The organism is Streptomyces aculeolatus (assembly GCF_020400605.1).
Lineage (GTDB): Bacteria > Actinomycetota > Actinomycetes > Streptomycetales > Streptomycetaceae > Streptomyces > Streptomyces aculeolatus.
On sequence record NZ_JAINRD010000004.1, the window covers coordinates 170,420 to 228,090 of the forward strand.

Sequence of the window (57,671 nt, forward strand, 5' to 3'; positions counted from 1 at the left end):
CAGCGGCACGCCCCGCAGCGAGCCCTCGCGCTGCAGGCGCGAGATGTCCGGGCCCGCGATGCCCGCGCGCGCGAGGCGGTCGGGGAGCATGCGGCGGCCGTCCGGCTCGACGAGGCGGTAGCCGTACGCGTCCACGGGGTGGTGCAGCCGGCGGGCCTGGAGTGTGTACGCGGGCGTGGTGGCGATCACGCCGTCCGCCTCGATCGGGCCCGCCTCGATCGTCGCGGCCTCCCGGTACGCGCTCGCGTACCGCAGCCGCTCGTAGAAGTGCCGCCCGCTCGCCGGGAAGTGGACCGTCACGGGGTGCGGGACGCGGTCGAGGTTGATGCGCTGGATGATGCCGGGCAGGCCCAGGCAGTGGTCGCCGTGGAAGTGGGTGATGCAGATGCGGTTCAGGCCGTACGCGGCGACGCCGGCGCGCAGCATCTGGCGCTGCGTGCCCTCGCCGGGGTCGAAGAGGATGCCGTCGCCGTCCCAGCGCAGCACGTAGCCGTTGTGGTTGCGCTGGCGGGTGGGGACCTGGCTGGCGGTGCCGAGGACGACGAGTTCGCGAGCGGACAAGTCCGGGCGGCCCGCGCTACCCGGGCGGCCAGTTCAGGCCGCGGCCGCCGAGCACGTGGGCGTGCACGTGGAAGACGGTCTGGCCGGCGCCCGCGCCGGTGTTGAACACGACGCGGTAGCCGGTGGCGTCGACCTTGTCCTCGGCGGCGACCTCGGCGGTCTCGCGCAGCATGTCGGCGACGAGCTGCGGGTCGGCGGCGGCGAGGCTGCCGGCGTCCGGGTAGTGGGCCTTGGGGATGACGAGGACGTGGGTGGGCGCCTGCGGGTTGATGTCGCGGAAGGCGATCGTCGTCGCGGTCTCGCGGACGACGGTCGCGGGCACCTCCCCCGCGGTGATCTTGCAGAACAGGCAGTCGGCCTGCGGCTCCCCGGCCATGTTCCCGGCCTCCTTCGGACGAGTCGGGCGGTACGGGCCGCATGGTACCCCGCGGCCCGTACCCGGTGTCCCGCCGCTACTCCCCCGCCGGGGACTCCCCGGCGTCCGACGGCCCCGAGGGCCCGGAGGGTCCGGGCGCACCCGAAGCCCCAGACGCACCCGGCGCACCCGCGGACCCGGGCGGCTCCGGGGCAGTCGCCTCTCCCGCCCCCGCCGAGGCCGCACCCGGCACCTCCGGCGGCACCGCCGCCGGGCTGCGCTCCAGCTCCTCCAGCGCCAGCCGCACCGCCGTCTCCAGCTGCGGGTCGCGCCCCTGCGCCCAGTCCTCCGGCGTGAGCAGCACGTCCACGTCCGGCTCCACGCCGTGGTTCTCCACGCCCCAGCCGGGTCCTTCGAGCCAGATGGCGTACTTCGGCTGCGTCACCAGCGTGCCGTCGACCAGCCGGTAGCGGCTGTCGATGCCGACGACGCCGCCCCAGGTGCGCCGCCCGACGAGCGGCCCGATGCCCAGCGCCCGGATCGCGGCGCTGACGATGTCGCCGTCGGAGCCGGAGAACTCGTTGGCCACGGCGACCACGGGCCCGCGCGGTGCGTCCATCGGGTAGCTGACGGGCTGGAGTCCGCGGCCCGCGTCCCAGCCGACGACGCGCCGCGCCAGCTTCTCCACGACGAGCTGCGAGGTGTGCCCGCCGCGGTTGTCGCGGACGTCGACCACCAGGCCCTCGCGGGCGACCTCCACGCGCAGGTCGCGGTGTAGCTGCGCCCAGCCGGGGCCCTGCATGTCGGGTACGTGGAGGTAGCCGAGGCGGCCGCCGGAGGCTTCGTGTACGTATGCGCGCCGGCCCGCGACCCACGCGTGGTAGCGGAGCGGCTCCTCGTCGGCGGTGGGGACGACCACGGCGTAGCGCACGTCACCGCCGTCGGCGGGCTGCACGCTCAGTTCCACGGGCTTGCCCGCCGAGCCGACCAGCAGCGGCGCGGGGCCCGCCAGCGGGTCGACGGGCCGGCCGTCGACGGCCGCGATCGCGTCGCCGGGGCGGACCGCGGCGCCCGGCGCGGCCAGCGGCGAGCGGGCGTGCGGGTCGGACGTCTCGGACGGCAGGATCCGCTCGACGCGCCAACTGCCGTCGTCCCCGCGGGCGATGTCGGCGCCGAGGAGCCCCTGCCGCCGCTCCGGCGCGCCCGCGCCGGTGCCGCCGCCCGGGGGGACGACGTAGGCGTGGGACGTGTTCAGCTCGCCCTGCACCTCCCACAGCAGGTCGACCAGGTCGTCGTGGGTGGCGACGCGCTCCAGCAGCGGGCGGTAGCGGTCCAGGACGCCGTCCCAGTCGACGCCGCCGAGGTCGGCGCGCCAGAAGTGGTCGCGCATCAGCCGGCCGGCCTCGGCGTACATCTGCCGCCACTCCGCGGCCGGGTGGAGCAGCTGCCGTACGCGCGTGAGGTCGACGGTGACGTTGTCCCCGTCGCCGTCGTCGACGTGGCTGGCCTTGCGGTCGGCGGGGACGACCTTCAGCTTGCCGTCGGTGCGCAGCAGGATCCGGGTGCCGTCCCCGGTGACGGTGAAGCCCTCGGCGTCGTCTGCGAGTTCCTCGACGCGCTGCTTGCCGAGGTCGTAGCGCTCCAGCCGGCTCGTGGGCCCGTCGTCGTCGGGTCCCGCGGCGTCGGTGCCGAGGACGCCGCGCAGCGGGTGGGTCAGCCACAGCAGGCCGCCCTCGGCGGCGCGCAGGGTCGAGTACCGGGCGGCCTCGACGGGGAAGGGCAGGATCCGGTCGGCGAGGCCGTCGAGGTCGATGCGGGTGACCGGCGGGGTGTCACCGGAGCCCGAGCCGGCGTCGTCGCCGTCGTCGGAGGTGCCGCGCTCGGGGGCCCGGCCGTGGCGCTGCGGGCCGAACGGCGAGGGCGTCTCGGCGGCCAGCGTGATCAGGTGGGGGCGGCAGGCGTACGGGAACGACAGGTCGAAGACGTGGCTGTCGTACACGGGGTCGAAGGCCCGCTCGGACAGGAACGCCAGGTGCTTGCCGTCGGCGGTGAACGCCGGGGAGTAGTCGCGGAAGCGCAGCGGCGTGGCTTCGGCGACGGCCAGCCCGTCGGTGGTGGCCAGCCGGAGCTGCCGCAGTTCGCCGGGGCCCGGGTGCGACCAGGCCAGCCAGGCGGAGTCGGGGGAGAACACCAGCCCGCCGGCGTCGCCGTACCGGCTGGCGTCGACCTCGCGTACGTCGCCGGAGGCGCGTTCGACGAGCAGCACCCGGCCGTCGTGCGAGGCGACGGCGACGCGGCTGCCGTCCGGCGCGACGGCCAGCGCGGTGACGCGGCCGAGGCGCCCGGCGGCGACGCGGCGGGGCGTGCCGCCGGCGTCGCGGCCGGCGGCGGGGGTGAACTCCAGCGCGTCCTCGCCCTCGGCGTCGGTCACGAAGACGACGTGCTCGGCGCCCTCCGCGCGGAACACCCGCGGCATCCGGGCCCGTACGCCCGGCTCCGCGGCCAGCGCGCGGGCGGGGCCCTCGCGGTGGGTCACCCAGTGCAGGGTGCCGCGGACCTCGACGGCGCTGCCGCGGCCGGTGTGGTCGGGGCGGGCGGCGCCGAGGTTGAGGCGGGCGCGCAGCGGGCGGGGGCGCAGGTCGGTGCGCTGGCCGCCGAGGCGGATGTCGAGGCGGCGGGGCTCGGCGCCCTCGTCGAGGCCGTCGAGGAGCCACAGCTCGCCGGCGGCGGCGTAGACGATGCGGGTGCCGTCGGTGGCGGCGTGGCGGGCGTAGAAGCCGCCGAGGGGCGTGTGGCGGCGCAGCGCGGCGTACGCGTCGGGGGCGTCGGTGTCGGCGGAGTACAGCGCGCCGGTGCCCTCGTGGTCGGAGAGGAACGCCAGCCGCCCGCCGGCCCACACCGGGTACTCGGCGTTGCCGAGGACGGCGTCCAGCTCCGCGGGGCGGGTGAACTCCGCGTCCGGCGCGGTGCGCAGCCACAGCCGTCCTGCGGTGCCGCCGCGGTAGCGCTTCCAGTACGCCGCCTCCCGGCCCATGCCCGCGGTGAGCAGCGCGACGCGGCCCTCCGGCCCGTACGCGACGTTGCCGACGGGGCCGAACGGCAGGGTCTGCGCGGGCCCGCCGCCGGGTGGCACGGCGTGCGCCCAGGTGCGGCGCAGTGAGTACTGGCCGTGGGTGGTCAGCGCGAGCACGTCGCCGTCGGGCGTCCAGCCGCGTACGGAGGTCTTGCCGCTGCCCCAGTACGTCAGGCGCTCGGGCGCGCCGCCGTCGACGGGCGCGGTGAGGACCTCGGGGGCGCCGTCGCGGGTGGAGGTCCAGGCGATGCGCGCGCCGTCGGGGGCTATCCGGGGGTGGTCCACCGGCATGTTGTCGGCGCTCACCCGCCAGGCGCGGCCGCCGTCGAGGGGCGCGGCCCAGACGTCGTCCTCTGCCGTGAAGGTGATCAAGTCGCCGTGCAGGTGCGGGAATCGCAGGTAAGCAGGCTGAGTCACGTCGATCATCCCATCATGCGCAGGCGGCACTCACCACCGCTTTGCGGTGTGGTGTGACCTTCGTCCTGTACCCGCCCCGTCCCGGGATGGAACGAATCGGGACGTAACTCTGAACACTGCGGTAAACCCCCCGGGTTCGCGCGCCCGGAACGTCAGGATCCGGGCGTACGGAATCTCTCACTCCGCCCGCCCGGACCACTCGGGGCCGCCTGCCGACCCCTTCCGGACCGCCCGCGGGGCGGCTCGGACCGCTCGCGGGGCGTTCCGGACCCCTCCGGGACCGTTCGGGACCGTCGGTGACCGTTCAGGACCACCGGCCGGTCGCCGCGAGCACCACCGCGCCCGCCGCCGTGCCCGCGGTGGACGTGCGCAGCACGCTCGGCCCCAGCCGGTACGCCCCCGCCCCCGCGTCCGCGAACGCCGCCAGCTCCTCCGGCGCGACCCCGCCCTCGGGGCCGACCACGAGCACGATCTCCCCCGCCCGCGGCAGCTCCGCGGCGGCCAGCGGGGCCGCGCCCTCCTCGTGCAGCACGGCGGTGAACGCCGCACCCGCGAGCAGCGGCAGCAGCTCCTTCGTCGAGTGCAGGCCGGCCACCTCCGGGAAGCGCAGCCGGCGGGCCTGCTTGCCCGCCTCACGCGCGGTGGCGCGCCACTTGGCCAGGGACTTCCGCCCGCGCTCCGCGCGCCACCTGGTCACGCAGCGGGCCGCCGCCCACGGCACCACCGCGTCCACGCCGGTCTCGGTCATGGTCTCGACGGCCAGCTCGCCCCGGTCACCCTTCGGCAGGGCCTGCACGACGGTCAGCCGCGGGCTCGGCGCCGGCTCCTCGCACACCTCGGCGCAGGTCACGAGCAGCCGGTCGGCGCCCTCCGCGCCGGCCACGGTGCCGTACGCACCGCGCCCCGCGCCGTCGGTGAGCACGACGTCCTCGCCGGCCCGCAGCCGCCGTACCGACACCGCGTGCCGCCCCTCGGGCCCGGTCAGCGCCAGCACCGCGCCGGGGCGGGCCGCGTCCAGCACGGCGGGCTCCGCGACGAACACCGGGGCGGTCACAGCAGCCCGCCCGAGGCGTCCCCGGCGGGCTTCCCCGCCCCGCTCAGCGCGTCGGCCAGCTCCCGGGCCAGCAGCTCCACCAGTTCGGCGGCGGGCAGTTCGCGCGCCAGCCGGTAACCCTGGCCGGCCCACAGCGCCATGCCCTGCGGATCGCCGACGCGGGCGGCGGCGGCGCGCAGCGGGGAGGTCAGGTGGTGCAGCTGGGGGTAGGCGGCGGGGGCGTACGGGCCGTGCTCGCGCACGAACCGGTTGACCAGCCCGCGCGCGGGGCGGCCGGAGAAGGCGCGGGTCAGCTCCGTGCGCGTGAACACCCCGCCGGTGACGGCCCGCTTGTGCAGCGCGTTGGCGCCCGACTCGGGGCAGACCAGGAACGCCGTGCCGAGCTGCGCCGCGGCGGCGCCCGCGGACAGCACGGCGGCGATCTGCCCGCCGCGCATCAGCCCGCCGGCGGCGATCACCGGCACCTCCACCGCCTCCAGCACCTCGGCGAGCAGCGTGAGCAGCCCGCGGCCCACCCGGTCGTCGCGCGGGTCGTTGCGGAAGCCGCCCTGGTGGCCGCCGGCCTCGACGCCCTGCACGCACACGGCGCCGGCGCCCGCGGCCTGCGCGTGCCGGGCCTCGACGACGTTGGTGACGGTGACGACCGTGTACGTCCCGGCGCGGGCGAAGGCGTCGAGCACGGCCGGCTCCGGGCAGCCGAAGGTGAACGAGACGAGCGCCACCGGCTCGTCCAGGAGTATGGCGACCTTGGCGTCGAAGGCGTCGTCCGTGCCGGCCTCGGCGTCGCCCAGCTCCGTGCCGTACCACTCGGCCTCGCCGGCCAACTGCTCGGCGTACGCCTCGATCTGGGCGGGGTCCGGCGGCGCGGGGGGCTGGGGCAGGAACAGGTTGACACCGAAGGGCCGGTCTGTGACGGCCCGGAGCTGGCGGATCTCCTCGTACATCGCCTCGGGCGTCTTGTAGCCGGCGGCGAGGAACCCCAGGCCGCCGCCCTCCAGCACCCCGGCGGCGAGCTGCGGGCAGGATGCGCCACCCGCCATGGGCGCCTGCACGATCGGGAAGGTGAACAGATCGTTCAGCTCGCTGGGCATGAGCTCATCCTGTCACGCAGATCGGACACCGGCGGCCCGCGCCGGATCATGGAATCCGCACGTCTTCACGCACCTGGGGACGGTGTACGCCCCATCCACCACACCCGTCGCACGGGCCGCACGGCGGCGGCCCGGCGAGGTCCGTCCGGAACCCGGCTAGCGTCCGCTCCAGGCGTCCTTCAGCCGCGAGAACAGCCCCTGCTGGCCCGGTTTGAACTGGCCCTGCGGGCGCTCCTCGCCGCGCAGCTGGGCGAGTTGGCGCAGGAGCCGCTCCTGCTCCGGATCCAGCTTCTGCGGCGTCTCGACCTCGACGTGCACGATCAGGTCGCCCCGGCCGCCGCCGCGCAGATGCGTCACGCCGTGCTGGTGCAGCGGAATCGACTGCCCCGACTGCGTACCCGGACGGATGTCGACCTCCTCCAGGCCGTCGAGCGTCTCCAGGTTGACCTTCGTGCCCAGTGAGGCCGCCGTCATCGGGATCGTCACCGTGCAGTGCAGATCGTCGCCGCGGCGCTGGAAGATCGGGTGCGGCAGCTCGCGGATCTCCACGTACAGGTCGCCCGCCGGGCCGCCGCCCGGGCCGACCTCGCCCTCGCCCGCGTGCTGGATGCGGGTGCCGGTGTCGACGCCCGCGGGGATCTTGACCGTGAGCGTACGCCGCGAGCGCACCCGGCCGTCGCCCGCGCACTCCGGGCACGGGGTGGGCACCACCGTGCCGAAGCCCTGGCACTGGGGGCACGGCCTGGAGGTCATGACCTGGCCCAGGAAGGACCGGGTGACCTGCGAGACCTCGCCGCGGCCGCGGCACATGTCGCACGTCTGCGCCGACGTACCGGGCGCCGCGCCCTCGCCGTTGCAGGTGCCGCAGACCACCGCGGTGTCGACCTGGATCTCCTTGGTGGCGCCGAACGCCGCCTCCTCCAGCTCGATTTCGAGCCGGATCATGGCGTCCTGACCGCGGCGGGTGCGCGAGCGCGGCCCGCGCTGGCCGGCCTGGCCGAAGAAGGCGTCCATGATGTCGGAGAGGTTGCCGAAGCCGCCGGCGCCGAAGCCGCCGGCCGCGGCGCCGTTCTGCGACAGCGGGTCCCCGCCGAGGTCGTAGATCTGCTTCTTCTGCGGATCCGACAGGACCTCGTAGGCGGCGTTGATCTCCTTGAACCGCTCCTGGGTCTTCGGATCCGGGTTCACGTCCGGGTGCAGCTCGCGGGCGAGCCTGCGGAACGCCTTCTTGATCTCTTCCTGCGACGCGTCACGTCCGACGCCGAGGACCGCGTAGTAGTCCGTGGCCACTTATGACTCCGCCAGGATCTGTCCGACGTACCGTGCCACTGCGCGTACCGCTCCCATCGTTCCGGGGTAGTCCATGCGGGTAGGTCCGACCACGCCGAGCTTGGCGACGGCTTCGCCGGTGTCGCCGCCTGAACCGTATCCGACGGAGACGACCGAGGTGGAGGTGAGCCCCTCATGGTCGTTCTCATGCCCGATACGCACCATCACGCCCGGTTCCTTCGCCTCGCCGAGCAGCCGCAGGAGCACCACCTGCTCCTCCAGCGCCTCCAGCACGGGCCGGATGGTGAGCGGGAAGTCGTGGTCGAAGCGGGTGAGGTTGGCGGTGCCGCCGATCATCAGCCGCTCCTCGGTCTCCTCCACCAGCGTCTCCAGCAGCACCGACAGCACGGTCTGCACCGTGCCGCGGTCGTCCGCGGGGAAGGACTCGGCGAGATCCGCCACCAGCCGCGGCACGTCGCCGAAGCGGCGGCCGACGACCCGGCTGTTGAGCCGGGCGCGCAGATCGGCGAGGGAGTCCTCGCTGAACGGCGCCGGGCAGTCGATCATCCGCTGCTCGACCCGGCCGGTGTCGGTGATGAGCACGAGCATGACGCGCGCGGGGGCGAGTTGGAGCAGCTCGACATGGCGCACGGTCGAGCGGGTCAGCGACGGGTACTGCACCACCGCCACCTGCCGCGTCAGCTGCGCCAGCAGCCGCACCGTGCGCCCCACGACGTCGTCGAGGTCGACGGCGCCGGACAGGAAGTTCTGGATCGCCCGCCGCTCGGCCCCGCTCAGCGGCTTGACGTCGGCGAGCTTGTCGACGAACAGCCGGTATCCCTTGTCGGTGGGAATGCGGCCCGCGCTGGTGTGCGGCTGCGCGATGAACCCCTCGTCCTCCAGGGCGGCCATGTCGTTACGCACCGTCGCCGGGGAGACACCGAGGTGATGCCGCTCCGTGAGCGCCTTGGAACCGACCGGCTCCTCCGTGCCCACGTAGTCCTGGACGATGGCGCGCAGCACTTCGAGCCGGCGCTCGCTGAGCATGCTGCCCACCTCCGTACTCGTCAGTACTCGCCCGCCCGTCCGGTGCGTTTCCGGCTCTGGCACTCGGCGAGGGGGAGTGCCAGGGTCCGGGGCCAGTGTACGGCCGGGTACCGCAGCTCAGGCAAGGCGGCCGGTCACCTGACTCTTGCGAGGATGTCCCGGCGTTCACGCGGGGAGGAATCGCCTTCGGCAGGGCGGAGCGTCGCCGTCCCCGGTCTCCTGGAACACGGAACGTCCCCAGGACCGCACACGGAAGAAACGAACGTGCGTGCCCTCATTCGCTGATTGCGGTGGCTCCGGCCCGACGAGGACACGGATGTACGCAGGTCGCACGTACGGTCACACTGCGCACCCCAGGATGAGCAAGGACGTGAGGGGGAGGTCGTGCCGGTGGCGAGGGAGGCCGCGAAGGGCGGGCATGCCCGGTACACGTACCGGCTGCGTGTGTCGTCGACCGCCCGCGCCGGGCTGCTCGCCGAATGGGACCGCTGCCGGTGGGTGTGGAACGAGTGCGTGGCCAAGTCCAAGACCGTGTACGCGCACAACAAGGCGCACCCCGACAACAAGCTGTCATGCGGACCGGCCCAGCTCGACAAGATGCTGACCGGGGCCCGCGCGACGACGCCGTGGCTGCGCGAGGGCAGCTCGGTTCCGCAGCAGCAGATCATCCGGGACTTCGGCAAGTCCCGCGCGAAAGCGCAGAAGGACATGCGGGAACGCCTGCCGCCGCGGCAGCGGACCGGTACGCCGAGGTGGAAGAAGAAACGCGAAGCCAACCCGACGCTGAGCTACACCAGACGCGGCTTCCGGCTCCAGGATGGCCGCCTGCACCTCGCCGGCGGCATGGCCCTGACCGTGGTGTGGTCTCGCGACCTGCCCGCGGCGCCGTCCTCGGTGCGTGTCCATCGTGACAGTCTCGGCCACTGGTATGCCTCCTTCGTCGTACCCGCAGAAGTCCACCCGCTCCACAGCACCGGCCGCGTGATCGGGGTCGACTGGGGTGTGAAGGAGACTGCGACCACCACCTCGGTGGCCCACGATCTTCCTCACGCCATGCACGGCAAGAAGGCTCGGGCGAAGCTGTCGCGGTACGACCGGATGATGGCCCGTCGCAAGCCTTCCAGGGGACAGGCGGCCTCGAAGGGCTACCGCGCGGCCAAGAAGCTGCGCGCGAAGGTGTGCAAGAAGATCGCCAGGCAGCGGCAGGACACCGGCCGCAAGTGGGCCAAGCACGTCGTGCGCGACCACGACGCGATCGCCGTGGAGGACTTCCGCCCGAAGTTCCTCGCCAGGACATCGATGGCACGCAAGGCGGCGGACGCCGCCATCGCCGCCACGAAGCGGGCCCTGATCGAGATGGCCCGGAAACACGGGCGGGACCTCCGCCTCGTGCACCCCGCGTACACCACCATGGACTGCGCCTCGTGCGGAGCGAGAACCAAGCACGCACTCCCGCTGTCCGAGCGCACCTACACCTGCGCCTCCTGCGGAACCGTCTCCCCCAGGGACAAGAACTCCGCCCACGTGATGCTCATCCGGGCAGGTCTGAACCCGGTTGGCGCCGATGGCACAAGACTTCCCGGAGCGCCGCTCCAGGAAGCGGCCTGAGGCAGGAATCCCCTCCCATCGGGGAAGGGAGCATTCAAGTTATAGCGTCGGGGCATGCCCGACTACTGGGAAGAGCTGGCGCCGGGCGTCGTGCGGCGGCGGCTGCCCCGCTGGGACGCGACGGCGGGGGCGGTGGGGACGCCGGACGGCGTGCTGCTCGTGGACACCGGTGCCTCGCTGCGGGAGGGCGCCGAGCTGCGCCGGGCCGTACGGGACCGCTTCGGCCGCCCCGTGACGCACATCGCGCTCACGCATCCGCACTTCGACCACGTGCTCGGCACTGCGGCCTTCGCCGGCGCCGAGGTCCACGGCCCGGCGGGGATGGCGGAGCACCTTCTCGGCGAGGGCGCCGACGGGCTGCGTGCCGACGCCGTACGCCACGGGCTGGACCGCGACGCGGCGGCGGAGGCCGTCGACGTCCTTGTCGCCCCGCGGCACGCGGTGTCCGGCACGTACCCGCTGGACCTCGGGCGCGGCCGGGAGGTGCTGCTGGTCGAGCTGGGCGCGGCGCACTCGTCGCACGACATGGCGGTGTACGTCCCGGGCCGCCCGGCCGTCGTCTTCTGCGGCGACCTGGTCGAGGAGTCCGGCCCCCCGCAGGCGGGCCCGGACGCGGACCCGGCGCGGTGGCCCGCGGCGCTGGACCGGCTGCTGGAGCTGGGCGGCGAGGCGGCGGTGTACGTCCCGGGGCACGGCGCGGCGGTCGGAGCGGACTTCGTACGGACCCAACGGGACGAGCTGGCGGGGCGCTTGTCGTAATCTCACCTTCGTGCGCCGCTACGACACCGACCTCACGCCCCCCTGGAAGAAGCCGCAGCAGCCCGCCCCCGAGGTGCAGGCCGAGCCGGACCTCGTGGTCGAGGAGGTGGCGACGGGCTTCTGCGGCGCGGTCATCCGTACGGAGAAGACGGCCGAGGGCCCGACGGTCACCCTGGAGGACCGCTTCGGCAAGCACCGGGTGTTCCCGCTGACACCGCGCGGCTTCATGATCGACGGCAGGGTCGTCACGCTGGTACGCCCCGGCCGCTCCGCGCCGTCGGGCCCCCTCCTCTCCGCCTCCGGCTCGATCGCGGTCCGCGACCACACCGCCCGCGTCGCCCGCGCCGGCCGCATCTACGTCGAGGGCCGCCACGACGCGGAGCTGGTGGAGCGCGTCTGGGGCCACGACCTGCGGGTCGAGGGCGTGGTGGTGGAGTACCTGGAGGGCGTCGACGACCTGCCGTCGGTGGTCTCCGCCTTCGCCCCGGGCCCGGACGCGCGGCTGGGGGTGCTGGTGGACCACCTGGTGCCGGGCACGAAGGAGTGGCGCATCGCGGAGTCGGTGACGAGCGCCCACGCGCTGGTGGTGGGTCACCCGTACGTGGACGTCTGGGAGGCCGTCAAGCCGTCGTCGGTGGGCATCGCGGCGTGGCCGCGGATCCCGCGGGGTGAGGACTGGAAGACGGGCGTCTGCCGCGAACTGGGCTGGCCCCCGGACACGGGCGCGGCCTGGCGCCGGATCCTGGACTCGGTACGGACGTACCGCGACCTGGAACCGGCACTGCTGGGACGGGTGGAGGAGCTGATCGACTTCGTCACGGCCCCGGGGGCGTAAGAGGTTCGGGGCCCGGCCCGGCCGCTACCGGTCGGCGGTGTCCCACGGTCTCGTTGCGCACGAGGTACGTGACGGACCCCGGACGGAACGCGTCGAACCTCCTACCCTGGCAGTGGCGAGCCGCAGAGAAGAGGTAAGGCTGTGACGTCATCGGACGGTGCCCCCGACCCGCTCACGGAACCACTCGCGTTCGGCCAGCGGATGCAGATCCTGCGCGAGCGCCGCGGCATCAGCCGTCCCGTCCTGGGCGGGCTGCTCGGCAAGTCGCCGTCGTGGGTGAAGCAAGTGGAGACCGGAAAGCTCCAGTTGCCGAAGCTGCCCATGATCCTGCGCATCGCCGAGGTGCTGCGCGTCCGTGATCTCGCCGACCTCACCGGCGACCAGTCCATGAGCGTCGAGATGTTCATCGGCCCAGGACACGCCAGGCTCCCCGCGGTCCGCGACGCCCTCAACCGCTTCGCGCTGCCCGGCGACCGTAAGGCCCCGGGCCTCCCGCACCTGCGGGCCCGCCTCGACCAGGCATGGAGCGCCCGTCACTCCGCCCCCCACCACCGGGACGTCATCGGCGCGCTGCTGCCTGCCCTGATCCTGGACGCGCACCTGGCCACACGGCAGGCCGAGACCGCCGCCGAACGCCGCCGCGCCCAGTCGCTGCTCGCCGAGACGTACGCGCTGGCGCAGTTCTTCCTCGCGTACCAGCCCGACACCTCGCTGCTCTGGCGCGTCGCCGACCGCGGCATGATCGCCGCCCAGGAGAGCGAGGACCCGCACGCCATCGGCACCGCCGCCTGGCTGCTCGCCCAGGCCCACCGCGACGCCGGCCCGCGGGACTTCGACGCCGCCGACGACGTCAACCGCGCGGCCGTCGACTACCTCCGCCCGCTGCTGGCCGAGGCCGACGACCGCGTGCTGGCCATCGCGGGCGCGCTCGACTTCGAGCTCGGCTACACCGCCGCCCGCCGGGGCGCGTCCGGTGTGGCCTGGGCGCACTGGGACGACGCACGCGCCAAGGCCGGGCGCCTCCCCGCCGGCTACTACCACCCCGTCACCAGCTTCGGCGCGGCCATCATGGGCGCGCACGCGGTCACGGTGGCGGTGGAGTTGCACGCCGGAGGCGAGTCCGTACGGCAGGCCGCACGGGCCGACGCGGCCGCCATCCCCAGCCACCCGCGCCGGGCCCGGCACCGCATCGAGGAGGCCCGCGGCTATCAGCTCGACGGCCAGCCCGACGTCGCCCTGGCGACGCTGGAGAAGGCCCACGCCGCGGCGCCGGAAACGATCCGCTACAACGGGTACGCCCGCCGGATCATCCTGGAAGAGTCCGAGGCCAAGAGCCCGGGGCGCAGGCGACGCGCAGCCGAACTCGCAACGAAGGTCGGGCTCCTGGCCGCGTAGCGAACGCGAACAGGCATGCGGGGGGCAGGATTTCTGCCCCCTCCCCACTCCAGCCGCCTCTACGGTCGGTGACGACCTGATCACCGACGACAGGTGAGCGTGATGGAGACTCCCGGCACCACCCCCGACCCGCCCCGGCCCACGCTGGCGTTCATCTACGACCGGCACGCCACACCGACGACCGCGGCCCTGGACGAGCGCATAGACCGCTGCCGCCGGTATGCCGTCGCGCAGGGCTGGGTGGTTGCCGGGGAGTGGGTGGACCGCGGGGATCAGGCGCTGTGCGCGTGGCGGCGGGTGCGGTGGGGGATGCTCGCCTACGCCATGCGCCAGGCCGCCGGCCCCGCGGTGTGCCTCGTGGACACGTGGGACCGCATCAGTTGGGACCGGGGGGACAGTGCGATCCTGCGCCACGCGGTCCGCCGGGCGGGCGGCCACTGCGTCACCACCGCGGGAGAGAACGACCTCGAACCGGGCCACGGGCGCGTCACCGCCGGTGCCCCGCTGTCACTGAAGGGACGACCGTGACCACTCCCCCACGCCGTACCTCCACGGCCGACCCGATCCACCTGCCCGACGTGTTCCCGCCCGTGGACGCCGCTCCGGCGCCCGGCTGCGGCAGGTGCGCCGAACTGGCGGCGGACCGGACCAGGGCCCGCGGGAAAGGCGACTTGTCGGCGGTCAGCGACGCCAACGTCCTCATTCGCCGCCATCCCCACTGAACCCCGCCTCCCGGCCACCGGGGCAGACGGCGGCCGGGAGGCGGACCCGGGGCGGGCGACGGTACTCACGACCGCCCGGGGGCGCGCGCCCCGCCCGCCGCATGGGTCCGGCGGGCGGGCGCGTACGCGTACGGGATCGGCGGAGGAATCGGGTCGTAACTCGCGGTAACACCCCCCGATTCGGCCCGAATCCGCCCTCGAGGGCCGACTTTCGCCCATCCGCACGCACCCGCCTGCCGACCCGACCGCAACCGCGCCCCCGGCCCCGCTCCGGCCTCGGTGAACCCGCGTTGTCAGCGGAGGCGCCTACCCTTGGGCGGGTGTGCGGGGATCGTGGGTCGTCCGGGATCGTCCGCCCCGTCCGCGGCGGGCGGTCGTCCGCCCCGTCCGCGGCGATGCTCCCGGCGGGGTTTCAGTCCACCAGGTCCCGGACCACCGCGTCCGCCAGCAGGCGGCCCCTCAGCGTCAGCACCAACCGCCCCGCCTCGTAAGGACCGCGCTCCAGGAGGCCGTCCCCTACCGCCCGCGACGCCGCCTCCGCCCCCGCCGGGCGCAGCAGGGACACCGGGCAGCCCGCCGACAGCCTCAGCTCCAGCAGGATCCGCTCCACCCTGCGGTCCTCCTCCGTCAGCACCTCCCGGCCCGCCGCCGGCGACCGGCCCGCCGCCAGCGCCGACGCGTACGGCGCCGGGTGCTTGACGTTCCACCACCGCACCCCGCCCACGTGGCTGTGCGCCCCCGGGCCCGCGCCCCACCAGTCCGCGCCCGTCCAGTACAGCTCGTTGTGCCGGCAGCGGGCGGCGTCCCCCGGCACCGCCCAGTTCGACACCTCGTACCAGTCCATCCCCGCCGCCGACAGCGCCTCCTCGGCGATCAGGTACCTGTCCGCGTGTTCGTCGTCGTCCGTCGGCGGCACCTCCCCCCGCCGGATCCGCCGCGCCAGCTGCGTGCCTTCCTCCACGATCAGCGCGTACGCCGACACGTGGTCGGGGCCCGCCCCCAGCGCCGCCGCCAGCGACGCCCGCCAGTCGTCGTCCGTCTCCCCCGGCGTGCCGTAGATCAGGTCCAGGTTCACGTGCTCGAACCCCGCCGCCCGCGCCTCCGCCACGCACGCCTCCGGCCGGCCCGGCGTGTGGGTACGGTCCAGCACCCGCAGCACGTGCTCCCGCGCGCTCTGCATGCCGAACGAGATCCGGTTGAACCCGGCCTCCCGCAGCTCCGCCAGATACGCCGGATCCACCGACTCCGGATTGGCCTCCGTCGTCACCTCCGCGTCCGCCGCGAGGCCGAACTCCGAGCGGATCGCGCCCAGCATCCGCCCCAGGTCCGCCGCCGGCAGCAGCGTGGGCGTACCGCCGCCGAAGAACACCGTCTCGACCTCGCGCGGGTCGTCGCCGAGCACCTTGCGGGCGAGGCGGACCTCCTCGGCGAACGTGGCCGCGTAGTCGTCGCGGGACGTGCCGCGCAGCTCTGCCGCGGTGTAGGTGTTGAAGTCGCAGTACCCGCAGCGGGTGGCGCAGTACGGGACGTGGGCGTAGAAGCCGAGGGGGCGGTCGGGCGCCCCGGCCAGTGCCTCGGCGGGCAGGGTCCCGTCCTCGGGCGCGGGCTCGCCATCGGGCAGTACGGAGGGCATACGCCCCATTGTCCCCCGCCCGGCGGAAAGCCCCGACTCCCCGGGGCCGCGACTCCCCCGGCCCCTGACGCCTGGTGCTGGTGCCCGGCCCCGGGCCTCCGCTCTCGGCTCAGCCCCGGTCCCGCCTCAGTACCCGCCCCGCTCCGTTCCCCTCGCCTGCAGCACCATCATCGCCAGGTCGTCCCGCGGCGGCACCGGCGCGAAGTCGTGCACCGCCGTCCTGATCCGCTCCGCCACCGCCGCCGCGCCCAGCCCCGTGCAGCACGACAGGGCCTCCGCCAGCCCGTCGCCGTCGTCGAACAGCCGGTCCCCGAAGCGGCGCTCCGTCACCCCGTCCGTCACGCACAGCAGCGTGTCGCCGGGCTCCAGGTCGAACGACTGGCTGTAGTACTCCGCGTCGTCCAGCACCCCGAGCAGCAGCTGCGCGTCCGCCGCCGCCCGTACCCCGCCGTCGCTGCGCAGCAGCAGCGGCAGCGGGTGGCCGGCGCTGGCCACGGTGCAGCGGACGCCGCCGCGGTCGTGCTCGTACGGCACCAGCTCCCCGTACAGCAGCGACAGGAACCGCGCCTGCTCCGGCGGCAGGCCGAACGCCGTCGCCGCCTCCACCGCCTCGAAGGCGTGCTCCACGAGCGTGCGGTTCAGGCCCGCCAGGACGTCGGCGACGCCGTAGCCCTCGCGCGCCAGCAGCCGCAGCACCGGCCGTGCCATGCCGGTGACGACCGCCGCCTCGGGGCCCTGGCCGCAGACGTCGCCGAGCGCGAAGCACCAGCGGTCGCTGCCGCTGGGGAAGAGGTCGTAGAAGTCGCCGCCCGCGGCGGCGCCCTCGGCCGGCTCGTAGACGACGGCCGTGTCCATGGCCGGCATCTCCGCGATACCGCTGGGCAGCAGGCCCCGCTGGAGCACCTCGCTGATGGTCACCTGGCGCGTGTACTGGCGGGCGGCGGAGACGGCGTGCGCGACGCGGCGGGCGAAGTCCGTGACGACGGCGACGACGTCTCCGCCGATGCGGGCGACGCCGGCACGGCCGAAGAGCAGTGTGCCGACGCGGCGGCCGCCGGCGACCAGCGGGCAGGCCAGCGCGGGGCCGCCGAGACCGTAGCCGGCGTCCCCCGGGCCGCGGGCGACGCCGCCGGTCCCGCCGGGCCAGGACACCGGTACGGGGCGGGCGTCGGGCGGCGGCAGCGGGCACTGCTCCAGGGCGCGGCGGAGCGGCGAGATCCGCTCCTCCGCGGCGTGCCAGACCTGCGCGAGGCGGGGCTCGGCGCCGGCGGTGCCTTCGAGCCAGACGGCGCTCCAGTCGGCGAGCCGCGGCACCAGGAGCTGGGTGGCAAGGGAGGCGACCATGTCCTCGTCGAACTGGCCGGCGAGCATGTCGGAGGTCTCGGCGAGGAACGAGAACGCGCCGACGCCGGCCCAGGGCCCTCCGCCGCGCAGCTCGGGGTCGGTGGCGCTGCGCGGGGTGTGCGCCGTGGCCTGGCTGGGCAGGCGGAGCGCGGCGGTGTGGGCGACGTGCAGGTCGGCCTCGTCGTCGGCGAGGTCGTGCGCGCCGCGCACGGTGTCGCCGCCGGAGCCGTCCGCGTGGTGCGGTACGCCCCGGCCGTGGGTCCCGTCGTCCGGCGCGGCGTCCCGGCCGGCGTACGCCTCGGCATCGCCGGGCTCCGACCCGGACTCCGTCCCCGACTCCGTCCCGGGCTCGGCTGCGGCCGGGTCCCCGACGGCCGTCCCGTCCCCGACCTCGCGCAGCGGGCCCATCCGGAACCAGACGGTCTTCTCACTGCGCCGGTGCTCCACGCCCCAGGCGTCGGCCAGCGCGGCGACGAGCTGCAGGCCGTAGCCGTACGACTCCTCCGGCGCCGGCAGCGGCATCACCCGGGCCGCGTGCCCGTCGGTGACCTCCACCAGCAGGGTCGGCTCCGCGGCCGGGCCGTCACCGTCGGCACCGTCGCGCGCGAGGCCGGCGGCGACGGCGTCCTCGGCGACCAGGCGGCAGCGCACCCGTACGTCGGTGCCGGCGTGCACCACGGCGTTGGTGACCAGCTCGCTGGTCAGCAGCTCGGCGTCGTCGACCTCGGGCCCGGCGCGGCCGGCGAGCAGCTCGCGTACGAACCGGCGGGCCGCCCCGGCGGCGGGCATCCCGGCGGCGAGGGTCAGCGCGACGTCGGTCACGCCCTGCGTGCCAGGGGTCTCATCTGCCGTCGCTCCGGGCGCCACGTCAGCGTTCGCTCCGGGCGCTGCGTCAGCGTTCGCTACGGGCTGCGGCGCCGCGGAGGCGGCCGTGCCGCCGTCCGCGGAAGTCGCGGGTGCCGCAGGCGCTTCAGGTGCCGCCGGCTCCTCAGCTGTCCCCTGTGCCGCCGGTGCCGCGGGCTCCGCCCGCGCCGCCGAGGCGTCCGCGCCGTCGTCCGCCGCCTCCCCCTCCGCGCCGCCCCCGCCCGTACCGCCCGGCCCGGCACCGCCGTCGCCGCGGGCCTGGCCACCGGGTGCCGGCACGTCGTCCGCACCGCCGTTGCCGTCCGCGTCGTCGGCGCCTTCCGCGCGGCCTCCGCCGTCCCCACCGTCCCCGCCGTCCGGCTCCGCGGGCTCTCTGCGTACGACCGACACCACCACGGTGGATCGACGTACGGACTGCACTGCGAAGGTCGTCCCCACTGTCCTCTCCCGGCCCATTCCCGGCATACGGGCGTTCCCCACGCAGCCAGAGTGACAGACTGAGCCCGCCCAGATGCACCAAGTGACACAACTGGTGACCGGATATGGCCCATCCGACCTCCGCCGTGCCGCCGGGATTACCCCCTCCGGCCACCCCCGCCCGGCCCTTCCCGCCGGTGCCGAGCGGCGCGGGCCATGGGCCGCCGCAGCGGCGAAAGCACAGCTCACCGCGGTGGACATGCGTGCGTACGAGACCTCGGAACCCGCCGCCGCACCCCCGGAAACACCCCGCCGCGGGCCCCGCACCCGCCGTCAACGTGATCACGCGCATCGCCCGCACGAGGGGCGTGTCCGGCGACGCCCACGCCGCCCGCACACCCCTGAACGCCCTTCGCGCACCCCGTGGCCGGCAGCGGGCGCGCGGACGCGGAAGGGGCGGCAACCGGCCACCGGCGCGAGGGACTGACGAACTCCGGCCGGGCCGCAAGCGGCCACCGGGACAGGGGACTTCCGCCCGCGCGGGCGCCGCGTGGGGCGCCGCGCGGGCTCCGTCCGGGGGAACCTCGCCTCAGGCTTCCCTGGCGCCCGCGTACATGTCCTCGATGAGGTCCTTGTACTCCTTCTCCACCACCGGCCGCTTCAGCTTCAGGCTCGGCGTCAGCTCCCCGTGCTCGACGTCGAGGTCCCGCGGCAGGATCCGGAACTTCTTGATCATCTGCCAGCGCTGCAGCCGCTCGTTGAGCTGCTTGACGTAGCCCTCGACCAGCTCCCGCGCCTCCGGCGAGGCGACCAGCTCCGCGTACGGCCGGTCCTCCAGGCCGTTCTCCTTCGCCCAGCCGGCGAGCGCCGCCTCGTCCAGGGAGATCAGCGCGGTGCAGAAGTTGCGGTCGGCGCCGATGACGAGGATCGAGCCGACGTACGGACACACGGCCTTGAACTGGCCCTCGACCTCGCTCGGCGCGATGTACTTGCCGCCGGAGGTCTTGATCAGGTCCTTCTTGCGGTCGGTGATGCGCAGGAAGCCGTCGTCGGACAGCTCGCCGATGTCGCCGGTGTGGAACCAGCCGTCGTCCTCCAGCACCTCGGCGGTCTTCTCCGGCAGGCCGTGGTAGCCCTGCATGATGCCGGGGCCGCGGAGCAGGATCTCGCCGTCGTCGGCGATCCGCACCTCGCAGCCGGGCAGCGGCTTGCCGACGGTGCCGGTGCGGTAGGTCTCCAGGCGGTTGCAGAAGCTGGCGGCGGCCGACTCGGTGAGGCCGTAGCCCTCCAGGATGGGGACACCGGCGCCGTCGAAGAAGTAGCCGATCTCGGGGGCGAGGGCCGCGGAGCCGGAGACCATGCCGCGCATCCGGCCGCCGAAGGCGGCGCGGAACTTGCCGTATACGAGCTTGTCGGCGAGGGCGTGCTTGGCCCGCAGGCCGGCGGGAGCGGTGCGCCTGCCGGTGCGGCGGTGGTTGTCCTGGGTGACGCGCGCGTACTCGCGGGCGACCTCGGCGGCCCACAGGAAGATCTTGTACTTGGCGCCGCCGCCGGCTTTCGCCTTGGCGGCCACGCCGTTGTACACCTTCTCGAAGATCCGCGGGACGCCGCACATCTGGGTGGGCCGGACGACCGGCAGGTTCTCGATGATCTTGTCGATCCGGCCGTCGACGGCCATCACGTGCCCGACCTTGATGTGCCCGGCGGTGAGCACCTTGCCGAAGACGTGCGCGAGCGGCAGCCACAGGTACTGCACGTCGTCGGGCATGACCAGCTCGATGCCCTCGATGGCGTAGCCCATGTACGACCAGGAGTCGTGCGCCAGCCGGACGCCCTTGGGCCGGCCGGTGGTGCCGGAGGTGTAGATGAGGGTGGCGAGCTGGTCGGGGCGCAGGGCACGGATGTGCTCCCGTACGGCCTCGGGGTGCTTCTCCAGGTACTCGGCGCCGCGGCGCTCCAGCTCGGCCAGCGAGAGCACCCAGCCGTCCGGGTCGCCCTCCGCGGCGACGGCGTCCGCGGCCTCGACCACGACGACGTGCTTCAGGTCCGGCAGCCCCGCCCGCATCTCGCGCGCCTTGGCGAGCTGGGCGGCGTCCTCGGCGACGAGCACGCGGCTGCCGGAGTCGGCCAGGATGTACGCGGTCTCCTCGGCGTTGGTGCTCGGGTAGACCGTCGTGTTGGCCCCGCCGGCGCAGAGGATGCCGAGGTCGGTGAGGATCCACTCCAGGCGGGTGTTGCACGCGACCGCGACCCGCTCCTCGGACTGCAGGCCGAGGTCGAGCAGCCCGGCGGCGATCGCGAAGACCCGCTCGGCGGACTGCGCCCAGGTCAGCGACCGCCACTCGTCGCCCGCGCCGGAGCCGCCGGCGGCGGGCACCGGGTACTGGAACGCCTCCCGCTCGGGGGTGGACTCGACGCGGTCAAGGAAGAGCGTGGCGACGGACGGCGGGCGGCTGTCCAGCTTCGTCTGGGATTCGGTCTCGGTCACTGCATCCTCCGGCCCTGCTCTTCGCTGGTAACTGGCGAGTAACCAGCAGATTAGAGGGTGACTGCGAGCGACGTAAGGGTCTGCAAGGCGTCGGATAGGTCTCGAAGCCGGGCCGGCGGGCGCCTGCCGCGCCGGCCCGGTCCGTACGATTCCGCTTCCCGCCCGCCACCGCCGCCGCCCGCCGCGGCTGGTCCCCCTCGGCTACTTCTTCGCCTTGCTGTCGCCGTCGTCCGAGGACAGCACGGCGATGAACGCGTCCTGCGGCACCTCCACGCTGCCGACCATCTTCATCCGCTTCTTGCCCTCCTTCTGCTTCTCCAGCAGCTTCCGCTTGCGGGAGATGTCACCGCCGTAGCACTTGGCGAGGACGTCCTTGCGGATGGCGCGGATGGTCTCGCGGGCGATGACGCGCGAGCCGATCGCCGCCTGCACCGGCACCTCGAACGCCTGCCGCGGGATCAGCTCCTTCAGCTTGGCGACGAGCCGCACGCCGTAGGCGTACGCCTTGTCCTTGTGCGTGATCGCGGAGAAGGCGTCGACCTTGTCGCCGTGCAGCAGGATGTCGACCTTGACGAGCTGGCTGCTCTGCTCGCCGGTCGGCTCGTAGTCGAGGGAGGCGTAGCCGCGGGTCTTGGACTTGAGCTGGTCGAAGAAGTCGAAGACGACCTCGGCGAGCGGCAGCGTGTAGCGGATCTCGACGCGCTCCTCGGAGAGGTAGTCCATGCCGAGCAGCGTGCCGCGGCGGTTCTGGCACAGCTCCATGACCGCGCCGATGTACTCGCTGGGGGTGAGGACCGTCGCCCGTACGACCGGCTCGTAGACCTCCTCGATCTTGCCGACCGGGAACTCGCTGGGGTTGGTGACGACGTGCTCGGTGCGGTCCTCCAGCACGACGCGGTAGATCACGTTGGGCGCGGTGGCGATCAGGTCGAGGTTGAACTCGCGCTCCAGCCGCTCCCGGATGACCTCCAGGTGCAGCAGGCCGAGGAAGCCGACGCGGAAGCCGAAGCCGAGGGCCGCGGAGGTCTCCGGCTCGTAGACCAGCGCGGCGTCGTTGAGCTGGAGCTTGTCCAGCGCGTCGCGCAGCTCGGGGTAGTCGGAGCCGTCGACCGGGTAGAGCCCGGAGAACACCATCGGCTTGGGGTCCTTGTAACCGCCGAGCGGCTCGGTGGCGCCCTTGCTGAGGCGGGTGACGGTGTCGCCGACCTTGGACTGGCGGACGTCCTTGACGCCGGTGATCAGATAGCCGACCTCGCCGACGGACAGGCCGTCGGCCGGGGTCATCTCGGGCGAGTTCGTGCCGATCTCCAGCAGCTCGTGCTGGGCACCGGTCGACATCATCTTGATCCGCTCGCGCCTGCCGAGCGTGCCGTCGACGACCTTCACGTACGTCACCACGCCGCGGTACGAGTCGTAGACCGAGTCGAAGATCATCGCGCGGGCGGGCGCGTCCTTGACCCCCACCGGCGCCGGCACCTGCCGGACCACCTCGTCGAGCAGCTGCTCGACGCCCTCGCCGGTCTTCGCCGAGACCCGCAGCACGTCGGCGGGGTCGCAGCCGATGAGCCCGGCCAGCTCGGCGGCGAACTTCTCCGGCTGCGCGGCGGGCAGGTCGATCTTGTTCAGGACCGGGATGATCGTGAGGTCGTTCTCCATCGCGAGGTAGAGGTTCGCGAGGGTCTGCGCCTCGATGCCCTGGGCGGCGTCCACCAGCAGCACGCAGCCCTCGCAGGCGGCGAGGGAGCGGGAGACCTCGTACGTGAAGTCGACGTGCCCGGGGGTGTCGATCATGTTGAGGATGTGCGCCCCGCCGCTGCTCCCGCCGTCCGTGGGCGACCACGGCATGCGCACGGCCTGGGACTTGATCGTGATGCCGCGCTCGCGCTCGATGTCCATACGGTCGAGGTACTGCTCGCGCATCTGGCGCGTGTCGACGACTCCGGTGATCTGGAGCATGCGGTCGGCCAGCGTCGACTTGCCGTGGTCGATGTGCGCGATGATGCAGAAATTGCGGATCAGCGCGGGCTCGGTACGGCTGGGCTGCGGCACGGTGGTTTCGGTCGCGGGCACCTAGGGGTCCTGTCGGGAGGGAGGGGCGTGTCTGCACTCGTCGCCCCCATGGTCCCATGCGCGCGGGGCCGGGGACGGTTTGGGCGGCCGTCCTGGCTGCTGGTAGCCTGAGCCACTGTGTCTGGACCCGGTGAGGTCCGGCAGTTCAGGTCCTCAAGGACGATCTTCGAACATCTTCAAGAGGCAGCTACGTGGCGAACATCAAGTCCCAGATCAAGCGGATCAAGACCAACGAGAAGGCCCGGCTGCGCAACAAGGCCGTGAAGTCGGAGCTGCGCACCGCGATCCGCCGTACCCGTGAGGCCGTCGAGGCCGGGGACGCCGGCAAGGCCGTGGAGGCGCAGCGCGCCGCCGCCCGCAAGCTGGACAAGGCCGTCAGCAAGGGCGTCATCCACAAGAACCAGGCGGCCAACAAGAAGGCCGCGCTGGCCAAGCGCGTCCAGGCCCTCCAGGGCTGACAGCAGCCCCGGAAGACTCCGCGACGACGGCCGGGCCCTCTACCCCGGCTCGCGGACAGACTTCGTAGTACGCCACGCTACGCCGATGCCCCCGGACCCACTCCGGGGGCATCGCTGTGTCCGGGGCCGCGGCGCTGCCGCCGGTGCGGGTGCAGAGAGTCCATCAACGGGGGCGAAGGAGTCCATTTCCGGTTCGGTCCGCGCGTAGCACGGTCCTTGTCAGGGTCATGTCCGCCGCCCGGCCGGGCGGCGGCCGGCAGCCCCCCACACCGAAGCGAGGACTCCACATGTCTCTACTCGTGAACCTGCGCAGATGCGCCACGGCCGCCGCGGCGGCAGCGCTGGTCCTCGGCGCGCCCCACGTGGCGGCCGCGAGCGTCGGCGGCGGGAACGCCCTGGTCGCCTGGTCCATCGACGGGGTCCCGGAGGACGGGCTGACCAACATCACCTTCCCCGTCACGGTGAACCCCGCGACAGCCCACAAGGCCGGGATCTACTTCGCCCAGCAGTACAGCTTCGCCGACGGCATGGGGTACACGGGCCTCCAGCCCCGGGAGGACCAGAACGGCTCCGAGCGGCTCTCCGCCCGCTTCTCCACCTTCACCGCCGGCGCCACCACCTCCGACCCGCTCTGCCACGAGGGCGCGGACGGCGGGCCGGGGGTCACGTGCGCGGTGGACTTCGACGCCGTGTACGGACACCGGTACGACATCAAGGTCGCGCAGACCGGGACCACCACCTGGGCCGGCACGGCGACGGACACGGTCACCGGCGAGGCCGTGCACCTGGGCGAGTGGACGCTGCCTGCGGGCTCCGGCAGGCTCCAGGGCTCCCAGGTGGGGTTCGTGGAGTACTACGCCGGCATCCCGAGCTGCGCCGAGATGCCCCGGTCCGACGTCGTCTTCGGCGGCCCCACCTCGACCGACGCGGGCGGCCTGAGCGGCACGACCCGGGGCAGGTACGAGTACAGCGACTGCGTCGGCGAGTCCGGCTACGAGGCGGTGGACGACGGCGCGGGCACCCACGTCACGCGCGGCTTCGTCTCCTGACCCTCAGCCGCCGAAGGCGTCGCCCTCGTAGCGGAAGCGGAGCGACGGGGTGTTGTAGTAGTTCGCCGTCGTGCCGATGTCCGGGGCGTGCGGCTTGCCTTCGGCGGCCCCGTGCCACTGGTCGAGGCCCAGGAAGTGCGAGGCCGAGCCCCACTGCGCAAAGACGACGGCGTCCGTCCCCTCGCGGTAGTACGTCCAGCGCGCCGTCTCCGCGGACGACCCGCAGGCGGCACGCCGCTGCCGTACGGGGGCGCCGTCGGCCTCGGTGCCGGTGTGGGTGAGGCACATGCCCGTCGCGTGGTTGCGGAGCCGCACCTCCTGGCCCGGCCGGTCGACCAGCAGCTCCCACTGCTGGCTCCGGCCGCCGTCGCACACGGCCTCGTACGGCTCCGCGCCCTCGGCCGCGGAGATGTCCATGCAGCGGCCGGTGGCGAGGATCGGCAGCCCGGTGCGCTCGTCGGCGGCCGGCTCCCAGGACGGCGGCGCGGTCGCCTTCGCCGGCGGGGCGGTGCTCGGCGGCGTGGTGCCGGCCGGCGGCGAAGTACGGGCCGGCGGAGCCGGGTCGGCGCGGACGCTGCGCTCCGGGGCGGGCTCGGGGGCCGGGGTGGACGGCGCGGCGGTGCGGGACGGGTGCGGCACGGGTCCCGGGGCCACGTCGCGGTCCGGGAAGAACGTGTGGGCACCGAGCGAGACGACGAGCACCGAGGCGCCGACGACGCCCGCCTTGACGGCCGCGCCCAGCCCGGCGGAGGCACCCAGCCCGGCGGACGCGCCGGCCGCGGCGCCGCCGCCGGCCGCGGTCGCCGCTGCGGGCTTCGCACCGTACGACGTCCCGGCCCACAGCAGGACGCCCAGCGGGAGTACGGCCCGCAGGGAGCCGTTGAGTTCGCGCAGCTCCATGCCGGCGCGGCGGCAGCGGGAGCAGCGGGCCAGGTGGCGCTGCAGCCCCCGGTGCACCCGCCCGCGCCGCCCGGCCCGGCGTATCGAGGCGGCCAGCAGCCCGGAGTAGTGGCGGCACTCCTCCGGCGCCGTCCCGTCCGCAGCGTGCACCGCCATGTACGCCTCCCGCAGCCCCTCGCGGGCCCGCGCCGTGAGCGAGGTGACACCGCTCGGGCTGAGCCCGAGCAGCGGCGCGATGCGGTCCGGCGGCTCGCCCTCGACGGCCGAGTGCCACAGCGCGGTCTGCCACCGCTCGGGGAGGCTGCGGAAGGCGCGCAGCACCAGTTCGGCGTCCTCCCGGCGCAGCACCTGCTCCTCGCTGCTCTCCTGGGTCAGCCAGGCTTCGAAGTCCGGTGCGAGGCGGGTGCGGCGGTCGGTACGGGACCACGCGGCGGCGGTGCGGCGCACGGTCGTCAGCAGGTACGGCCGCCAGGCGCCGTCCGGGCCGCGGCCGCCGCGCACGGCGCGCAGCGTGCGGGCGAACGCCTCCGAGGCCAGGTCCTCCGCGGTGTACGAGTCGCGGGTGCAGCTGCGCGCGTACGCCAGCACCGGGCCGCGGTGCCGCCGGTAGATCTCGTCGAGCGCCGCCTCGGCGGCGGGGGGCGAGCCGGTGCGGATGACGAAGGCGAGGTCGGCATCGCTGCCCGCGGCACCGGCGGCGGCACCGGCGGTGCTGTCATGCATGGCGGTCATGGCTGGTCATTCCGTGGCTGGGCGGCAGGGGAAAACGTGTCCCACTCAGAGCGGCCACGGCCGCACGGTCCCGCGACTTGACGAGTTCTTTACTCGACGGGGACGGTCGTACCGCAGGAGACGCGCGGGGCGGGGCGCAGGGACAGCGGGGCAACCGGCCCCGGTGCAGCGCGGTGCACCGGGGCCGGTTGCGGTCAGGCGGTCAGGCGGGGCCGGTCACGTGAGGGCCCACTTCTGGTTGGCGCCTCCGTGGCAGTCCCAGACGATCAACGGGGTGCCGTCGGCCGAGCTGCCGCCCTCGGCGTCGAGGCACTTGCCGCGGTTGCGGACCGTGCCGTCCGGCTCCACCGACCAGTCCTGGTTGGCGCCGCCGTTGCACTCCCAGAGCTGGACCTTCGTGCCATCCTCCGTGGCCTGCTTGTCGACGTCCAGGCACTTGCCGAGGGAGCGCAGCGTGCCGTCGACAGCGGCCCACTTCTGGTTGGCGTCGCCGTTGCACCCCCACAGCTGGACCTTGGTCCCGTTGTCCGTGCTCCGGCCCTCCACGTCGGCGCACTTGCCGCCGATGCCGACGATCTGCTTGCCGGTGGCGCCGGTGCCTCCGCCGACACCCGGGCCCTCGAAGGTCATCGAGTCGATGTCGTACGAGTTGTCGGCGGACGTCCTGAAGACCATGAACATCTCGGTGGTCCCGTCCGGCCCGGTGACGTCCACCGCCGGCGTGCTCGCGTAGTCGTCCCAGCCGCCGGTGCCCTCGACCGGCACGGACGCGATGAGCGGACCGTCGGGTGCGCCGTCGCGCAGTTCGACGGTGCCGCCGCCGGACGGCGAGGACAGCCGCAGCGACACCTTGTCGATGCCGGTGAAGTTCACCGGCGCGTACGAGACCCAGTCGTTGTCGCTGATGTCGCCGATCCGCGCGCCGGACTCGGCGCCGCCCTGGGAGACGATCCGCACGCCGGACTGCTCACCGAAGAACTCGGCCTGCTTGTGCTTGGGCTGGAGCACCGCCTTCGCGCTGCCGGTCAGCGCCGGCACGCCGTCGGCTCCGCCGTCCGTGTAGGTCGAGGCCACGACGTAGGAGACGTCGAGGCCGGCGTGGGCCGAGTCGGTCGCCGGGGTGATCGTGCCCGAGCAGCCGGTGACCGCGTCGGTGTCGTGGGCGTGGTCGTCATGTCCCAGCGAGGGCACGGTCCTGACCTTGCCGCAGTCGATCGTGCCGTCCTCGGGATCGGTGACCTTCACCGTGTACGGGATGGGCTCGCCCCACTCGAACATGCCGCCGTCCGGAATCGACAGCTCCACCTTCGGCGCGGTGTTGCCGGAGGTCACCGTCACGTTCGCCGTGCCGGTCTTGCCGCCGGCGTCGGTCACCTTGAGGGACACGTTGAACTGGCCGTTCTTCTCGTACGTGTGCGTGGGGTTCGCCTCCGTCGAGGTGGCGCCGTCGCCGAACGTCCACTGGTAGGTGAGGCCGGTGCCCTCCGGATCGCTCGACCCCTCACTGGAGAACGTCACCTGAAGCGGGCCGGGTCCGGAGGACGGGGTCGCCGCGGCCTTGGCGATCGGCCGCTTGTCGCCGGTGGTGTAGTCGATGCGGTACAGGCCCGAGTCCGGGTTGTCGCGGCCGAAGCCGGAGCCCCACTCCAGCAGGTACATCGCCCCGTCCGGGCCGAACTTCATGTCCATGGGCGACTTGAAGCTCATGTCCGACAGCAGGTCGTTGATCTTCAGCAGCTTCCCGTCGTCGTCCAGCCGGAACTCGTGCAGCCTGTTGCGCGACCACTCACCGAAGAACGGGGTGTCGTCGAAGTACTCGGGGAACTTCGTCTCCGACGGGTTGTCCGGGTCGTACTTGTACACGGGGAACGCCGCCGGCGCCTCGCCGCCGCCGCCCATCTCGGGGAACTTGTTGCCGTTGGCGCCGTTGCCGTACCAGACGTCGGCCTTCTTCGCGGCCGGCAGGTCGGTCAGGCCGGTGTTGTTCGGCGAGTCGTTGACCGGGGCGTCGCAGTCGAACTTCGGCCCGGACTCCCCGGTGGCGAAGTCGTAGTCGTTGTACGGGATGTTGTCGCCGACGCAGTACGGCCAGCCGTAGAACCCCGGTTCCTCGACCACGTTCCACTCCACGGTCGCCGCCGGGCCCCGGTCGGGGTCGTCACCGCCGGCGTCCGCGCCGTAGTCGGCGGCGTAGAGCGTGCCGTCCTCGGGGTCGACGGAGAAGCGGAACGGGTTGCGGAAGCCCATCGCGTAGATCTCGGGCTTCGTCTTCGCCGTCCCGGCCGGGAACATGTTGCCGTCGGGGACGCTGTAGGTGCCGTCGTCCTCCGGGTGGATGCGCAGGATCTTGCCGCGCAGGTCGTTGGTGTTGGCCGAGGTCGCCTGGACGTCGTTGTTCGCGTTGCGCTCGTCGATCGGCGCGTACCCGTCGGACCGGAAGGGCTCGATGTCGTCGCCGGTGCCGATGTAGAGATCCTTGTTCGGCCCGAAGGTGAGGTAACCCCCGGTGTGCCCCGGCTCCGGGGACTGCCGCGACGACGGCACCTTCATCAGCACCTTCTCGCTGGACATGTCCAGCGAGTCGCCACTCACGGTGAACCGGGACACCCGCGCGATGTCCTCGTTCCCGCCGGCGGGCGAGTACATCAGATAGATCCAGTTGTTGGCGGCGAAGTCCGGGTCGAGAGCCAGCCCGGTCAGGCCGTCCTCACCGCCCGTGTAGACATCGACGGTGCCCGCGGTCGACACCTGGCCCGTGTCCGGCTTGTGGACCTTCACCTTGCCGCCGTACTCGGCGTAGAAGACGCGGCCGTCGTCGGCGACGTCGAGGGAGGAGGGCCCGACGGTGCTCTCGTCCAGCGGTACCTTCTCGTAGTCGGACCAGGTCGTCGGCCCGCAGTCCGCTTCGGCCGCGCCGCCCGCCGATTCCACGCCGCCCGCTATGTGGTCGCGGAACGCGGCCTCGCCGTACGCGGCTGCGTCGTGGCCCATCGCGGTGGCCCAGACCCTGCCGCCCTCGGCGTCGCGGCACCAGGAGATCGGGTGGTCGGCGCCCATGGCCTCGCTGCCCGGGTCGTACGTCGTCTCGTCGGCGGTGACCAGAACGTGCACGTCACCGCGCGGGTTGGCGTCGAAGTTGTACCACTCCTCCGTGCGCACCCAGCGGTCCGGCAGGTCCCTGGTCGACGGGTGGACGCGGTCGGCGACCTTCGCGGTGGCCTCCTGCCCGCCTGCCGCGTGGGCGGGCATGCTCGCGCCGCCGTTGACCAGTTCGTCCCACCACGGGAACTCGTTCTCGATCCCCATGTCGAGGGTGTTGTGGATGGCCACGACGCCGCCGCCGTTGTTCACGTACGTCCGCATCGCCTGGCGCTGGGCGTCGTCCTCCCACACCATGCCGGACGTCTGGAGCATCACCACCGCGTCGTACCCGGCGAGTTGCTCGTCGTTGAAGACCGAGGAGTCCTCGCTCTTCGTCAGCTCCCACTCGCGTTCGGCGGCCAGCTCCTCGAACATCTTGATGCCCGCAGGGATCGAGTCGTGCCGGTACGCGCCGGCTGCCGTCTTGCTGAACACCAGCACGTGGAGGCCCTCCTCGTGAGCGGCGGCCGGCGCGGCCAGCCCGCCCGTGAGGAGGACCGCGCAGAGCAGGGCCAGTAGTAGTCGCATGGGTCGTCGTCTCATGGCGGCTCCTTGGTTCCTGGTCGTCGGAGACCGCGGGCACGAGCGGACCCGTGGTCGGCGGGCGCCGGCTGGTCGGGGCCGGCTGCTCGTACCTGCGGCGGCGGAGCGGATAGCAGAGGTTCACCGTCCGGAAAGCAGGGTTTCGACCCGGCTTTGGACCGTCAAGAGTGAAATCGCAGGCGGTACATGGATTCTTTTCGCCGACTTCTGCCGAGTGTCAAACAAACCACCTGGGTTGCCCATCGAAGTCATCCCACCGGCGGCTGCCGCGCCGGCCCCTCCGCCGCGTAAAGGCTTGGCAAAACGACGAGACCCGCACGCCGTTGCCCGGCTCACCCCTCCGTGACCGGGCCGCGCAACGGCATGCGGCGCGGCGCGGCACCACACCGAGACGGAACCGACCTGGAGAGGCATGGAGACACAGGCACACCCCCCACCGGACGCACACTGGGCCGCGGGCCGGCAGCACGGCGACCACTGGCAGCACACGTTCCCCCGCCCCGCCGCCGCGCAGCGGCCGGCCCTGGCCTGTACGGCGGTGGGGATGCGGCCCCTGCACCTGCCCCAGGCGCCACGTGTCTTCGACCACCACGTCGCGCTCGTCGTCCTCACCGGCTCCGGCTGGCTCTCCTGGGGCGGGCGCGAACCCGTCGACGTGGTCGCCCCCGTGCTGCTGCGGCTCCCGCCCGGGACGGAGCACAGCTACGGGCCGCGTACGGCGGACTGGTCGGAGTGCTACGCCGGCTTCACGGGGACGGCCCTGGCCGCCCACGGGGAGAACGGGCACCCCGACGACATCGTCACCCGGCTCTCCTCGGCCGGGCCCGTCCGCCGCGCCGTCCGCAAGCTCGCGACGGTGTGCGACGAGACCGAACCGCACTTCGCCTCGTTCGCGGCGGTCGGCCTCCAGGAGTACCTCGCCACCCTGCGCCGCGGCCGGGCCGGCCCGGGGCGGCATGTCCCCACGGTGCTCGAACGGTTCGCCGAAGCCGCCGTGCTGCCGATCTCCGTGCCCGAGCACTCCCGCAGGCTCGCCCTCCCCCGCGACGATCTGCGCGACGCGGTCGGGCGCGCGGTCGGCTGCAGCCCCAAGGAGTTCATCCTGACCACCCGCCTGAACCTGGCGAAGGACCTGCTGGCGACCACCGGCCTCACCGTCGCGGCGGTCGCCCGCCGCGTCGGCTACCCCGACCAGGGGTACTTCACCCGGCTGTTCACCAAGCGGGTCGGGACACCGCCGAGTTCGTTCCGCCTGCGCCATGCCCGGCCCTCCTGACACGTCCCGGCCACGGTGCGGGCGCGGGTGTCCGGGTGCGGGTGTTCGCGGGCGGGTGCCGGTGCCGGGCGGAACGCCCGGCCGGATGCGTCAGCGGGGGCGGGCGGCGGTGGCGATGGCCACCACCGCCTTTTCCAGGGCGTAGGCCGGGTCGTCGGAGCCGCCCTTGACGTCCGCGTCGGCCCGGGCCACCGCGCGCAGGGCCGTGGCCACGCCGTCCGCGGTCCAGCCGCGCATCTGCTGGCGGACCCGGTCCACCTTCCACGGCGGCATGCCCAGCTCGCGGGCCAGGTCCGCGGGGCGCATGCCGCGGGGGGCCGAGGCGAGGCGGCCGATGGAGCGGACGCCCTGGGCGAGGGCGCTGGTGAGCAGGACGGGGGCCACGCCCGTGCTCAGGGCCCAGCGCAGGGCCTCCAGGGCCTCCGCCGTACGGCCCTCGACGGCGCGGTCGGCGACCTCGAAGCCGGAGGTCTCGGCCCGGCCGGTGTAGTAGCGCGCGACGACGGCGTCGTCGATCGTGCCCTCCACGTCGGCCGCGAGTTGCGCGCAGGCGCTGGCCATCTCCCGCAGGTCGGATCCGATGGCGTCCACCAGCGCCTGGCAGGCGGACGGCGTCGCGGTCCGGCCCACGGCGCGGAACTCGGCCTTCACGAAGGCCAGCCGGTCCGCGGGGCGGGTCACCTTCGCGCAGTCGACCACCCGGGCGCCGGCCTTGCGTGCGGCGTCCAGCAGGCCCTTGCCCTTGGCGCCGCCGGCGTGCGCGAGCACCAGCGTGATCTCGTCGGCGGGGGCGGCCACGTACGCCTTGACGTCCTTCACCGCGTCGGCGCCGAGGTCCTGCGCGCCGCGTACGACCACGACCTTGCGCTCGGCGAAGAGCGAGGGGCTGGTCAGCTCGGCGAGCGTGCCGGGCTGGAGGGCGTCGTGGGTCAGCTCGCGCACGTCGGTGTCGGGGTCGGCGGCGCGGGCCGCGGCCACGACCTCCTGCACGGCGCGGTCGACCAGCAGGTCCTCCTGGCCCACGGCGAGCGTGACCGGGGTGAGCGGGTCGCCGCCGCTGCCTGCGCCCTTGCTGGTCCTGGGGTTCCGGGTCGTCGCTGCCATCGCCGTACAGCATCCCACGCCGGTACGACACCGCCGGCGGCCGCGGGCACAATGGCGGCGTGAGCGACCTGACGTACGTACTCGTGCTGCCCGACCGCGACGCCGCCCAGGAGGTGGCGGGGCTGGCCGTGGAGCGCTTCGGCCTGACCGGGGAGCCGCAGCTGATCCGCGACGCCCTGGCCGGCGAGGACGACGCGGAGGACGCGCAGTGGCTCGTCGTCGTCGAGGACGCGCGGGAGGCCCTGGCGGCGGAGCTGGAGGAGCTGGCGGAGTCGTACGACGGGTGGCTGGAGGGGTCCGCGACGCTGCCGGACGGCCCGGCGGGGTAGGGCCTGCCGTTTGGGATCCTGCCGGGCCCGGGCGAATACGCCGCCCCGGGTGCGGCACGAGGGCGAGAAGTCCGATTTGTCCCAAAAATAGCCTGTTTATCCTTATTCCTCCCCCAATGGGTGATCACAGCGCGTCTTCGCGGCTCACGGCACGGACATCGACAAGACTGCCCAGGCTTCCGGCGGTCGGAAGCGTCCTGTTCACATCGCAAGATGGAGGAATCCATGAAGAACCTCGCACGTGCCGCGGCCACCGTGGGCGCGATCATCGGCATCGCCGCGATGGCTGCCCCGGCGGCCTCCGCGGCCTCGACGACTCCGGAGCCCACCCCGGCGACCGCCGAGGCGACGGCTCCGGAGGCCACCCCGGAGACCTCCGGGGCGACGGCTCCGGAGGCCACCCCGGAGACCTCCGAGGCGACGGCTCCGGAGACCACCCCGGCGACGGCTCCGGAGGCCGCCCCGGCCTCGGACGCTCCCGCAGCCGCCCCGACGGCTCCGCAGGCCACCCCGCACCACCAGAAGGCGAAGCCCGACCACATCACGATCTACTACTTCGAGGGCGACGCGCTGCTGGCGCAGGAGTACGGCCCGGGTGACCAGGCCAACTACCTGACCAAGGACTCCAAGCACGTCAGCCAGCCCGCGCAGAACGAGGTCATCAAGACCGGCGACATCAAGCCGGCGGTCGTGGGCAAGCACAACAACGTGCCCATCGAGGTCGAGGGCTCCGAGCAGGACCAGGGCGAGGCTGCCTGACGCTGAGCAGCCCCTCCCGGTGTCCGCGTGCCGTCGGGCACTGGGACCGCTCCGCGCCTGTCCCGACCAGGTCGTGCATGGTTGGCGGTGGGGCACGCCGAGACCTTGATCGCTGATCGGTATTCGTCGACCGCGTACACCTCCGCCATGGCGCCACGCACGACCTGTCGGCCCTGATGGTTCGGCATCGATCGCGCAATCATGACGCATGCGATCGGTGAACTACGGCCCCCGCTCGCCGAGCGGGGGCCGCACTCCGTGTCCTGGACGTGGTCGAGGGCAATCCGGCAGAACAGGCAGCGTTACGCCGCCGCCACCACCTGGATGTCCAGTTCGATCTGGATGCTGGAGCCCACGACGGCGATGCCGCGCGCGAGCATGTGCTGCCAGTTGAGCGTGAAGTCCTCGCGGTGCAGCTCGACGGTGGCCCGGCAGGCGGCGCGCAGCTCGCCCTCCATGCCGTAGCCGGTGCCGAGGTAGCGGGTGTCCAGTGTGACGGTGCGGTTGACGCCGTGGATGGAGAGCGCGCCCGTGACGGCCCAGCGGGCGCCGCCGCGGTGCAGGAAGCGGTCGCTGGCGAACTCGATGGCCGGGTAGCGCTGGACGTCGAGGAAGTCCGCGGAGCGCAGGTGGTCGTCGCGCATCTTGATGTTGGTGTCGATGCTGGCCGCCTCGATGGCGACACGCATCGCGGAGTCCTCCATGCGCTCGCCGACGCGCAGGGCGCCGTTGAAGGCGTTGAACCGGCCGCGTACGCGCGCCATGCCGATGTGCTGCGCGACGAACGCGATGGTGGTGTGCGCCGGGTCGATCTCCCAGTCGCCGGGCGGCGGGAGCTGCGGGAGCGGGGAGGGGCTGAGCGTGAGGTCGCCGAGGGAGTGGTGGGCGCCTTCGGCGACCTCGACCTCGCCGCGGTACGGGGTGAAGCCCTCGGCGTTGACCGAGAGGCGGTAGCCGCCGGCGGGGACCGCGACGACGAAGGTGCCGAACGGATCGCTCTCCCCGCTGACCACTCTGCGCCCGGCGGCGTCGGCGAGTACGACCTCGGCCTGCGGCAGCGGCTGCTCGACGGGGTCGAGCACGCGGCAGCTCAGGACCCCCGCGTGCGCGGGAACCTGCAGGCCGACCAGGCCGGCGCCGCGCCGGGTCGCCGTGGCCGAGGATCTGCGTCGGAGACGTCCGATCATGAAGCATCCACCCCCGTGGAATTTCAGTAGCTCGGGCATTCATTCGAGCACTGGTGTTGCTTTCTATGCAAACCGGGGGTTCCCCGCCGGGTTGTGGCGGCTGGTGCGGGGTTGGGTCAAGTGCCGGACTTCACCGGTCCGTTTGGATCTTCCACGGGCCGGTCGGACTCGGCTACTTGCCGCCGACGACGGCCGCGGGAGCACGGTCCTCCTTGCCGTCTCCCCCCGCGGTGAGGGCGAGCGGACCGTGCTCGTCGGTGCGCAGGACCGCGGCGCCCTGGGCACGCAGGGCGGCGACGGTGCGGGGCGACGGGTGGCCGTACGGGTTGCCGGTGCCCGCGCTGACGAGGGCGAAGCGGGGTCCGAGGCGCCGCAGCAGCTCGTGGTCCTGGTAGGCGGAGCCGTGGTGCGGAACCTTCAGGGCGTCGACGCGGGGCAGTCGGGGGACGGCGGCGAGCAGCGCACGCTGGGCGGGCGGCTCCAGGTCGCCGGGCAGCAGCACGGTGAGACCCCCGGTGCGTACGAGGAGGGTGACGCTGGCGTCGTTCGGCCCGGCCGGGGGCGGGGTGCCCGCCGCCGGCCACACCACCTGCCACGACAGCCCGCCCGCCCGGCGCCGCTCCCCCGGCCGCGCGCGGATCACCGGCACGCCCGCGGCGGCGGCCGTACGGCGCACGGCAGCCGCCTGGCCCGGCGGCTCGTCGAGTCCGCCGACCTGGACGGCGCCCACGGCCCGGCCGCGGAGGACGCCGGCCAGGCCGGCGACGTGGTCCTCGTGGAAGTGCGTGAGGACGAGCAGGGGGATGCGGCGGACGCCGAGGTCGCGCAGGCAGCGGTCGACGAGCGCGGGGTCCGGGCCGGTGTCGACGACGACCGCCTCCCCGTCGCCCGCGGCCAGCGCGAGCGCGTCGCCCTGCCCGACGTCGCACGCCACGAGGCGCCAGCCGGCGGGCGGCCAGCCGGTGAGGACCCGGGTGAGGGGGACGGGGCGGAGCACGGCCAGCAGCACCAGCAGCGCGCAGGCGACGCAGAGCCACCGGTGATGGGCGAGCCGGCGCAGGCCGAGCAGCAGCGGCGGCGTCACGGCGGCCAGCGCCAGCCCGCCGTACCAGCCGCCGGGCCAGCCGTACGTGGCACCGGGCAGCGCGGCGCCGGTCCTGGCGACCCCGGCGATCCACTCCGCCGCCCACCCCGCGGGCGTCGCCAGCAGCTCGGCGGCCGGCAGCGCGGGCAGGGCCACCGCGAGCGCGGCGAACCCCAGGACGGTGGCGGGCGCGACGGCGAACTCGGCGAGCAGGTTGCACGGGATCGCGACCAGGCTGACCCGCGCCGCGAGCACCGCGACGACCGGCGCGCACACCGCCTGCGCCGCGCCCGCCGCCGCCAGCGCCTCGGCGAGCCGCGGCGGCACGCGGCGGGCACGCAGCGCCGCGCTCCAGCGGGGCGCGAGGGTGAGCAGCGCGGCGGTGGCCAGCACCGAGAGCAGGAAGCCGTACTCGCGGGCCAGCCACGGGTCGTAGAGGACGAGCAGCAGGACGGCGGCGGCGAGGGCGGGCAGCAGGGAGCGGCGCCGCCCGGTGCCGAGGGCGAGCAGGGTGATGAGGCCGCAGGCCGCGGCCCGCAGCACACTCGGCTCGGGGCGGCAGACGACGACGAAGCCGAGGGTGAGGAGGCCGCCGAGGAGCGCGGTGGCGCGCAGCGGGATGCCGAGCCGCGGGGCGAGCCCGCGGCGCTCGGCGCGGGCTGCGAGGTGGGGCGGGCCGATGAGGAGGGCGAGGACGACCGTGAGGTTGGCGCCGCTGACGGCGAGGAGGTGGGTGAGGTCGGTGGCGTGGAAGGCGTCCTGGAGTTCGGCGGGGATGCGGGAGGTGTCGCCGACGACGAGCCCGGGCAGCAGCGCGCGGGCGTCGGCGGTCAGCCCGTCGGTGGCCTCGCGCAGCCCGCCCCGCAGGGCGCCCGCGGCCCGTTGCAGATCACTCGGCCCCCGCACGACCTCCGGCGGCCCGTCCCCGGCGGCGCGCAGGACGGCGCCCACGGCCCGGCCGCCCCCGGAGTCCGGCGAGACCCGCGCGTCGACCCGCAGCCGGGTCGAGGGCAGCAGCCCCAGCCACGCCCGCCGCGCGCCGGAGTCCCGCGGCTGGACGAGGACCAGCACGGGGGTCCGCACGCGGGTGGACTGGCGGCCGGTGGTGGCGGGGCCCGGCGGGGTGACAGGTTGTTGGGCACCGGTGGCTTCGGGGGTGGCATAGGCGGGGGTGGGCACGGCGGAGGAGGACAGCGCGGGACCCGGGGCTTCGGAGGTCGGCGGAGTGGCTGGGTTGCGGGGTGAGGTTGCCGGGCTGATCGGGGGCGTCGGGGATGTGGTGGTGACGAGGCGGGCTTCGGCTCTGACGAGTACGGCGGCGGGCGCGGCGGCAGGGCCGCGGACCTGCGGGCGGACCGGCCGGGGGTCGGAGGTCACCTCCATCTCGACGGTGGCCTGCCCGTACCGCTCGGCGACCGCGGGCAGCGGACCGCGGTGGAGGTCGGCGCCGTGCAGCGCCGCCGTCCCTGCTCCCGCTGCGCCGCAGAGCAACGCGGCGGCCCCCGCGACCAGCACCCGCGACCTCCCGGCGGCGGCCGGGCGGACGCCGCAGGCCGACGGCGGCATCCTGCGCCTTCCCCGGCGCCGGGCCATCGCAAGCAGCCCCACCGCGGCGGCCGTCGCCAGCGCGCAGGCCACCGGCACCGCGGCGCCCTCCCGGCCCAGCGCCAGGGCCGCCGCCGCCCATGCGGCCAACGCCGGGGGCACCAGCCGCAGATCGGCCGGTCCCTCCGCCGGCGCCCCTGCCGCGCCGGACGGGGCCGCCGCTCCGCCCGCCCGTCGCCCATCCCGCAACCGGGCCCGGGGCGCGGGGCGTTGCACGGACGTCGCGGCGGTGGTCGCGGTGGGGGCGGGGTCACGGCTGGACATGGGGACGGAGGTCCGCGAAGCGGCTGTCGCCGATGCCGTTCACGTCGCGGAGCTGCTCGACGTCGGTGAAGCCGCCGTTCTGGTCTCGGTAGTCGATGATGTGCTGGGCCAGCACGGGGCCGATGCCGGGCAGCGCGTCGAGCTGTTCCGGCGTCGCCGAGTTGAGGCTCACCACCCCCGTGGGTGAGCCGCCTCCCGCCGGTGGGCTCGCGCCGGGGACCGGCGGTGCGGGTGGCGCGCCCGGTGCCGCCGAGGGCGGTTCGCCGACGACGATCTGCTCGCCGTCGACCAGTGGCCGCGCCCGGTTGAGGCCGTCGGCCCCGGCGTTCGGGCCGACACCGCCCGCGGCGCGTAACGCGTCCTCGACGCGGGACCCGGCGGGCAGCCGGTGGACACCCGGCTCGCGCACCTTGCCGACGACGTCCACCACCAGGTCCCCCGCCGGACGGGCGCCCGGCTCCCCCGAGGCCTCGGGCACCGCCGCCTCCGCGGCGGGCGGTGGCGCTGCGCCGCGTGCCTCCGGAGGCCGTACGGGCTGGGGGCGGCCGGACCAGAAGTGGTACGCGGCGAGCGCGGTCCCGGCAACGAGCACCAGCACCAGGGCCGCGCACGTCGCGGGCTCCAGCCCGCACCGCAGCCGGATCCACACCGGCAACCGCTCCCGGACCGTCGCCCGCCACCGCTCCCACGTCCCGACCTCTCCCCGGTCCGGGGCCGGTTGTGGGGTCACGGCGGGCTCGGAGTCCTGGACGGATGCGGATGCGGCGGTGCGAGGGGGCACGGAGGCGGAGATGGGAGCGGGTGCCCGGGCACGCACGAAGCCGGAGGCAGACGCGGGCGCGGGTGCGGAAGCGGGTGCGGTAGCGGGCGCGGGTGCGGGAGCAGTAGCGGGCACGGGTGCGGGAGCAGTAGCGGGCACGGGTGCGGGAGGAGCGTCGGGTACGGACGCGGGTGCAGCGGCGGGTGCGGGGGCCCGGGACGGCGACGCTCCGCCGGCGCCGCTGCCCGCGGCCGGACGTCCGGGCGGCTGCCGCAGCCCCGGCGGCCCCGCTCCGTCGGCCCGGAAAGCGGGCGCGGGAACATCCCGCGCCCGCTCTGCGCCGCCCTGAGCCAGGTGCCCGCCGGCACCACCCTCGGGTGGCAACGGCGGGGCAGCAGGTGCTGCTTGGCGGGATTCTCGCGCGGCGGCGTCATCGGAGCGGGCCGTGCCGCCTTCGCGCCACCCAGCCGACGATGGCTCCGCAGCCGCCCGGCCGGCCTTCTCCACCGCCCCCCTCCGGGGGAACCGCGGGGGGTCCTTGCTGGACCAGTGGAGCTGCGGCGGTGGTTCTCCCGGCAGGTGCCGGGAGTGCGGAGGCGGGGGCGCGAGCATCGTCGTCGCCCTGTGCCGGAGCTGCTCCCGCGGTGTCCTCGCGGGCTCCCCCGCCACCACTGCGTCCTGCCCCGCGCGGGCTCCCCGCGGGCTCCGCCCCGGCCCGCCCGCCGCCGCGCTCCCGCGCATGCGGCGCCTGCCCGGTCCGTGGCGGCCCGGTCCCCTGGTCTCCGTACGTGCGCTCATGGCCCGAAGGTACGAGCCCCGCCCCCACCCCTGCTGATCATGGGCAATTCCTGTGGATAACCCGCCGGTTGTGGACAACCCGCGGCTACGCGCCGCCCCGCCGCGACACCACCGCGCCGAGCAGCCCCGGCCCCGTGTGCGCCCCGATGACCGCGCCCACCTCGCTCAAGTGCAGCTCCCCCAGCCCCGGCACCCGCTCGCGCAGCCGGTCCGCCAGCTCCGCCGCGCGCTCCGCCGCCGCCAGGTGGTGCACGGCGACGTCCACCGGGCCCTCCGCCGCCGTTTCGAGCACCAGCTCCTCCAGCCGGTGGATCGCCCGCCCGGCCGTACGGACCTTCTCCAGCAGCTCGATCCACCCGCCGTCCAGCCGCAGCAGCGGCTTCACCGCCAGCGCCGAGCCCAGCAGCGCCTGCGCGGTGCCGATCCGGCCGCCGCGGCGCAGGTAGTCCAGGGTGTCGACGTAGAAGAACGCCGACGTGCCCGCCGCGCGCCGCTCCGCCGCCTCCACCGCGTCGTCGACGGCGCCGCCGGCCTCCGCCGCCCGGGCGGCGGCGATCGCGCAGAAGCCGAGGGCCATCGCGACCATCCGGGTGTCCACCACCCGCACCGGCACCGGCGCTTCCTTCGCCGCCAGCACCGCCGCGTCGTACGTCCCGGAGAACTCCGCGGACAGGTGCAGCGACACGATGCCCCGCGCACCCGCCTCCGCGGCCTTCCGGTACGTCGCCGCGAAGAGCGCCGGGCTGGGCCGGGACGTCGTCACCGGGTTCCGCTTGCGCAGCGCCTCGGCCAGCGAGCGGGCGGAGATCTCGGTGCCCTCCTCCAGTGCCCGGTCGCCGAGCACGACGGTCAGCGGGACGGAGATGATGCCGTGCCGCCGCATCGCCTCGGGCGGCAGATAGGCCGTGGAATCGGCGACGATCGCGACATCGGGGGACATGCCCAAGACACTACTGGGCTCGCCGAACACCCCGCATCCGAGGGCCGCACGGCGCGTACGGGCCAGGCGGTCGGCCGAACCGCAGCCGGCGGCCCGGCCCTCCGGGCAACGCTACGCCGACTCCGGTTTGCGCAGCTTCTCGATCTTCGCCAGCAGCGCCTGGAAGGCGTCCTGCCCCTCCGCCGTCCCACCGGACGACAGCGCCGCCTGCTGCTTCGGCGAGCGGCCCGCACCGTCCCCCGCCCGCGCGTCCTTGCCGGACCGCTCACCGGACCGCTCACCGGACCCGGCCGCCTCCGCAGACTCCTGCTCCGCCGCCGGCGTCCAGTGCCGCAACGCGCCGGTCTCCAGGTCGATCTGGGTCGTCAGCGCGTCCAGCCCGTCCTCGTCCTCCGCCGTGTGCCGCGCGCGGTCCTGCGCCGCCCAGCGCAGCGAGTTCGCCGACTGCGCTATCCGCTCCGCACGGCTGCGCAGCTCCGGAAGCCGCTCCGCGACGCGCGACTTGTCCGGCTCGCGCTCCAGGTGCCGCAGTTCGCCGTCGACCTGGCGCGCGTACTCGTGGAGCCGGTCCAGCAGGCCGATCGACTCGCGCAGGCCGGGATCGCCCTCCACCGCGTGCTCCAGCTCGCGGCGGGTGGAGTCGACGGAACTGCGCAGGGTGAGCCGCAGGCCGGCGATGTCGCCTGCCGCGCCCGGCTGCACCGCGCGGCGGGCCTTGAGCGTGGTCTCCTGGACCGTCTTGCGGGTATCGGCGACCGTGCGCTCGACGCCGCGCTTCACCGCCCGCGTCGCCTTGACGGTCAGGACCACGCCCGCCGCGACACAGAGCACGAAGAACAGCGCCAGCAGAGCGACGACGACGTCCATGAGGTCTGCATCCCTCCATCTCGGGCCCCGCAGGCCCCGGCGGCCACGGCAGGCGGTCTCCCCTCAAGCGTACGGGGTACGGGAAAGGCCGGGTGGCCCCGCCGGCCCCCGGCCTTCCCGGAATCGTCCCTTAGGGAATGCTCCCGCGGACTCCCGTCAGGGTGTCCGTCCGTCCTCCCGCCCGGGCGTCCGGAAACGCCCCGAGGGGCGCCCGGTGTCCCGGACGGCGGTGTCAGATGACGATGTTCACCAGCTTCGGCGCCCGTACGATCACCTTCCGGACCGGAGCCCCGCCCAGTGCCCGCACGACCGCCTCGTCCGCCAGCGCCGCCGCCTCCAGCTCCGCCTCGGAGATGTCGGTCGGCACCTCCAGCCGGGCCTTGACCTTGCCCTTGACCTGCACCACGCACGTGACGGTCTCGTCGGCCACGTACCGCGGATCGGCGACCGGGAACGGCTCGTAGACCACCGTCGTGCCGTGGCCCAGCCGGTGCCACAGCTCCTCGGCGACGTGCGGCGCCAGCGGCGCGACCAGCTTCACCAGCGCCTCGGCGGCGCTCCGCGGCACCGCGGGCAGCTTGGTGACGTGGTTGTTCAGCTCCGTCACCTTCGCGATGGCGGTGTTGAAGCGCAGCCCCGCCATGTCCCTGGTGACCCCGTCGACCGCCTTGTGCACCGCCCGCAGCGTCTCCTCGTCCGGCTCGGCGTCCACGACGGTGACGGCGCCGGTCGACTCGTCGACGACGTTGCGCCACAGCCGCTGCAGCAGCCGGTACTGGCCGACGACCGCGCGGGTGTCCCAGGGCCGGGAGACGTCCAGGGGGCCCATGGCCATCTCGTACAGCCGCAGCGTGTCCGCCCCGTACTCGGCGCAGATCTCGTCGGGCGTGACGGCGTTCTTCAGGGACTTGCCCATCTTGCCCAGCTCGCGCCTGACCTGCTCGCCGCCGTACCAGTAGCCGCCGTCGCGCTCCTCGACCTCCGCGGCGGGCACCGGGAAGCCGCGGGCGTCGCGGTAGACGTACGCCTGGATCATGCCCTGGTTGAACAGCTTGTGGAACGGCTCGGCGGACGAGACGTACCCCAGGTCGTACAGGATCTTGGACCAGAAGCGCGCGTACAGCAGGTGCAGCACGGCGTGCTCGGAGCCGCCGATGTACAGGTCGACGCCGCCGTTCGGCTTGCCCTCCGCCGGGCCCATCCAGGCGCGCTCGATCGCCGGGTCGACCAGCCGCTCGGCGTTGTGCGGGTCCAGGTAGCGCAGCTCGTACCAGCAGGAGCCGGCCCAGTTGGGCATGGTGTTGGTCTCGCGCCGGTAGCGCCGCGGCCCCGCGCCGTCGCCCAGGTCCAGGGTGACGTTCACCCAGTCCGCGTTGCGCGACAGCGGCGTCTCCGGACGGCTGCCGGCGTCGTCCGGGTCGAAGGTGCGCGGCGAGTAGTCCTCGACCTCGGGCAGCTCCAGCGGCAGCATCGACTCGGGCAGGGCGTGGGCGACGTCGTTCTCGTCGTAGACGATCGGGAAGGGCTCGCCCCAGTAGCGCTGGCGGCTGAACAGCCAGTCGCGCAGCCGGAAGCTGACGGTGCCCTCGCCGACACCGCGGTCCTCCAGCCAGGCGATGATCTTCCGCTTGGCCTCGGCGACCTCCAGTCCGTTCAGGTCGATGCCGTCGCCGGCGGAGTTGATCGCGGGTCCTTCGCCGGTGTACGCCTTGCCGTCCCAGTCCGCCGGCGGCTGCACGGTGCGGATGATGGGCAGCTCGAAGACCTCGGAGAACTCCCAGTCGCGCGCGTCCTGCCCGGGTACGGCCATGATGGCGCCGGTGCCGTAGCCCATCAGGACGTAGTCGGCGATGAAGACCGGGACGCGCTCGCCGTTGACGGGGTTCAGCGCGTACGCGCCGGTGAAGACGCCCGTCTTCTCCTTGGCCTCGGCCTGCCGCTCGACGTCGGACTTGGCGGCGGCCTGCGCGCGGTACGTCTCCACCGCCTCCGCGGGCGTGGCGTGCCCGCCGGTCCACACCTCGTGGGTGCCCTGCGGCCAGCCGGCCGGGACGATGCCGTCGACCAGCGGGTGCTCGGGCGCCAGCACCATGTAGGTGGCACCGAACAGGGTGTCGGGGCGGGTGGTGAAGACCGGGATCTGCGTGCCCTCGTGCCCGTCGACCGGGAAGTCGACGCGGGCGCCCTCGCTGCGGCCGATCCAGTTGCGCTGCTGCAGCTTGATGGCCTCGGGCCAGTCCAGGTCGGCCAGGTCGGCCAGCAGCCGGTCGGCGTAGGCGGTGATGCGCATCATCCACTGCCGCAGGTTCGCCTTGAAGACGGGGAAGTTGCCGCGCTCGGAGCGGCCGTCGGCGGTGACCTCCTCGTTGGCCAGCACGGTGCCCAGGCCGGGGCACCAGTTGACCGGCGAGTCGGAGGCGTACGCCAGCCGGTGGCCGCTCAGCACCTCGGCGCGCTCCACGGCCGTCAGCCCGGCCCAGGGGCGCCCGTCGGGCGTCTCGCGCTTACCGGTCTCGAACTGCTCGACCAGGGTGGCGATCGGGCGGGCGGCGCCGGCCTCCTCGTCGTACCAGGACTCGAAGATCTGCAGGAAGATCCACTGGGTCCACTTGTAGTAGTCCGGGTCGATCGTGGCGAACGACCTGTCCCTGTCGTGCCCCAGGCCCAGGCGGCTCAGCTGGCTGCGCATGGAGGCGATGTTCGCCTCTGTGGTGACGCGCGGGTGGGTGCCGGTCTGCACGGCGTACTGCTCGGCGGGCAGGCCGAAGGCGTCGAAGCCCATGGTGTGCAGCACGTCGTGGCCCGTCATGCGCTGGTAGCGGGCGGAGACGTCGGTGGCGATGTACCCCAGCGGGTGGCCCACGTGCAGGCCGGCGCCCGAGGGATACGGGAACATGTCCATGATGAACTTCCGGGGCCGGTCCGACGCCGCGGCCGTGTCCACCGCGTACGTGCCCTCGCGCTCCCAGAAGTCCTGCCAGCGTGCCTCGATCTCCGCGGCCAGGGCCGCGGTGTAGCGGTGCGGTGCCGTCGCCGGCACTGACTCGGTGGCGGCGGCGGTCGTCGTCTCGCTGCTCATCGTCCTCAAAGCTCCTGGTGGTCTCTGCCGGCGGTCGGGGGCGGAAACGAAAAATCCCCTCGCACAGGAGGGGACGCCGCGCTGAGTGCTTCCTTCGTCAGCGCGGCCCGCTAAGCAGAAGGCGTCGGGCACGCATGTGCTCAGGGTATCGCAGCCGGGTCGGGGCCCGAGGTGCCCTTTTTCGCCCCCCGGTCCCGCGGTCCGGGCGCGCGGGGCCCGGCGCCGCTTCAGTCCCTGTCCGGCCGCCCCACGGGTGCCGCGCAGCTGGTCGATGTCGCGGCGCAGCGTGCGATCGCTGACCCCGAGCCGCTCGGACAGCACGCGGCCGGGCCAGTCCCGCCGGGACTGCAGCAGCAACAGCAGGTGCAACATGCGCGAGGGCGGAACGGCCATGCAGCTCATGGTGCGGCGTCCGTCCGGGGCACCGGCCCCGACCGGTGCGAGTGGAGCTAAGGAGATTCGAACTCCTGACCCCTTGCATGCCATGCAAGTGCTCTACCAACTGAGCTATAGCCCCCGGGCGGGCCTCACCTTACCCCACCGGGGGCGGCGGGCGATCAGGCCGTCGCGAACGAGTAGAAGCGCTTGAGCGTGCAGTGCTCGTCCAGCAGCCGACCGTAGATCGGCTCGCCCTCCAGCTCGCGGTACGTCTCGATGGGGTCGCCCTTTATGATCAGCGCCCGCGCGCACTCCTCGCACCAGTACTGGTAGTCGGGGTTGAGCGGCTCCATGTCGCGCACGATGGGGGTGCCGTTCCCGCACCAGTCGCACTTCCTGCTGTGTGCTCCCATCACTCAGCTCCAGCTATGGCCGCAGGCCGTGCACACATAGGACACTCCGCCGTTGTCACCGAGCACCTGCGCGACGTGCGAGGAACCGCAGGCTGGACAGTGCAGGGCGGAGGCGCGGATCGCTCCCGGCCGACGGGTGTCGGCCGCCGGCTGCCTCCCGGTGGCGCACGAAGGCATCTCGCAGCCCCTCCCTTCGGCTTCCGCCCTGTGAGGATGCTGTGATTCTGCCACGCGCGGCAAGGGCGGTCAGCGCCGATACCGGTACCGAACCCCCGCAAGCAGCCCGAGCACCCCCACAGCGGCCAGCGCGACCGACGAGTCCCACACCGCGTCCGCGGAGTTCTGCACCGTCAGCGCGCCCAGGCGCTCCAGATACAGGGTGCCGACCGTCGCCACTCCTATGAGGCCGCCGAGCTGCGCGGTGGTGGTCATCAGGCCGCTGGCGTGCGGCGCGTCCTCGGGGCGTACGAGCGAGAGTGCGCCGGTCAGGCTGGGGCTGAAGGCGAGCGCCAGGCCCAGGCCGACGCCGGTCAGCCCGAGGTAGAAGCCGGGGCCGCCCTCGCCGCCGTCGCGCATCGCCAGCCCGACCGCGAGGAACGACACGGTGAGCGTCGCGAAGCCCGTGGGCACCAGCGCGGGGCGCAGCCGCTCCGGGAGCCGCTGCCAGGTCAGCCCCGCGACGCCGAAGGCGACGGCGGTCGGCACGAAGGTCAGCCCCGCGCGCAGCGCGCCGAAGCCCAGCCCGGCCTGGAGGTGCAGCGCCATGACGAACATGAACGCGCTGTTGACCACCATCGCGAGCCCGGCGCGCACGACGGATACGGGCATCCCCGGCGCACGCACCACGCGCGGCGGGAACAGCGGCACGCCCCCGCGCCGCGCCAGGCTCGACTCGTACGCCGCGAAGGCCACCGCCGCCGCGACGCTGCCGCCCAGCATCACCCAGCCCCAGACGGGCCAGTCCAGCTCCTGCCCGAGCACCAGCGGCACGGTGAACAGGGACACCGCGGACGCCAGCAGCACCAGGCCGCCGCGGTCGAGCACCCCGCCGTAGACCGGGCCGCCGCCCGCCGCGGGGCGCGGCTCGTCGCGGGGCAGCACCCGGGCACCGAGCACCAGGAGGGGGATGCCGACGACGACGTTCACCAGGAACACCGGGCGCCAGCTCCAGCCGAAGAGGTCGGCGCTGACCAGCAGGCCACCCGCGATCTGCCCGGCGGCGGCGCCGGTGGCCAGCACGGCCGCGTAGACGCCGAGGGCCCGGACGCGCGCGGTGCCGGTGAAGTTGCGCTGGATGAGGCTGAGCACCTGCGGGATCATCGCCGCGGCGCCCGCGCCCTGCACCAGCCGGAACGCGATGAGCTGCCCGGAGCTGGCGGCGAGCCCGCAGGCCAGCGAGGCGGCGGTGAAGAGCACGAGCCCGCCGAGGTACATGCGGCGGTGGCCGAGCATGGCGCCGAGCCGCGCACCGGTGATCAGCAGCACGGAGTACGAGATGACGTACCCGGCGACGATCAGCTGCAGCTCCGCGCCGGAGGTGCCCAGGTCGGTGCGCATGGTGGGGGCGGCGACGTTGACGATGAAGACGTCGAGCAGCGCCATGAACTGACCGGCCAGCACGATGCCGAGGAGCCAGCCGGGACGTACGCCGGACGCATTGTCGGTGCCGGGCGCTTTACTGGAGGCATCGGCGGTGCCGGACGACCGGGGGCCGGCGGGGGAGGTCGTGGTGGTCTCACGCATACCGCGAGCATCCCCCCGGGGCTGTACTGGTAATGAGAGCCTGCTGATGCTGGTACTGACAGCACCTGGCACGGCGGGCCCACCGGCCCGACCCTGGGGAGATGAGCATGACGATGGAGGCGCACACACGCCGCAGGCCGGAGCTGGCGTCCTTCCTGCGCAGCCGCCGGGCGCGCATCACCCCCGCGGACGTGGGCATGCCGCCCGGCCCGCGGCGCCGCACCCCGGGGCTGCGCCGCGAGGAGGTCGCGCAGCTCTCCGGCGTCGGCGTCACGTGGTACACGTGGCTGGAGCAGGGCCGGCGCATCAACGCCAGCCCGCAGGTGCTCGACGCGGTGGCGCGCACGCTGCGCCTCGACGCCATGGAGCGCGAGCACCTGTACCACCTGGCGGAGGTTCCGTACGCACCCGAGCCGGCCGCCGCCGCCCAGTCCGTCGGCCCGGAGGTGCTGGCGATCCTGGCCGCCATGGACCTGCCCGCGGCCGTCTACAACTCACGCTATGACGTGCTCGCCGCCAACGACCTGTACGAGCGGATGTTCCCGGCCGTCCGCGCCGCCGGGCCGCAGGAGCGGAACGTGCTGTGGCAGCTCTTCTCCGCCCGCGCGTGCTGCTGCGCGATGGTCAACCGGGACGAGGAGCTGCCGATGCTGGTGGCCACGTTCCGCGGGGCGTACGGGCGGCACGTCGGCGAGCCGTCCTGGGAGGGGCTGATCCGCGGCCTCTCCGAGATCAGCGAGGACTTCGCGGCGATGTGGCGCAGCGGGGACGTGGCGCCGCCGGGCTCGCGCATCAAGGTCGTCCAGCACGCCTCGGTCGGCGAGCTGCGCTGCGTGTCGACGTCGCTGTCGGTCACGGGCATGCCGGAGACCCGGATCGTGGTCTACTCCCCCGCCGACGAGGTCAGCCGCAAGCTGCTCGACTGCCTGCGGACCCTCGCGGACCCCCTGGTCGGCTGCCCGACCCACGCCCGGCCCTTGTCGGAGGAGCGCGCCCGCCAGGCGAAGCTGCGGGTTCCCGAAAACGACGAATCCCGCCCCAGCGGGACGGGATCCTGAAGAACGTTCGCGTGGAGCTAAGGAGAATCGAACTCCTGACCTCTTGCATGCCATGCAAGCGCTCTACCAACTGAGCTATAGCCCCTTGCAGCCGCCTGCCGTTCCCGGCGGCGAACGAGCTAAAGCTTAGCCGGAGAGGGGCCGGAAACAAAAATCGGTTATCCGGGAGACACCCCGCCCCTATGTGTCGTCCCCCAGCACCGGCTCCGGCAGGCTCCCCGCGTTGTGCTCCAGCAGCCGCCAGCCGCGCACCGACTCCCCGAGCACCGACCAGCTGCAGTTCGACAGCCCGCCCAGCGCCTCCCAGTTCCGCGGTTCGATGCCCAGCAGCCGCCCGATCGTCGTCCGGATCGTGCCCCCGTGGCTGACCACCACCAGGGTCCCGGCCTCCGACAGCTTGTCGGCGTGCGCCAGCACCACCGGCGCCGCCCGGTCCGCGACCTCGGTCTCCAGTTCCCCGCCGCCCCGCCGCACCGGCTCGCCGCGCTTCCACGCCGCGTACTGCTCGCCGTGCCGCGCGATGATCTCGTCGTGCGTCAGCCCCTGCCAGGCGCCCGCGTACGTCTCACGCAGCGCGCTGTCGTACGTCACCTCCAGGCGCGTCAGCGACGCCAGCTCCGCGGCCGTGGCGCGCGTGCGCAGCAGGTCGGAGCAGATCATCGCGTCCGGCCGCAGCGCCGCCAGCAGCCGGGCGGCGCGCCGCGCCTGCAGCACGCCCGCCTCGGTCAGCTCGATGTCGGTCTGGCCCTGGAAGCGCCGCTCCAGGTTCCAGGCCGTCTGGCCGTGCCGCCACAGGACGATCCGGCGGTCACGCATCCCGCCGGGCCCCGTCGCCGTGCGCGTCCGCGTACTCAGCGGCGCGGCCGCGGGTGGCCACGGCGTCCGGCGGCAGGTCGAGCAGGGGGCAGTCCTTCCAGAGCCGCTCCAGCGCGTAGAACACGCGCTCCTCCGAGTGCTGCACGTGGACCACGATGTCCGAGTAGTCCAGGAGGACCCAGCGGCCGTCCCGCTCGCCCTCGCGCCGCACCGGCTTGGCGCCGCGCTCCTTCAGCAGCGCCTCCTCGACGCCGTCCACGATGGCCTTGACCTGGCGGTCGTTGGGCGCCGAGGCGAGCAGGAAGGCGTCGGTGATGGCGAGGACGTCGCTGACGTCGTACGCGACGATGTCGTGCGCGAGCTTGTCTGCGGCGGCCTGGGCCGCGGTGCTGACCAGGTCGATGGAGCGGTCCGTTGCGGTCACGGGCGGGGCTGTCCACTTCTGTCGGGAACTCGGGGTATCACTGCGGATACGTATTCCAGGATCTCACGCCCGTACGACAGCCCCGTGGCTCCCGGCACCGTCACCCCTCGTAGTCCTGCCCGAGGACGACCGCCACGTCCGCGTTCGCCGGCGTCTTACCCTTGGCCACCGCCTTCTCCGGCAGCCCCAGCGTCTTGGCGACCTGCACGGCCTGCTCCTTCGCCGCCGCGTCCGCGTACCGCACCTCGGAGGCCGCCGCAGGCTCCGCCGCCCGGCCGCCGTCGACGAACGTGAACCCGCCGTTGACCAGCGCGACCTTCGCCGTCTCCGCCGGCTTCGCGCTGCCCGCGCCGTTCTGCACGCTGACCCGCGCGGCCGCGGCCCCCTCGGGGCTCTTGACCGTGCCGCCGAGGACGTCCTCGACGACCTTCTGCGTGGCCTGCTCGCTCGGCCGGCCGTCGTCGCCGACCTCCAGCGTCTCGGTGGCGTACGCGCCCTCCTTGGCCAGCTCCGACAGCGACGCCAGGGACGCGGCCAGCTCGGCCTCGGACAGGGACGGGTCGAGGACCATGCCCATCGACTTCACCAGGTTCTTGGCGCCCGCCGTGTCGCTCGGCAGCTTCTTCAGCACGGCCTGCATGACCTGCCCGAAGCGCTGGAGCTGCGCCGTCTGCGGCTCGCCGTCGGTGTGGTGGGTGGCGTACGCGATGGCCGCCTCGCCGTTGAGGCTGCGCTTCTGGCCCTTCTCGACCAGCGGGTCGTCGCCCTTCTTCGCGCCGGGCACGGTGGCGTCGGCGTCGACGGTGATGCCGCCGACGCCCTCGACGAGGATCTCCAGGTACGGGGTGTCCAGCCGCCAGCTCCCCTTGATCTGCGAGCCGAGCAGCCCGTCGATCGCGTCCCGGGTGGCGCCCGCGCCCTGCTCGTCGACCGCCTGGCCGAGCGTGGTGGCGGTGCCGTCGTCGCCGGAGACGGCGAGGTCGTTGGGCAGCAGGACGGTGGTGCCCTTGCCGGTGGTGGCGTTGTTCACGAGCAGGGCGGTGGCGCTGGGGCCGCCGTCGGTGTCGTGGAGGTGCACCACGAGGGTGTCGCGCTTCTCCTCGCCCGCCGCCGCGGGCGCCGACTCGCCGCCGACGAAGGGCAGGCGGTCGGTGGCCCACAGGTATCCGGTGCCGCCGAGCACGGCGAGGACCATGACGACCAGCAGCGCGACGCGGCGGTTGCGGCCGCGGCGCTTGGCCTCCTCGCGGCGCTCGGTGCGGCTCTCGGTGAACTTCAGCCAGTCGATGACGTCTTCGGAGGACTCGGTCTCGTCCTCGACGAAGGAGAACTGCTCGGTCGCGTAGTCGGGCGGCTCGTGGGGCGGCCGGCCCTGGCCGGGGGGCTCCCCCGGCGGGCGCTGCTGCGGGATGCGTCCCCACTCGCCGTCGGGCGTTACGGGCGTCACGGGCTGCTCGCCGGAGTGCGCGGCCGGGCCGTAGGGGTCGTAGTCGTAGTCGTACCCGACGGCCGGGGGCGGGGCGTGCGGGGCGTAGTGCTGCTGCTGCGCCCGGGGGTGGGGGGCCTGGGCCGGGTAGGGGGCGTGCTGCTGCGGGGGCGGGGGCTGCTGGGCGTACGGGTCGTAGTCGTACCCGTAGCCGCCGGACTGGTCCCGGTAGCCCTGGCCGCCGGGGTCCTGGGGGGCGCCCTGCTGGTCGTAGTCGTAGCCCTGCCGGCCGTACGGGTCGTGGCCGCGGGCGTAGGGGTCCTGGTACGGGTCGTGGCCCTGCGGGCCGCGGTATCCGTCGTTCACTGGTGCCCCTTCCATAATGGGCAATCCCCGCCCACGGTTCCCCCCGTGCTTACCCTTCGCTCCCCGTGCGGCCCCCTGCCGCCCTCGTAGATCCTGCGCGTCAGTCCCGGTCGCGGTAAAGCCTTCGCTTGTTGATGTAGCGAACAACGCCGTCAGGCACCAAATACCAGACGGGTTCGTCGCGAGCCACCCGTTCCCGGCAATCCGTCGACGAGATGGCGAGCGCGGGAACCTCGACCAGCGACACCCTGCCCTCGGGCAGCCCGGGGTCGTGCAACTGGTGACCCGGCCTGGTCACGCCGATGAAGTGCGCCAGTGAGAACAGCTCCTCGGCACCCCGCCAGGTGAAGATCTGGGAGAGCGCGTCGGCGCCGGTGATGAAGAACAGCTCCGCCTCCGGTTCGAGCCCGTGCAGCTCCCGGAGGGTGTCGATCGTGTACGTCGGGCCGTCGCGGTCGATGTCGATGCGGCTGACCGAGAACTGCGGGTTCGACGCCGTGGCGATCACGGTCATCAGATACCGGTCCTCGCGCGGCGAGACCACCTTGTCGCTCTTCTGCCACGGCTCCCCCGTGGGCACGAAGATCACCTCGTCGAGGTGGAAGCGGGCGGCGACCTCGCTCGCCGCCACCAGGTGACCGTGGTGGATGGGGTCGAACGTCCCGCCCATCACGCCCAGTCTGCGCCTCACCGCAGTCAGCGGTCCCGGTTGAAGCGGGTGGTGATGAACAGCAGGAGCAGCAGGATGAACAGCGCGCTCCCGCCGACAAAGTACGGGTTGAGACTGGAGTTGCTCTCGTGCTCGCCGCCGCCACCGCTCTCGGATGCGGAGGCGAGGGTCACGGCGAGGTCGTGGGCGGCGGTCAGAGCGCTCATGGTCACTGTGGCCAATCCGTGTCGTCGGGTGGGCGTGCCTCGACATCGTAAGCGGGTCCGCGGCCCGCCCCCACGTCGGCTCCGCCATCGGGGGCGCCGGGCGCGGCCGCCGCGGCGGAGGCCGAGGTCACCGCCGGGTACGGATGCCGTGACGAACCTGCTACGGAACTCCCCGCCGCGCCGGCCCGTTGTCGCACTAGCCTTGGGGGTCAGACGTACGGGGAGGGGACGGACAGACATGCCTGAACTCAACAAGAACGTGCCGAGCCGAGAACGCAGGAGGTTCCCGGACATCTCCTCGCGGGCGTACGAGCACCCCGCCGACCGCTCCGCACTCGTCTCGCTGCGCAAGCTCACCGGCTTCGACAAGGTCTTCAAGGCGATAAGCGGCATGCTGCCGGAGCGCTCGCTGCGGCTGCTGTTCCTCTCCGACTCGGTGCGGGTCAGCGACCAGCAGTTCCAGCACCTGCACGACATGCTGCGCGACGCCTGCTACATCCTGGACCTCGACAAGGTCCCGCAGATGTACGTCAAGCAGGACCCCCAGCCCAACGCGATGTGCATCGGCATGGACGAGCCGATCATCGTCGTCACCACCGGCCTCGTCGAGCTGCTCGACGAGGAGGAGATGCGGGCCGTCGTCGGGCACGAGGTGGGCCACGCGCTCTCCGGCCACTCGGTGTACCGCACGATCATGCTCTTCCTCACCAACCTCGCCCTCGCGCTCGCCTGGATCCCGCTGGGCGCCCTGGCGATACGGGCCATCATCGCCGCGCTGCTGGAGTGGTTCCGCAAGTCGGAGCTGTCCGCGGACCGCGCCGGGCTGCTCGTCGGGCAGGACCTGGAGGCGTCGATGCGCGGGCTGATGAAGCTCGCCGGCGGCAACCACCTGCACCAGATGAACGTCGACGCGTTCCTCCAGCAGGCCGAGGAGTACGACAAGGGCGGCGACGTCCGCGACTCCGTCCTGAAGATCCTCAACGTGCTGCCGCGCAGCCACCCGTTCACCACCATCCGCGCCGCAGAGCTGAAGCGGTGGGCGGAGAGCCGCGACTACCAGCGGATCATGGACGGCCACTACCCGCGGCGCGACGAGGACAAGGACGCCTCCGCGCGCGAGTCCTTCCGCGAGTCCGCCAGCAGCTACGCGGACACGGTGAAGAACAGCAAGGACCCGCTGCTGCGGCTCGTGAACGACATCGCGGGCGGCACCGCCGACATAGGCGGCAAGCTGCGGGACCGCTTCAACAGCCGCGGCTCCGGCGGTGCCGGCGGCTCCACTCCGTCTGACGGCTCCGGACCCTCGGACGCCTCGCCCAACTGAGCACCGTCCCCCCTCCGCTCAGCGAGCAGCGCCCACCGTACGCACGACGCCGCCGCCCCCTCGTCCCGGGGCGGCGGCGTCTTTCGTACGTGCTTCCTCGTGCGGCGCTTCTCCGTACGGCGCGTGCTACGACGCCTGCGTGGCCTGCCCCGTGTCCAGCACCCCGCACAGCGAGCCGCTCAACTGCCCCGGCGTCGCGAACGGGTTGGTGCCGTGCGGCGTCTTCTGCGGGTCCCGCTCGCCGGCCAGCAGCGGCCGCAGATACCCCGAGGCGTCCGCGGTGCACGCCAGCGGCCCGGCGGTCAGCGCGGTCTCGGCCAGCTCCAGCTGCCGGTCCCGCAGGTCGTCGTGGTCGAAGCGGAGGCGCACCTGGCGGCGCACGGTGAACAGCGAGGCGTCCGCCTTCCCCGGCGTCCCGGCGGACGCCTTCGCGGGGCCCAGCACGTAGACGAAGACGTGGTCGGCACTGACCTCCAGCTCCTGCTCGCCGACCTCCGCGAACGTCACCGCGCCGTCGACCCGTACGCTCTCGTCGGCCAGCCGCACGTGCTCGGGGTCGAAGCGGACCATCCAGCCGGTCGCGGCGTGCCTGCCGTCGTCGGCGGGGCGCGCCAGGCTCTGGTCGAACTGGCCGTGCTGCTGCGGGTCGAGCTGGACGCGGATGTCGCGGACGTTGTGGCCGGTGAGCGTGTGGACGTCGACGGCGGACGTGACGAGGTAGTCCTTGCTGGCGGTGAGGGCCTGGACGACCTGTTCCTCGGTGAAGTTCCGGGTCGCCGCCGGGTCCGGCAGCTCGATGCCGGCGGCACCGGTGCCGAAGTCCGCGGCGGGGCTGCCGGCGATCAGCTCGCCGGGCGCACCGCCGGGCACCGGGCCCTCGGGGGTGAGCGGGACGACGGTGCTGCGCAGCGGCGCCGCGGCGGGGACGCCGGGCTGCCGGTAGGGGTGGCGTACGCCCATGTAGATGGCGGTGCCGAAGGCGAGCGCGATGAGCAGGACGAGTACCAGGGCCTGCCGGGAGGCGCCGGGCCGCTGGGGGCGGCGGCTGCGTACGGCGGGGCTGTGGTCGCCGACGCGCTCGCGGGCGGAGTACTCCTCCAGGCGGGCAGCCTTGACGAACGCCTCATCGAAGACGATGGAGCGGTATTCGTCGTCTCCGCCTCCGGGGGCGCGCTCGGGGGTCCCGTCGGGCGGGCCTTCGTGCCCGGCCATATACAGAAGAGTAGGTCCGCGGCGCCCCACGTAAACCGGCGCGTCAACGCCAACTTGCCACTGCGCCATGGGGGTGCCGCCCATGGCAGCAGGACGTAGGGGGAGGGTGTGGATCAATCGGGCGGAAGCGGTTGCCGTAGTTCGCCGGCGCCGGTCCGGCGGGGGGGGCCGCAGGGCTCAGCGCGGCGTCAGCGACGGCTCGCGGGCGTCCGCGCCGGTCGTGGCCGACGGGCTGGAGCCGCCGGGGGGCGGGGCGTCGTCGCGGCCGTCGGGGCCGGAACGGTACACGGCGGCGAAGGACAGCGCGACTATGCCGACGCCGAGGAGGAGGGCGAGCAGGAGGGCGACGGGGCGCTGCCAGTGCCCGTGGCCGCGGTACGGGCGCAGGGCGCCGCCGTAGGGGCCGTACGGGTCGGGGGCGTCCGGGTCGTCCCAGCCGTCGTACAGCCGCTCGTCCTGCGCGGCGCCGTCGAGGACGGCCTCGGCCTGGGCGCGCGCCTCCGCGGCGCCGACCATGCGCTCCACGGCGCTGGGCTCGTGGAAGTGCGCGGAGCGGACGAAGTCCTCGTCGAGCACCACGGCGGCGAACTCTTCGTCCGCGCCTCCGTGGTGGTGGCTGTCGGGCTCGTCACCGTCGGCGTACGGTGGCCTGCCCCCCACATCGTCCGGCACCCGACCAGCGTAAACCGGGACAGTCGGGATGCGCCAGGCAACGCGGGATCCGGAGTCGGCTCCCGGCCACCGCGACGGGCGCGCACGGAGGGCGGCCGCGGGCCGCGGGAAGGGGCCTGTACGGCCCTCTCGCGGCTTCGGGTCGGCCGCCGGGCGCAAAGGGTCCGGATGGTCCGTTCGGCGGTCGGGCGCCGGGCTACTGGCCCTTGAGCTGGCCGTCGCCCGTGACGACGTACTTCGTCGAGGTCAGCTCCGGCAGCCCCATCGGCCCGCGGGCGTGCAGCTTCTGCGTGGAGATGCCGATCTCCGCGCCGAAGCCGAACTCCGCGCCGTCGGTGAACCGGGTGGAGGCGTTCACCATGACCGCCGCGGAATCGACCAATGCGGTGAAACGGCGGGCCGCGCCGGTGTCGCGGGTGACGACTGCCTCGGTGTGCCCGGAGGACCAGCGGCGGATGTGCGCCACCGCGTCGTCCAGGGAGCGCACCACGGCCGCCGCGATGTCGTACGACAGGTACTCCGTGGCCCAGTCCTCGTCGTCGGCGAGCTGTACCTCCACGCCCGCCGCGGCGCCCGCCTTCACCCAGGCGTCGTCCCCGTGCACGGTGACGCCGGCGGCCCCGAGCGCCCGCAGCGCGCGGGGCAGGAAGACGTCGGCCACGGCCTGGTGGACGAGGACGGTCTCGGCGGCGTTGCACACGCTGGGGCGCTGGGCCTTCGAGTTGACGAGGATCTTCTCGGCGAGGTCGAGGTCGGCGTGCTCGTCCACGTACACGTGGCAGTTGCCCGTGCCGGTCTCGATCACCGGGACCGTGGACTCCTCGACGACGGTGCGGATGAGGCCGGCGCCGCCGCGCGGGATCAGCACGTCGACCAGGCCGCGGGCGCGCATCAGCTCGTGCACCGACTCGCGGCTCTGCCCGGGCACCAGCTGCACCGCGTCCGGCGGCAGCCCGGCGGAGGCGACCGCGTCGCGCAGCACGGCGACGAGGGCGGCGTTCGAGGCGTACGCGGAGGAGGAGCCGCGCAGCAGCACCGCGTTGCCCGACTTCAGGCACAGCGCGGCGGCGTCCGCGGTGACGTTGGGCCGGCCCTCGTAGATGATGCCGACGACGCCCAGCGGCACCCGCACCTGGCGCAGCTCCAGGCCGTTCGGCAGGGTGGAGCCGCGGACCACCTCGCCGACGGGGTCCGGCAGCTTGGCGACGTCCCGGACGTCGGAGGCGACGCCGGCGATCCGCTCCTCGGTGAGCGTCAGCCGGTCCACGATCGCGTCGGAGACCCCGTCGGCCCGCGCGCGGGCGACGTCCTCGGCGTTGGCCGCGACGACCTCCGCGGCGCGCGCCCGGAGGGCGTCGGCGACGGCCAGCAGGGCGGCGTCCTTGGCCGCGCGGGGCAGCGGGGCGATGATCGCCGCCGCGGTACGCGCGCGCTGGGCGGCCTGGCGGACCGGGGACTGGGTTTCGCTGCTCATGCCGAGCAGCGTAGTCGGCGGTGCCGACATCGTGGACGGGCCGTATCACTCCGCGAGACGCGGGCACCGGCGGGTGTGTGCTCCCGCGCTTCGCCTCGCGCGCGTGCGCCGGGAGCCGCCCCAGGGCGCAGAGCCCGCCGCGCACGCCGGGGCGTGCGCTCCCCCGCCGCCTCCGGTACGGCCCTCTGCCGCCCGGACCGGCCGCCGCGGCTCAGAACGGATGCACCCCCACGGGCACCGCCGGGGCCGGTCCGTAGCCGTCGGCGATGCGCTGGTGGTACGTCTCCCGCGCGATCACCTCCAGGCCGACGATCTCCCACGGCGGCAGCTGCGCCGACGCCCGGTGCTCCCCCCAGAGCCGCAGGGCCACGGCCGCCGCGTCGTGCAGGTCGCGGGCCTCTTCCCAGTAGCGGATCTCGGCGTGGTCGTTGGCATAGCGGCTGGTCAGCAGGAAGGGATGGTCGTGCGCGAGCCGTTCGAGGCCGCGTCTGACCTCCTTCAGCGGGGCTTCGGGTCCTGCGACGCTCAGCGTGACGTGCCACAGCCGGTGGGCACCGTCCGGGGCGGACCCGTCGGCGTCCGCCCCGGCCCCCGGCTCCGCCACGCTGCCCGCATGCCCACCTCCGGTCCCCTTGACGCTGGTCAGCGTCCGCTGTGCCGTTCCCCGGGGCAGCGCCCCTGGACGCCCTTGTGTCACGGGCGGCCTCCTGAATACGAGTCTGCAACGGGCTGCGCGCCGCGGCAGCCCCATACAACAAAGTTGACCAGCCGACGCGGTCGCCCGTGGTGCTTTTGCCCAAGGTCTCTGCCGCGACACCGGTTTTTTCGCGCGCCGCGCGCCGGTCTCACGCGGGGTGCGGCGCCCGTCGCGCGCCGCTTGCCGCGCACCCCCCGGCAACCGTCACTTGCCGCCCGGCAGTTGCGGCACCTCTGTTGCCGCCTTCGACGCCGAGGAGCTGCCGCGTCAGCCGCGACCGCGCACCCGCCGCGCCGCCGTCACGCCTCAGTTGTCGAGCACCACGAGGTCGTCCCGGTGCACGACCTCGCGCTCGTACGCCGGACCCAGCTCCTTGGCCAGCTCGCGGGTGGAGCGCCCGAGCAGCCGGGGCAGCTCCTCGGCATCGAAGGCGACGAGCCCGCGGGCGACCGCCCGGCCCGCCGTGTCCCGCAGCTCCACCGGGTCGCCCGCCGTGAACCGGCCCTCCACCTCCTTGATCCCCGCCGGCAGCAGCGAGGTGCGCCGCTCGGTGACGGCCCGGACCGCGCCGTCGTCCAGCACCAGCGCCCCCTGCGGGGTGGAGGCGTGCGCGAGCCACAGCAGCCGGCCCCGCGCCCGCCGCCCGGTGGGGTGGAAGTACGTGCCTGTGGGCTTCCCCGCCAGCGCCGCGTCCGCATGCACGGCGGAGGTCAGCACGACGGGCACGCCCTCGCCGGTGGCGATCCGGGCGGCCTCGACCTTGGTCACCATGCCGCCCGTGCCCACGCCGGCCCGCCCCGCGGGGCCGAGCCGGACCCCGGCCAGCTCACCGCGGTGGCGCACCTCGGCGATGCGGGAGGTGCCGGGGGCGGCGGGCGGGCCGTCGTAGAGGCCGTCGACGTCGGAGAGGAGGAC

The 57,671-nt window shown here is 73.9% G+C and carries 45 protein-coding genes, 2 tRNA genes and 1 pseudogene (2 of these 48 running past the window's edge); 13 read left to right on the forward strand and 35 right to left on the reverse strand.

The genetic code is table 11. The features are described from left to right. The 7 genes from LG396_RS09445 to hrcA form a co-directional block, all read right to left on the reverse strand. A protein-coding gene (locus LG396_RS09445) for a ribonuclease Z (RefSeq protein WP_225794381.1) crosses the window boundary here: on the reverse strand, positions 1 to 561 show its 5' portion. Its footprint begins 345 nt before the window's first position; only the first 561 of its 906 coding nucleotides appear in the window; it begins with the start codon at positions 559 to 561; the stop codon falls past the left edge of the window. Positions 562 to 577: 16 nt separating this feature from the next. Further along, positions 578 to 937 carry a histidine triad nucleotide-binding protein gene (locus LG396_RS09450; protein WP_225794382.1) on the reverse strand — a complete coding sequence of 120 codons (360 nt, stop codon included), beginning with the start codon at positions 935 to 937 and terminating at the stop codon, positions 578 to 580. A gap of 76 nt (positions 938 to 1,013) precedes the next feature. After that, the gene (locus tag LG396_RS09455) at positions 1,014 to 4,415 is read right to left on the reverse strand and encodes a S41 family peptidase (RefSeq protein ID WP_225794383.1); all 3,402 of its coding nucleotides are present in this window, start codon (positions 4,413 to 4,415) and stop codon (positions 1,014 to 1,016) included. A gap of 295 nt (positions 4,416 to 4,710) precedes the next feature. Beyond that, complete coding sequence (locus tag LG396_RS09460; protein ID WP_225794384.1) at positions 4,711 to 5,460, reverse strand: 16S rRNA (uracil(1498)-N(3))-methyltransferase; 750 nt, start codon at positions 5,458 to 5,460, stop codon at positions 4,711 to 4,713. After that, positions 5,457 to 6,551: a nitronate monooxygenase gene (locus LG396_RS09465; protein ID WP_225794385.1), complete on the reverse strand. Its 1,095-nt coding sequence runs from the start codon at positions 6,549 to 6,551 to the stop codon at positions 5,457 to 5,459. The genes LG396_RS09460 and LG396_RS09465 overlap by 4 nt, the downstream gene beginning before the upstream one ends. Before the next feature lie 156 nt (positions 6,552 to 6,707). Beyond that, positions 6,708 to 7,841, reverse strand: coding sequence for a molecular chaperone DnaJ (dnaJ, locus tag LG396_RS09470; RefSeq protein ID WP_018851168.1), 1,134 nt, complete (start codon positions 7,839 to 7,841; stop codon positions 6,708 to 6,710). Further along, positions 7,842 to 8,867, reverse strand: coding sequence for a heat-inducible transcriptional repressor HrcA (gene hrcA / locus LG396_RS09475; protein ID WP_037752552.1), 1,026 nt, complete (start codon positions 8,865 to 8,867; stop codon positions 7,842 to 7,844). A 384-nt stretch (positions 8,868 to 9,251) separates the two neighbouring features. Between hrcA and LG396_RS09480 the strand changes: the two genes are divergently transcribed. From LG396_RS09480 to LG396_RS09505, 6 genes are all read left to right on the forward strand, one after another. Next, positions 9,252 to 10,475 carry an RNA-guided endonuclease InsQ/TnpB family protein gene (locus LG396_RS09480; protein WP_225794386.1) on the forward strand — a complete coding sequence of 408 codons (1,224 nt, stop codon included), beginning with the start codon at positions 9,252 to 9,254 and terminating at the stop codon, positions 10,473 to 10,475. A 54-nt stretch (positions 10,476 to 10,529) separates the two neighbouring features. Continuing rightward, on the forward strand, positions 10,530 to 11,234 hold the full coding sequence (locus LG396_RS09485; protein ID WP_225794387.1) for an MBL fold metallo-hydrolase: 705 nt from the start codon (positions 10,530 to 10,532) through the stop codon (positions 11,232 to 11,234). Positions 11,235 to 11,244: 10 nt separating this feature from the next. Continuing rightward, on the forward strand, positions 11,245 to 12,069 hold the full coding sequence (locus tag LG396_RS09490; protein WP_225794388.1) for a DUF3097 domain-containing protein: 825 nt from the start codon (positions 11,245 to 11,247) through the stop codon (positions 12,067 to 12,069). A 141-nt stretch (positions 12,070 to 12,210) separates the two neighbouring features. After that, on the forward strand, positions 12,211 to 13,464 hold the full coding sequence (locus LG396_RS09495; RefSeq protein ID WP_308190080.1) for a helix-turn-helix domain-containing protein: 1,254 nt from the start codon (positions 12,211 to 12,213) through the stop codon (positions 13,462 to 13,464). A 102-nt stretch (positions 13,465 to 13,566) separates the two neighbouring features. Then, positions 13,567 to 13,992, forward strand: a complete 426-nt coding sequence (locus LG396_RS09500) for a recombinase family protein (protein WP_225794389.1) — start codon at positions 13,567 to 13,569, stop codon at positions 13,990 to 13,992. Continuing rightward, positions 13,989 to 14,186, forward strand: a complete 198-nt coding sequence (locus LG396_RS09505; protein ID WP_225794390.1) for a hypothetical protein — start codon at positions 13,989 to 13,991, stop codon at positions 14,184 to 14,186. Before LG396_RS09500 ends, LG396_RS09505 begins: the two co-directional genes overlap by 4 nt. Positions 14,187 to 14,598: 412 nt before the next feature. Here the strand turns inward: LG396_RS09505 and hemW are convergent, their stop codons facing one another. From hemW to lepA, 4 genes are all read right to left on the reverse strand, one after another. Continuing rightward, positions 14,599 to 15,819, reverse strand: a complete 1,221-nt coding sequence (gene hemW, locus LG396_RS09510) for a radical SAM family heme chaperone HemW (protein WP_225794391.1) — start codon at positions 15,817 to 15,819, stop codon at positions 14,599 to 14,601. Between the two features lie 126 nt (positions 15,820 to 15,945). Continuing rightward, the gene (locus LG396_RS09515; RefSeq protein ID WP_443729176.1) at positions 15,946 to 18,030 is read right to left on the reverse strand and encodes a SpoIIE family protein phosphatase; all 2,085 of its coding nucleotides are present in this window, start codon (positions 18,028 to 18,030) and stop codon (positions 15,946 to 15,948) included. A gap of 1,003 nt (positions 18,031 to 19,033) precedes the next feature. Further along, positions 19,034 to 20,932, reverse strand: coding sequence for an AMP-dependent synthetase/ligase (locus LG396_RS09520; RefSeq protein WP_225794392.1), 1,899 nt, complete (start codon positions 20,930 to 20,932; stop codon positions 19,034 to 19,036). Between the two features lie 201 nt (positions 20,933 to 21,133). Continuing rightward, complete coding sequence (lepA, locus tag LG396_RS09525) at positions 21,134 to 23,002, reverse strand: translation elongation factor 4 (protein WP_225794393.1); 1,869 nt, start codon at positions 23,000 to 23,002, stop codon at positions 21,134 to 21,136. A gap of 191 nt (positions 23,003 to 23,193) precedes the next feature. Here lepA and rpsT point away from each other — a divergent pair, with 191 nt between their 5' ends. Both rpsT and LG396_RS09535 read left to right on the forward strand, forming a co-directional pair. Then, entirely contained in the window at positions 23,194 to 23,460 is a 267-nt protein-coding gene (rpsT, locus tag LG396_RS09530) for a 30S ribosomal protein S20 (protein ID WP_027741963.1), read from the forward strand. A gap of 287 nt (positions 23,461 to 23,747) precedes the next feature. Next, the gene (locus tag LG396_RS09535; protein WP_225794394.1) at positions 23,748 to 24,509 is read left to right on the forward strand and encodes a hypothetical protein; all 762 of its coding nucleotides are present in this window, start codon (positions 23,748 to 23,750) and stop codon (positions 24,507 to 24,509) included. Between the two features lie 3 nt (positions 24,510 to 24,512). On the opposite strand, the gene LG396_RS09540 is transcribed toward LG396_RS09535, so the two are convergent. Further along, the gene (locus tag LG396_RS09540; RefSeq protein ID WP_225794395.1) at positions 24,513 to 26,141 is read right to left on the reverse strand and encodes a sigma-70 family RNA polymerase sigma factor; all 1,629 of its coding nucleotides are present in this window, start codon (positions 26,139 to 26,141) and stop codon (positions 24,513 to 24,515) included. Positions 26,142 to 26,357: 216 nt separating this feature from the next. Then, complete coding sequence (locus tag LG396_RS09545) at positions 26,358 to 29,825, reverse strand: ThuA domain-containing protein (protein WP_225794396.1); 3,468 nt, start codon at positions 29,823 to 29,825, stop codon at positions 26,358 to 26,360. A 412-nt stretch (positions 29,826 to 30,237) separates the two neighbouring features. Here LG396_RS09545 and LG396_RS09550 point away from each other — a divergent pair, with 412 nt between their 5' ends. After that, positions 30,238 to 31,101, forward strand: coding sequence for a helix-turn-helix transcriptional regulator (locus LG396_RS09550; RefSeq protein ID WP_225794397.1), 864 nt, complete (start codon positions 30,238 to 30,240; stop codon positions 31,099 to 31,101). A gap of 90 nt (positions 31,102 to 31,191) precedes the next feature. Here LG396_RS09550 and holA read toward each other — a convergent pair whose 3' ends face one another. After that, positions 31,192 to 32,205, reverse strand: coding sequence for a DNA polymerase III subunit delta (holA, locus tag LG396_RS09555; RefSeq protein WP_018834325.1), 1,014 nt, complete (start codon positions 32,203 to 32,205; stop codon positions 31,192 to 31,194). A 59-nt stretch (positions 32,206 to 32,264) separates the two neighbouring features. On the opposite strand from holA, the gene LG396_RS09560 reads away from it, so the two are divergent. Both LG396_RS09560 and LG396_RS09565 read left to right on the forward strand, forming a co-directional pair. Next, complete coding sequence (locus LG396_RS09560; protein WP_027741958.1) at positions 32,265 to 32,534, forward strand: hypothetical protein; 270 nt, start codon at positions 32,265 to 32,267, stop codon at positions 32,532 to 32,534. Positions 32,535 to 32,759: 225 nt separating this feature from the next. Then, a complete protein-coding gene (locus LG396_RS09565) occupies positions 32,760 to 33,293 on the forward strand; it encodes a hypothetical protein (RefSeq protein ID WP_225794398.1) in 534 nt (177 codons plus the stop codon). Between the two features lie 302 nt (positions 33,294 to 33,595). Here the strand turns inward: LG396_RS09565 and LG396_RS09570 are convergent, their stop codons facing one another. The 10 genes and pseudogenes from LG396_RS09570 to LG396_RS09615 all read right to left on the reverse strand — a co-directional run bounded on the left by LG396_RS09570 (position 33,596) and on the right by LG396_RS09615 (position 46,411). Then, entirely contained in the window at positions 33,596 to 34,480 is an 885-nt protein-coding gene (locus LG396_RS09570; protein WP_037752577.1) for a YceI family protein, read from the reverse strand. 172 nt (positions 34,481 to 34,652) lie between these two features. Further along, positions 34,653 to 37,259, reverse strand: coding sequence for a ComEC/Rec2 family competence protein (locus tag LG396_RS09575; protein ID WP_225794399.1), 2,607 nt, complete (start codon positions 37,257 to 37,259; stop codon positions 34,653 to 34,655). A 160-nt stretch (positions 37,260 to 37,419) separates the two neighbouring features. Beyond that, on the reverse strand, positions 37,420 to 38,163 hold the full coding sequence (locus LG396_RS09580) for a ComEA family DNA-binding protein (RefSeq protein WP_308190081.1): 744 nt from the start codon (positions 38,161 to 38,163) through the stop codon (positions 37,420 to 37,422). Positions 38,164 to 39,076: 913 nt separating this feature from the next. Next, positions 39,077 to 39,931, reverse strand: a complete 855-nt coding sequence (locus tag LG396_RS09585) for a DegV family protein (RefSeq protein WP_225794400.1) — start codon at positions 39,929 to 39,931, stop codon at positions 39,077 to 39,079. Positions 39,932 to 40,042: 111 nt separating this feature from the next. After that, a complete protein-coding gene (locus LG396_RS09590) occupies positions 40,043 to 40,798 on the reverse strand; it encodes a hypothetical protein (protein ID WP_037752584.1) in 756 nt (251 codons plus the stop codon). A 232-nt stretch (positions 40,799 to 41,030) separates the two neighbouring features. Further along, on the reverse strand, positions 41,031 to 43,877 hold the full coding sequence (gene leuS / locus LG396_RS09595) for a leucine--tRNA ligase (RefSeq protein ID WP_225794574.1): 2,847 nt from the start codon (positions 43,875 to 43,877) through the stop codon (positions 41,031 to 41,033). A 267-nt stretch (positions 43,878 to 44,144) separates the two neighbouring features. Next, positions 44,145 to 44,363: pseudogene (locus tag LG396_RS39925) on the reverse strand (HTH domain-containing protein); the annotation flags it as partial. Next, positions 44,322 to 44,394, reverse strand: a tRNA-Ala gene (locus LG396_RS09605). The pseudogene LG396_RS39925 and the gene LG396_RS09605, both read right to left, overlap by 42 nt. 40 nt (positions 44,395 to 44,434) lie before the next feature. Further along, complete coding sequence (locus tag LG396_RS09610) at positions 44,435 to 44,668, reverse strand: hypothetical protein (RefSeq protein ID WP_026276023.1); 234 nt, start codon at positions 44,666 to 44,668, stop codon at positions 44,435 to 44,437. Between the two features lie 246 nt (positions 44,669 to 44,914). Next, a complete protein-coding gene (locus LG396_RS09615) occupies positions 44,915 to 46,411 on the reverse strand; it encodes an MFS transporter (RefSeq protein ID WP_225794401.1) in 1,497 nt (498 codons plus the stop codon). 107 nt (positions 46,412 to 46,518) lie between these two features. Here LG396_RS09615 and LG396_RS09620 point away from each other — a divergent pair, with 107 nt between their 5' ends. After that, complete coding sequence (locus LG396_RS09620) at positions 46,519 to 47,469, forward strand: helix-turn-helix transcriptional regulator (RefSeq protein WP_225794575.1); 951 nt, start codon at positions 46,519 to 46,521, stop codon at positions 47,467 to 47,469. Positions 47,470 to 47,481: 12 nt separating this feature from the next. Here the strand turns inward: LG396_RS09620 and LG396_RS09625 are convergent. The 6 genes from LG396_RS09625 to LG396_RS09650 form a co-directional block, all read right to left on the reverse strand. Beyond that, positions 47,482 to 47,554, reverse strand: a tRNA-Ala gene (locus LG396_RS09625). Between the two features lie 95 nt (positions 47,555 to 47,649). Then, the gene (locus LG396_RS09630) at positions 47,650 to 48,285 is read right to left on the reverse strand and encodes a histidine phosphatase family protein (RefSeq protein ID WP_027741947.1); all 636 of its coding nucleotides are present in this window, start codon (positions 48,283 to 48,285) and stop codon (positions 47,650 to 47,652) included. After that, a complete protein-coding gene (rsfS, locus tag LG396_RS09635) occupies positions 48,278 to 48,709 on the reverse strand; it encodes a ribosome silencing factor (RefSeq protein ID WP_018834310.1) in 432 nt (143 codons plus the stop codon). Before rsfS ends, LG396_RS09630 begins: the two co-directional genes overlap by 8 nt. A gap of 100 nt (positions 48,710 to 48,809) precedes the next feature. Further along, positions 48,810 to 50,501: a LytR C-terminal domain-containing protein gene (locus LG396_RS09640; RefSeq protein ID WP_225794402.1), complete on the reverse strand. Its 1,692-nt coding sequence runs from the start codon at positions 50,499 to 50,501 to the stop codon at positions 48,810 to 48,812. Between the two features lie 100 nt (positions 50,502 to 50,601). Further along, positions 50,602 to 51,171, reverse strand: coding sequence for a nicotinate-nucleotide adenylyltransferase (gene nadD, locus LG396_RS09645; RefSeq protein ID WP_372483478.1), 570 nt, complete (start codon positions 51,169 to 51,171; stop codon positions 50,602 to 50,604). A gap of 26 nt (positions 51,172 to 51,197) precedes the next feature. After that, positions 51,198 to 51,377, reverse strand: a complete 180-nt coding sequence (locus tag LG396_RS09650; protein WP_020679004.1) for a hypothetical protein — start codon at positions 51,375 to 51,377, stop codon at positions 51,198 to 51,200. 238 nt (positions 51,378 to 51,615) lie between these two features. Between LG396_RS09650 and LG396_RS09655 the strand changes: the two genes are divergently transcribed. After that, the gene (locus LG396_RS09655) at positions 51,616 to 52,701 is read left to right on the forward strand and encodes a M48 family metallopeptidase (RefSeq protein WP_027766746.1); all 1,086 of its coding nucleotides are present in this window, start codon (positions 51,616 to 51,618) and stop codon (positions 52,699 to 52,701) included. Positions 52,702 to 52,827: 126 nt separating this feature from the next. Here the strand turns inward: LG396_RS09655 and LG396_RS09660 are convergent, their stop codons facing one another. The 5 genes from LG396_RS09660 to proB form a co-directional block, all read right to left on the reverse strand. Further along, positions 52,828 to 53,913, reverse strand: a complete 1,086-nt coding sequence (locus tag LG396_RS09660) for an SCO2583 family membrane protein (RefSeq protein ID WP_225794403.1) — start codon at positions 53,911 to 53,913, stop codon at positions 52,828 to 52,830. 177 nt (positions 53,914 to 54,090) lie between these two features. Then, positions 54,091 to 54,585, reverse strand: a complete 495-nt coding sequence (locus LG396_RS09665; protein WP_372483479.1) for an SCO2584 family spore wall biosynthesis protein — start codon at positions 54,583 to 54,585, stop codon at positions 54,091 to 54,093. Between the two features lie 196 nt (positions 54,586 to 54,781). Then, a complete protein-coding gene (locus LG396_RS09670) occupies positions 54,782 to 56,059 on the reverse strand; it encodes a glutamate-5-semialdehyde dehydrogenase (protein WP_037753159.1) in 1,278 nt (425 codons plus the stop codon). Positions 56,060 to 56,270: 211 nt separating this feature from the next. Next, positions 56,271 to 56,756 carry a DUF8830 family protein gene (locus tag LG396_RS09675; protein WP_225794404.1) on the reverse strand — a complete coding sequence of 162 codons (486 nt, stop codon included), beginning with the start codon at positions 56,754 to 56,756 and terminating at the stop codon, positions 56,271 to 56,273. Positions 56,757 to 57,062: 306 nt separating this feature from the next. Continuing rightward, on the reverse strand, positions 57,063 to 57,671 hold the 3' portion of the coding sequence (gene proB, locus LG396_RS09680; RefSeq protein WP_078523775.1) for a glutamate 5-kinase. 513 nt of this gene lie beyond the right edge of the window; the window shows 609 of its 1,122 coding nt (coding positions 514-1,122); its start codon lies beyond the right edge, outside the window; it ends in the stop codon at positions 57,063 to 57,065.

Bases quoted from the DNA above. Each gene is read 5' to 3' on its own strand.
- LG396_RS09450 (WP_225794382.1), bottom strand. From the start codon at position 937: ATGGCCGGGGAGCCGCAGGCCGACTGCCTGTTCTGCAAGATCACCGCG.
- LG396_RS09455 (WP_225794383.1), bottom strand. From the start codon at position 4,415: ATGATCGACGTGACTCAGCCTGCTTACCTGCGATTCCCGCACCTGCAC.
- LG396_RS09465 (WP_225794385.1), bottom strand. From the start codon at position 6,551: ATGCCCAGCGAGCTGAACGATCTGTTCACCTTCCCGATCGTGCAGGCG.
- hrcA (WP_037752552.1), bottom strand. From the start codon at position 8,867: ATGCTCAGCGAGCGCCGGCTCGAAGTGCTGCGCGCCATCGTCCAGGAC.
- LG396_RS09485 (WP_225794387.1), top strand. From the start codon at position 10,530: ATGCCCGACTACTGGGAAGAGCTGGCGCCGGGCGTCGTGCGGCGGCGG.
- LG396_RS09500 (WP_225794389.1), top strand. From the start codon at position 13,567: ATGGAGACTCCCGGCACCACCCCCGACCCGCCCCGGCCCACGCTGGCG.
- hemW (WP_225794391.1), bottom strand. From the start codon at position 15,819: ATGCCCTCCGTACTGCCCGATGGCGAGCCCGCGCCCGAGGACGGGACC.
- LG396_RS09535 (WP_225794394.1), top strand. From the start codon at position 23,748: ATGTCTCTACTCGTGAACCTGCGCAGATGCGCCACGGCCGCCGCGGCG.
- LG396_RS09540 (WP_225794395.1), bottom strand. From the start codon at position 26,141: ATGACCGCCATGCATGACAGCACCGCCGGTGCCGCCGCCGGTGCCGCG.
- LG396_RS09545 (WP_225794396.1), bottom strand. From the start codon at position 29,825: ATGAGACGACGACCCATGCGACTACTACTGGCCCTGCTCTGCGCGGTC.
- LG396_RS09550 (WP_225794397.1), top strand. From the start codon at position 30,238: ATGGAGACACAGGCACACCCCCCACCGGACGCACACTGGGCCGCGGGC.
- holA (WP_018834325.1), bottom strand. From the start codon at position 32,205: ATGGCAGCGACGACCCGGAACCCCAGGACCAGCAAGGGCGCAGGCAGC.
- LG396_RS09565 (WP_225794398.1), top strand. From the start codon at position 32,760: ATGAAGAACCTCGCACGTGCCGCGGCCACCGTGGGCGCGATCATCGGC.
- LG396_RS09570 (WP_037752577.1), bottom strand. From the start codon at position 34,480: ATGATCGGACGTCTCCGACGCAGATCCTCGGCCACGGCGACCCGGCGC.
- LG396_RS09585 (WP_225794400.1), bottom strand. From the start codon at position 39,931: ATGTCCCCCGATGTCGCGATCGTCGCCGATTCCACGGCCTATCTGCCG.
- LG396_RS09590 (WP_037752584.1), bottom strand. From the start codon at position 40,798: ATGGACGTCGTCGTCGCTCTGCTGGCGCTGTTCTTCGTGCTCTGTGTC.
- leuS (WP_225794574.1), bottom strand. From the start codon at position 43,877: ATGAGCAGCGAGACGACGACCGCCGCCGCCACCGAGTCAGTGCCGGCG.
- LG396_RS09610 (WP_026276023.1), bottom strand. From the start codon at position 44,668: ATGGGAGCACACAGCAGGAAGTGCGACTGGTGCGGGAACGGCACCCCC.
- LG396_RS09615 (WP_225794401.1), bottom strand. From the start codon at position 46,411: ATGCGTGAGACCACCACGACCTCCCCCGCCGGCCCCCGGTCGTCCGGC.
- LG396_RS09620 (WP_225794575.1), top strand. From the start codon at position 46,519: ATGACGATGGAGGCGCACACACGCCGCAGGCCGGAGCTGGCGTCCTTC.
- LG396_RS09630 (WP_027741947.1), bottom strand. From the start codon at position 48,285: ATGCGTGACCGCCGGATCGTCCTGTGGCGGCACGGCCAGACGGCCTGG.
- nadD (WP_372483478.1), bottom strand. From the start codon at position 51,171: ATGGGCGGGACGTTCGACCCCATCCACCACGGTCACCTGGTGGCGGCG.
- LG396_RS09650 (WP_020679004.1), bottom strand. From the start codon at position 51,377: ATGAGCGCTCTGACCGCCGCCCACGACCTCGCCGTGACCCTCGCCTCC.
- LG396_RS09655 (WP_027766746.1), top strand. From the start codon at position 51,616: ATGCCTGAACTCAACAAGAACGTGCCGAGCCGAGAACGCAGGAGGTTC.
- LG396_RS09660 (WP_225794403.1), bottom strand. From the start codon at position 53,913: ATGGCCGGGCACGAAGGCCCGCCCGACGGGACCCCCGAGCGCGCCCCC.
- LG396_RS09670 (WP_037753159.1), bottom strand. From the start codon at position 56,059: ATGAGCAGCGAAACCCAGTCCCCGGTCCGCCAGGCCGCCCAGCGCGCG.